Origin of the sequence: Veillonella magna DSM 19857 (assembly GCF_000428745.1) — a bacterium.
Taxonomy (GTDB): domain Bacteria; phylum Bacillota; class Negativicutes; order Veillonellales; family Veillonellaceae; genus Veillonella_A; species Veillonella_A magna.
Window position 1 is genome coordinate 1 of record NZ_AUAN01000004.1, and the last position, 57,671, is coordinate 57,671.

The 57,671-nt window shown below is 45.4% G+C and carries 56 protein-coding genes (1 of these 56 running past the window's edge); 10 read left to right on the forward strand and 46 right to left on the reverse strand.

Annotated features, from left to right (window positions below):
* The first annotated feature begins 364 nt into the window (after positions 1–364).
* Positions 365–895 carry a flavin reductase gene (locus G344_RS0100825; protein WP_028254527.1) on the forward strand — a complete coding sequence of 177 codons (531 nt, stop codon included), beginning with the start codon at positions 365–367 and terminating at the stop codon, positions 893–895.
* A gap of 519 nt (positions 896–1,414) precedes the next feature.
* Here G344_RS0100825 and G344_RS0100830 read toward each other — a convergent pair.
* The 3 genes from G344_RS0100830 to ftcD form a co-directional block, all read right to left on the reverse strand.
* Complete coding sequence (locus G344_RS0100830; RefSeq protein WP_028254528.1) at positions 1,415–2,035, reverse strand: cyclodeaminase/cyclohydrolase family protein; 621 nt, start codon at positions 2,033–2,035, stop codon at positions 1,415–1,417.
* A gap of 24 nt (positions 2,036–2,059) precedes the next feature.
* Positions 2,060–3,730 (reverse strand): formate--tetrahydrofolate ligase, encoded by a 1,671-nt coding sequence (locus G344_RS0100835; RefSeq protein WP_028254529.1) that lies wholly within the window; start codon positions 3,728–3,730, stop codon positions 2,060–2,062.
* Positions 3,731–3,928: 198 nt separating this feature from the next.
* Positions 3,929–4,822, reverse strand: a complete 894-nt coding sequence (gene ftcD, locus G344_RS0100840) for a glutamate formimidoyltransferase (RefSeq protein WP_028254530.1) — start codon at positions 4,820–4,822, stop codon at positions 3,929–3,931.
* Between the two features lie 223 nt (positions 4,823–5,045).
* Between ftcD and G344_RS0100845 the strand changes: the two genes are divergently transcribed.
* Positions 5,046–5,633 (forward strand): HutD family protein, encoded by a 588-nt coding sequence (locus tag G344_RS0100845; RefSeq protein WP_028254531.1) that lies wholly within the window; start codon positions 5,046–5,048, stop codon positions 5,631–5,633.
* Positions 5,634–6,010: 377 nt separating this feature from the next.
* Here G344_RS0100845 and G344_RS0100850 read toward each other — a convergent pair whose 3' ends face one another.
* Both G344_RS0100850 and G344_RS11350 read right to left on the reverse strand, forming a co-directional pair.
* Positions 6,011–6,235 (reverse strand): sulfurtransferase TusA family protein, encoded by a 225-nt coding sequence (locus G344_RS0100850; RefSeq protein ID WP_038154664.1) that lies wholly within the window; start codon positions 6,233–6,235, stop codon positions 6,011–6,013.
* A gap of 104 nt (positions 6,236–6,339) precedes the next feature.
* Positions 6,340–6,978 (reverse strand): YeeE/YedE thiosulfate transporter family protein, encoded by a 639-nt coding sequence (locus G344_RS11350; RefSeq protein ID WP_051245633.1) that lies wholly within the window; start codon positions 6,976–6,978, stop codon positions 6,340–6,342.
* A 260-nt stretch (positions 6,979–7,238) separates the two neighbouring features.
* Here G344_RS11350 and G344_RS0100860 point away from each other — a divergent pair, with 260 nt between their 5' ends.
* Positions 7,239–8,126: a YitT family protein gene (locus G344_RS0100860; RefSeq protein ID WP_051245635.1), complete on the forward strand. Its 888-nt coding sequence runs from the start codon at positions 7,239–7,241 to the stop codon at positions 8,124–8,126.
* A gap of 311 nt (positions 8,127–8,437) precedes the next feature.
* On the opposite strand, the gene G344_RS0100865 is transcribed toward G344_RS0100860, so the two are convergent.
* The 3 genes from G344_RS0100865 to G344_RS0100875 all read right to left on the reverse strand — a co-directional run bounded on the left by G344_RS0100865 (position 8,438) and on the right by G344_RS0100875 (position 10,508).
* Positions 8,438–8,896: a type III secretion system chaperone family protein gene (locus G344_RS0100865; protein ID WP_028254534.1), complete on the reverse strand. Its 459-nt coding sequence runs from the start codon at positions 8,894–8,896 to the stop codon at positions 8,438–8,440.
* Positions 8,897–9,000: 104 nt separating this feature from the next.
* Positions 9,001–9,576, reverse strand: a complete 576-nt coding sequence (locus G344_RS0100870; protein WP_028254535.1) for a xanthine phosphoribosyltransferase — start codon at positions 9,574–9,576, stop codon at positions 9,001–9,003.
* A 41-nt stretch (positions 9,577–9,617) separates the two neighbouring features.
* Positions 9,618–10,508 (reverse strand): LysR family transcriptional regulator, encoded by an 891-nt coding sequence (locus G344_RS0100875; protein ID WP_308525904.1) that lies wholly within the window; start codon positions 10,506–10,508, stop codon positions 9,618–9,620.
* A gap of 140 nt (positions 10,509–10,648) precedes the next feature.
* On the opposite strand from G344_RS0100875, the gene G344_RS0100880 reads away from it, so the two are divergent.
* From G344_RS0100880 to G344_RS0100895, 4 genes are all read left to right on the forward strand, one after another.
* Complete coding sequence (locus tag G344_RS0100880) at positions 10,649–14,407, forward strand: phosphoribosylformylglycinamidine synthase (protein WP_028254537.1); 3,759 nt, start codon at positions 10,649–10,651, stop codon at positions 14,405–14,407.
* Between the two features lie 341 nt (positions 14,408–14,748).
* On the forward strand, positions 14,749–15,987 hold the full coding sequence (locus tag G344_RS0100885) for an FprA family A-type flavoprotein (protein ID WP_028254538.1): 1,239 nt from the start codon (positions 14,749–14,751) through the stop codon (positions 15,985–15,987).
* A 316-nt stretch (positions 15,988–16,303) separates the two neighbouring features.
* Positions 16,304–16,816, forward strand: coding sequence for an Lrp/AsnC family transcriptional regulator (locus tag G344_RS0100890; RefSeq protein WP_028254539.1), 513 nt, complete (start codon positions 16,304–16,306; stop codon positions 16,814–16,816).
* On the forward strand, positions 16,809–17,984 hold the full coding sequence (locus tag G344_RS0100895) for an aminotransferase class I/II-fold pyridoxal phosphate-dependent enzyme (RefSeq protein WP_028254540.1): 1,176 nt from the start codon (positions 16,809–16,811) through the stop codon (positions 17,982–17,984). The genes G344_RS0100890 and G344_RS0100895 overlap by 8 nt, the downstream gene beginning before the upstream one ends.
* 82 nt (positions 17,985–18,066) lie before the next feature.
* Here G344_RS0100895 and G344_RS0100900 read toward each other — a convergent pair whose 3' ends face one another.
* From G344_RS0100900 to G344_RS10395, 30 genes are all read right to left on the reverse strand, one after another.
* On the reverse strand, positions 18,067–18,666 hold the full coding sequence (locus G344_RS0100900; protein ID WP_156886123.1) for a hypothetical protein: 600 nt from the start codon (positions 18,664–18,666) through the stop codon (positions 18,067–18,069).
* Positions 18,623–19,441, reverse strand: coding sequence for an amidohydrolase family protein (locus tag G344_RS0100905; RefSeq protein ID WP_028254542.1), 819 nt, complete (start codon positions 19,439–19,441; stop codon positions 18,623–18,625). The genes G344_RS0100900 and G344_RS0100905 overlap by 44 nt, the downstream gene beginning before the upstream one ends.
* Before the next feature lie 205 nt (positions 19,442–19,646).
* Positions 19,647–20,762, reverse strand: coding sequence for an HAD family hydrolase (locus tag G344_RS0100915; RefSeq protein ID WP_028254543.1), 1,116 nt, complete (start codon positions 20,760–20,762; stop codon positions 19,647–19,649).
* 27 nt (positions 20,763–20,789) lie between these two features.
* On the reverse strand, positions 20,790–21,473 hold the full coding sequence (hisIE, locus tag G344_RS0100920) for a bifunctional phosphoribosyl-AMP cyclohydrolase/phosphoribosyl-ATP diphosphatase HisIE (RefSeq protein WP_028254544.1): 684 nt from the start codon (positions 21,471–21,473) through the stop codon (positions 20,790–20,792).
* 64 nt (positions 21,474–21,537) lie between these two features.
* Positions 21,538–22,293, reverse strand: a complete 756-nt coding sequence (hisF, locus tag G344_RS0100925) for an imidazole glycerol phosphate synthase subunit HisF (RefSeq protein WP_028254545.1) — start codon at positions 22,291–22,293, stop codon at positions 21,538–21,540.
* Between the two features lie 21 nt (positions 22,294–22,314).
* On the reverse strand, positions 22,315–23,037 hold the full coding sequence (gene hisA, locus G344_RS0100930) for a 1-(5-phosphoribosyl)-5-[(5-phosphoribosylamino)methylideneamino]imidazole-4-carboxamide isomerase (protein ID WP_028254546.1): 723 nt from the start codon (positions 23,035–23,037) through the stop codon (positions 22,315–22,317).
* Between the two features lie 181 nt (positions 23,038–23,218).
* Positions 23,219–23,827, reverse strand: a complete 609-nt coding sequence (gene hisH / locus G344_RS0100935) for an imidazole glycerol phosphate synthase subunit HisH (protein ID WP_028254547.1) — start codon at positions 23,825–23,827, stop codon at positions 23,219–23,221.
* 1 nt (position 23,828) lies between these two features.
* The gene (hisB, locus tag G344_RS0100940) at positions 23,829–24,500 is read right to left on the reverse strand and encodes an imidazoleglycerol-phosphate dehydratase HisB (RefSeq protein WP_277352580.1); all 672 of its coding nucleotides are present in this window, start codon (positions 24,498–24,500) and stop codon (positions 23,829–23,831) included.
* Between the two features lie 26 nt (positions 24,501–24,526).
* Positions 24,527–25,615 carry a histidinol-phosphate transaminase gene (gene hisC / locus G344_RS0100945; protein ID WP_028254549.1) on the reverse strand — a complete coding sequence of 363 codons (1,089 nt, stop codon included), beginning with the start codon at positions 25,613–25,615 and terminating at the stop codon, positions 24,527–24,529.
* Entirely contained in the window at positions 25,605–26,909 is a 1,305-nt protein-coding gene (gene hisD, locus G344_RS0100950) for a histidinol dehydrogenase (RefSeq protein WP_028254550.1), read from the reverse strand. The genes hisC and hisD overlap by 11 nt, the downstream gene beginning before the upstream one ends.
* The gene (gene hisG, locus G344_RS0100955) at positions 26,896–27,528 is read right to left on the reverse strand and encodes an ATP phosphoribosyltransferase (RefSeq protein ID WP_028254551.1); all 633 of its coding nucleotides are present in this window, start codon (positions 27,526–27,528) and stop codon (positions 26,896–26,898) included. The genes hisD and hisG overlap by 14 nt, the downstream gene beginning before the upstream one ends.
* A 54-nt stretch (positions 27,529–27,582) precedes the next feature.
* Entirely contained in the window at positions 27,583–28,830 is a 1,248-nt protein-coding gene (locus tag G344_RS0100960; RefSeq protein ID WP_028254552.1) for an ATP phosphoribosyltransferase regulatory subunit, read from the reverse strand.
* A 202-nt stretch (positions 28,831–29,032) separates the two neighbouring features.
* Positions 29,033–30,310, reverse strand: coding sequence for an O-acetylhomoserine aminocarboxypropyltransferase/cysteine synthase family protein (locus G344_RS0100965; RefSeq protein WP_028254553.1), 1,278 nt, complete (start codon positions 30,308–30,310; stop codon positions 29,033–29,035).
* A 52-nt stretch (positions 30,311–30,362) separates the two neighbouring features.
* Complete coding sequence (metA, locus tag G344_RS0100970; protein WP_028254554.1) at positions 30,363–31,316, reverse strand: homoserine O-acetyltransferase MetA; 954 nt, start codon at positions 31,314–31,316, stop codon at positions 30,363–30,365.
* A 688-nt stretch (positions 31,317–32,004) separates the two neighbouring features.
* A complete protein-coding gene (locus tag G344_RS0100980; RefSeq protein WP_028254555.1) occupies positions 32,005–32,418 on the reverse strand; it encodes a F0F1 ATP synthase subunit epsilon in 414 nt (137 codons plus the stop codon).
* A gap of 3 nt (positions 32,419–32,421) precedes the next feature.
* Positions 32,422–33,846 (reverse strand): F0F1 ATP synthase subunit beta, encoded by a 1,425-nt coding sequence (gene atpD, locus G344_RS0100985; RefSeq protein WP_028254556.1) that lies wholly within the window; start codon positions 33,844–33,846, stop codon positions 32,422–32,424.
* A gap of 28 nt (positions 33,847–33,874) precedes the next feature.
* Entirely contained in the window at positions 33,875–34,738 is an 864-nt protein-coding gene (gene atpG, locus G344_RS0100990) for an ATP synthase F1 subunit gamma (RefSeq protein WP_028254557.1), read from the reverse strand.
* A gap of 3 nt (positions 34,739–34,741) precedes the next feature.
* Positions 34,742–36,277, reverse strand: a complete 1,536-nt coding sequence (gene atpA / locus G344_RS0100995; RefSeq protein WP_028254558.1) for a F0F1 ATP synthase subunit alpha — start codon at positions 36,275–36,277, stop codon at positions 34,742–34,744.
* A 2-nt stretch (positions 36,278–36,279) separates the two neighbouring features.
* A complete protein-coding gene (gene atpH, locus G344_RS0101000; protein WP_028254559.1) occupies positions 36,280–36,846 on the reverse strand; it encodes an ATP synthase F1 subunit delta in 567 nt (188 codons plus the stop codon).
* A gap of 4 nt (positions 36,847–36,850) precedes the next feature.
* Entirely contained in the window at positions 36,851–37,345 is a 495-nt protein-coding gene (atpF, locus tag G344_RS0101005; RefSeq protein ID WP_028254560.1) for a F0F1 ATP synthase subunit B, read from the reverse strand.
* Positions 37,346–37,375: 30 nt separating this feature from the next.
* Positions 37,376–37,633: a F0F1 ATP synthase subunit C gene (gene atpE / locus G344_RS0101010; RefSeq protein WP_028254561.1), complete on the reverse strand. Its 258-nt coding sequence runs from the start codon at positions 37,631–37,633 to the stop codon at positions 37,376–37,378.
* 24 nt (positions 37,634–37,657) lie between these two features.
* Entirely contained in the window at positions 37,658–38,329 is a 672-nt protein-coding gene (atpB, locus tag G344_RS0101015; RefSeq protein WP_028254562.1) for a F0F1 ATP synthase subunit A, read from the reverse strand.
* 35 nt (positions 38,330–38,364) lie between these two features.
* A complete protein-coding gene (locus G344_RS0101020; RefSeq protein WP_028254563.1) occupies positions 38,365–38,745 on the reverse strand; it encodes an ATP synthase subunit I in 381 nt (126 codons plus the stop codon).
* Between the two features lie 25 nt (positions 38,746–38,770).
* Positions 38,771–38,983: an AtpZ/AtpI family protein gene (locus G344_RS0101025; RefSeq protein WP_028254564.1), complete on the reverse strand. Its 213-nt coding sequence runs from the start codon at positions 38,981–38,983 to the stop codon at positions 38,771–38,773.
* 362 nt (positions 38,984–39,345) lie between these two features.
* Positions 39,346–40,491, reverse strand: a complete 1,146-nt coding sequence (gene wecB, locus G344_RS0101030) for a non-hydrolyzing UDP-N-acetylglucosamine 2-epimerase (RefSeq protein WP_028254565.1) — start codon at positions 40,489–40,491, stop codon at positions 39,346–39,348.
* 129 nt (positions 40,492–40,620) lie between these two features.
* A complete protein-coding gene (locus G344_RS0101035; RefSeq protein ID WP_028254566.1) occupies positions 40,621–41,688 on the reverse strand; it encodes a glycosyltransferase family 4 protein in 1,068 nt (355 codons plus the stop codon).
* Positions 41,689–41,712: 24 nt separating this feature from the next.
* Positions 41,713–43,071 (reverse strand): PFL family protein, encoded by a 1,359-nt coding sequence (locus G344_RS0101040; RefSeq protein ID WP_028254567.1) that lies wholly within the window; start codon positions 43,069–43,071, stop codon positions 41,713–41,715.
* 8 nt (positions 43,072–43,079) lie between these two features.
* Positions 43,080–43,349 (reverse strand): ACT domain-containing protein, encoded by a 270-nt coding sequence (locus tag G344_RS0101045; RefSeq protein ID WP_028254568.1) that lies wholly within the window; start codon positions 43,347–43,349, stop codon positions 43,080–43,082.
* 179 nt (positions 43,350–43,528) lie between these two features.
* The gene (locus G344_RS0101050; protein WP_083963041.1) at positions 43,529–45,154 is read right to left on the reverse strand and encodes a phosphoglucomutase; all 1,626 of its coding nucleotides are present in this window, start codon (positions 45,152–45,154) and stop codon (positions 43,529–43,531) included.
* 55 nt (positions 45,155–45,209) lie between these two features.
* Positions 45,210–46,265 (reverse strand): YitT family protein, encoded by a 1,056-nt coding sequence (locus G344_RS10395; protein ID WP_083963034.1) that lies wholly within the window; start codon positions 46,263–46,265, stop codon positions 45,210–45,212.
* A 342-nt stretch (positions 46,266–46,607) separates the two neighbouring features.
* Here G344_RS10395 and ispE point away from each other — a divergent pair, with 342 nt between their 5' ends.
* Positions 46,608–47,501, forward strand: coding sequence for a 4-(cytidine 5'-diphospho)-2-C-methyl-D-erythritol kinase (gene ispE, locus G344_RS0101060; RefSeq protein WP_038154668.1), 894 nt, complete (start codon positions 46,608–46,610; stop codon positions 47,499–47,501).
* Positions 47,498–48,193, forward strand: a complete 696-nt coding sequence (locus G344_RS0101065; RefSeq protein ID WP_028254571.1) for a GntR family transcriptional regulator — start codon at positions 47,498–47,500, stop codon at positions 48,191–48,193. The genes ispE and G344_RS0101065 overlap by 4 nt, the downstream gene beginning before the upstream one ends.
* A 275-nt stretch (positions 48,194–48,468) precedes the next feature.
* On the opposite strand, the gene ade is transcribed toward G344_RS0101065, so the two are convergent.
* The 4 genes from ade to G344_RS0101085 form a co-directional block, all read right to left on the reverse strand.
* Positions 48,469–50,151, reverse strand: coding sequence for an adenine deaminase (ade, locus tag G344_RS0101070; RefSeq protein ID WP_028254572.1), 1,683 nt, complete (start codon positions 50,149–50,151; stop codon positions 48,469–48,471).
* A 36-nt stretch (positions 50,152–50,187) separates the two neighbouring features.
* The gene (locus G344_RS0101075; RefSeq protein WP_071838075.1) at positions 50,188–51,507 is read right to left on the reverse strand and encodes an NCS2 family permease; all 1,320 of its coding nucleotides are present in this window, start codon (positions 51,505–51,507) and stop codon (positions 50,188–50,190) included.
* Between the two features lie 264 nt (positions 51,508–51,771).
* Positions 51,772–52,713 carry a hypothetical protein gene (locus tag G344_RS0101080; protein ID WP_308525861.1) on the reverse strand — a complete coding sequence of 314 codons (942 nt, stop codon included), beginning with the start codon at positions 52,711–52,713 and terminating at the stop codon, positions 51,772–51,774.
* Positions 52,714–52,794: 81 nt separating this feature from the next.
* Positions 52,795–53,610 carry a hypothetical protein gene (locus tag G344_RS0101085; protein WP_028254575.1) on the reverse strand — a complete coding sequence of 272 codons (816 nt, stop codon included), beginning with the start codon at positions 53,608–53,610 and terminating at the stop codon, positions 52,795–52,797.
* Positions 53,611–53,919: 309 nt separating this feature from the next.
* Between G344_RS0101085 and G344_RS0101090 the strand changes: the two genes are divergently transcribed.
* Positions 53,920–54,546, forward strand: a complete 627-nt coding sequence (locus G344_RS0101090) for a site-2 protease family protein (protein WP_028254576.1) — start codon at positions 53,920–53,922, stop codon at positions 54,544–54,546.
* A gap of 140 nt (positions 54,547–54,686) precedes the next feature.
* Here the strand turns inward: G344_RS0101090 and G344_RS0101095 are convergent, their stop codons facing one another.
* The 4 genes in view from G344_RS0101095 to G344_RS0101110 are tightly spaced (at most 51 nt apart) and all read right to left on the reverse strand, a layout consistent with a single transcriptional unit that may run on beyond the window.
* Positions 54,687–55,946, reverse strand: a complete 1,260-nt coding sequence (locus G344_RS0101095) for a nickel-dependent lactate racemase family protein (protein ID WP_028254577.1) — start codon at positions 55,944–55,946, stop codon at positions 54,687–54,689.
* 16 nt (positions 55,947–55,962) lie between these two features.
* Positions 55,963–56,517, reverse strand: a complete 555-nt coding sequence (locus tag G344_RS0101100) for a hypothetical protein (RefSeq protein WP_028254578.1) — start codon at positions 56,515–56,517, stop codon at positions 55,963–55,965.
* An 11-nt stretch (positions 56,518–56,528) separates the two neighbouring features.
* The gene (gene floA, locus G344_RS0101105) at positions 56,529–57,524 is read right to left on the reverse strand and encodes a flotillin-like protein FloA (protein WP_205087999.1); all 996 of its coding nucleotides are present in this window, start codon (positions 57,522–57,524) and stop codon (positions 56,529–56,531) included.
* A 51-nt stretch (positions 57,525–57,575) separates the two neighbouring features.
* Positions 57,576–57,671, reverse strand: the end of a protein-coding gene (locus tag G344_RS0101110; protein ID WP_038154670.1) for an NfeD family protein. 369 nt of this gene lie beyond the right edge of the window; only the last 96 of its 465 coding nucleotides appear in the window; its start codon lies off the right edge, out of view — the gene reads right to left on this strand; the stop codon is at positions 57,576–57,578.

Consider the following 57,671-nt stretch of genomic DNA (forward strand, 5'->3'; position numbering starts at 1 on the left):
ACGAAGGGCATTCTTCATAGCTATCACGGTTGGTCTTTTTGCATTCATAACTACAATTCTATTTTTCTAATCACTAACGACATTCGCAATCTTGAGCGGATGTCCCTTTCTGCGGGTTAGGACAAGCAGTCAGGTCTTACGGATGACGTGCCTACAATGGAGGTATCCCTCTTTTTTCTGTTATGACTTACGCAATCTTGAGTGGATATCCCTTTCTGCAGGTTAGGGAAAATATAACTATTGGAATCTAATGTATTGATTTATTATAAATGTAACTTTACAATATAAAAGCGAGTTACTTTTCTTATATGGTATCTCGTATTGAAAAAAGAGTTTGTTTGACGTAAAGAGAGGACGGTTTATCATGGTAGATTTCAAAGAAGAGGATTATAAAATTTTCCAGCTATTCGATAAAGACTGGGCTTTGGTTACCGCCGGCTCCATGGATATCTATAATAGTTGCACGTTAAGTTGGGGTGCTTTAGGCTCCATTTGGAACGGTCCCGGTCAAGCCCATCCGGCTGCTACAATTTATGTGCATCCGGCCCGTTATACCAGTGAGTTTTTGAAAAACAACGAGTTCTTTACGTTGAGCTTCTATGCTCCGGAGTATAAAAAAGCGCTTGCTTATATGGGATCTCATTCCGGTCGCAACGAAGATAAAGCTAAAGGCGCCGGGTTGACGCCAATTGCTTTCGGTAACGGTGTTACTTACGAAGAAGCAAAGGTCACTTTCCTATGTCGCAAGCTGTACATGCATCAATTCAGTCGTGAAGACTTAGCCAAGAATATCCAAGACTACTATGCAGCTGCGCCCCAAACTTACCCAGACTTCAACGGTGGTTGGCAACCACATTATCAAATTATCGGTGACATAATCGACATCAAGCGCTAATACAGTAAAAATAAATCCTATGTATAATAAAGCCCATATATCTTAGCAGACCGATTAGTAAATAACCTGCTTCGATATATGGTTTTTTTCCTAACGACCGGGCTTAAAACGTCGTATGCAAAAAAAGCCGACTATCTATGTCACTCCCTCTTTAATGACCTGACTAACAAAAGTCGAGGATATAAAAAGACCTCCCTTGATAGCCTTTCTCTTTATTCCTGACGACCGGGCTTAAGACGTCGTATGTAAAAAAAGCCGGCTATCTATGTCACTCCCTCTCTAATGCCCTGACTAGCAAAAGTCGAGGATATAAAAAGACCTCCCTTGATAGCCTTTCTCTTTATTCCTGACGACCGGGCTTAAGACGTCGTATGCAAAAAAGCCGGCTATCTATGTCACTCCCTCTTTAATGCCCTGACTGGCAAAAGTCGAGGATATAAAAAGACCTCCCTTGATAGCTATGAAGAATGCCCTTCGCAAGACCGGGCTTCAAAGAGCTATCAAGGGAGGTCTAATCATTTACAATACGACTTTTGAAAGTAAGGTCGTTTCCTTTGCATTCACTTCGCTTTCGATGGCTTCCATCTTAGCATTAAGCTCAGCTACAAAGGCTTCATCCTTAATGGATCCCAAATTAATTTTTACATTAAGGAACGCACCTTTTACGGCGACCCGCGCATTCATTGCAGCCACGGCACCATCGGTTACCGCATTTTGATTGCCTTTAGTAATGACTTCCTCGGCTAAGGCAAACAATTCATTTGCCGCCTCACCTACATGGAACGGCACAAGTGCCGCTTCCTTGGTTGCCGTTTGAATAGCTTCGGAACGAACCGCCTTTTCTTCATCCGTTCCCTTCGGCAATTTAAAAGCGGCCATAATCTTATTAAAAGCATTACTGTCTTCGTCAATAAAATTAACGAACTTCGTTTTTAATTCGCTTGCCTTTGCCTGTACGGCTTTCATATCGGCTTCCACCGCAGCATACTTTTCTTTCCCGATAGTAAGAGATGCTACCATTTCTACCAATGCTGCTGCCGATGCCGCATTAAGTGCCGCAATACTACCGCCACCCGGAGCCGGTGAACTGGAACCGGTTTCGTTAATAAATGCTTCTACGGATAATCCTTTTAATTCCATGAATATTCTCCCATTGTTTATATATTAGAAAAGTCCGGTAATCTTGCCATCTTCAGTTACATCCATAGCCAAAGCCGCCGGCTTCTTCGGTAACCCCGGCATAACCATAATATTACTGGTTTGGCAAACGATAAAACCTGCCCCGTTAGCTACGCGCACATCCTGTACAGTAATAGTAAAGTCCTTCGGTGCCCCCAATAAAGTAGGATCATCGCTTAAGGAATACTGTGTTTTAGCCATACAAACAGGCAGTTTATCTAAGCCCCATGCTTCCAACTGTTGAATTTGCTTCTTTGCATTTGGCGTAAATTCAACACCATTACCACCGTAAATACGTTGTACTACTTTTTCGATTTTTGTCGGAATGGGCTCATTAACATCGTACATCATAACCGGTTTAATATCCGTACCTTCTACCATAGCTGCCACCTGTTTAGCCATGTCGATACCGCCGGCACCGCCTTTTTCCCAGCATTCGTTGAGGGTAACATCTACGCCATAGCTGTCACATTTTTGAAGCAGCATATCGATTTCTGCCGGTGTATCCGTAGCAAATTTATTGATAGCTACCAAAACCGGTAACCCAAAAGCACGCATATTTTCTACCTGTTTAGCTAAGTTTACAAAGCCTTCGCCAACAGCTTTCGGATTTTCAATACCGAGGTCCTTCTTTGCTACGCCACCATGCATCTTCAATGCCCGAATCGTAGCAACCAAAACGACCGCATCCGGATAAATATCACCGTAATGACATTTAATATCCAGGAATTTTTCAGCCCCTAAATCCGCACCGAAGCCGGCTTCCGTAATAACAATATCGCCTAACTTCAAGGCTAATTTAGTCGCCAAAATAGAGTTACAACCATGAGCAATATTGGCAAACGGACCACCATGGACGATGGCCGGCGTATGTTCCAAGGTCTGCACCAAATTAGGTTTGATAGCATCCTTCATGAGCATTGCCATCGCCCCTTCACAACCCAGTTGATGTACATAGACAGGATCGCCATCAAGATTGCAACCAATAACAATGTTACCGAAGCGGCGTTTCAAATCTTCCAAGCTCGTTGCCAAGCAAAGGATAGCCATAATTTCCGAGGCAACGGTAATCATAAAACCGTCTTCTCTGGGGAAACCACATACCTTACCGCCTAATCCCACCGTTACATGACGAAGCGCCCGATCATTCATATCCATTACACGACGCCAAGAAACTTGACGCACATCGATACGCAATTCATTACCCTGGTGTACATGATTATCTATCATGGCTGCCAATAAATTATTAGCCGCTGTAATTGCATGCATATCTCCGGTAAAATGAAGGTTAATATCTTCCATTGGTACTACTTGAGCATAGCCACCACCGGCAGCGCCTCCTTTAATACCGAACACCGGTCCCAGCGATGGTTCGCGTAAAGCGATAATTGCGTTCTTACCTATTTTATTCAGCGCCTGACCGAGACCAATGCTGGTCGTCGATTTACCTTCGCCGGCCGGTGTAGGCGTAATAGCCGTTACCAACACCAATTTACCATCCGGTCGATCCTTAAGACGATTAAAAATATCCAAGGATACTTTCGCCTTATAATGACCGTACTGTTCCAGCTCTTCCGGTTTAATTCCGCAGTTGTCGGCAATGGTTGTTATCGGCTCCATTACGTTCTGTTGCGCAATTTCAATATCGCTTAACATGCGAGCACCTCCCATAATCTTCTCAATCTGAGTATCCACTGTAATAGTAACCACAAACAGTATCGGTGCCATCCGTAAGAACGGCAATACACCTACGATAACCTTTCAAACAAAAGAGTATCATCTTAAAGCAAGTCCTACCGGATAGCACACCTATACATTGTCACATATACAACATTGTATTACTAATTAACACGATTAATCAAGTAGCTGTTTTTCTAAAATCTGATTAATATCAAAGTTTTCAATCTGTAGGTAATACTCAGCTGCCATCAAGAGGGATTTCATCGGTACGGTGCCGATAATTTCACTGCCCACTACGCTGACGCCATAGCGACGAGCTTCCATCTTAATCATTTCAAAGGCTTGGTATACAGCGGATTTTTCATAGTTAACAAGGTTCATCGATACCTGTACTTGGTTGCGTTCTTCCAGCATAACTCCCATGGCCTTCACATAGCGCAAGCCACCGCCGATATGGCGCACCTTCTTAGCGATAGCATCGGCAATCGATAGGTCACTAGTGTTAAGATTTACATTAAACGCTACCAATGCAGCGCGTGCCCCTACAGCAGAGCAGCCGGATTTTTCATTCATTTCTGCCGGTCCATAGTCCGGTACCCATTCGGGATCCTTAATTTTTTCAAAGAAGCCTTCATACTGGCCTTTACGTACGGAAGCTAAGTTACGACGAGCTTCTTTCGTGCAAGCATCTTCATACAAATATACGGGAATGCCCATATCACCATACGCTTTGCCTACCGTATTGGCAATAGCCACACATTCTTCCATGGTTACTTCGGATACCGGTGTAAACGGTACAACGTCAACGGCACCAAAACGCGGATGAGCCCCTTCATGAGTGCGCATGTCAATGAGTTCGATAGCTACCTTGGCCATGTTAATAGCTGCTTCCGTAACAGCTTCCGGCGAACCAATAATAGTCACTACCGAACGGTTATGGTCAGCATCGCTGGAATAATCCAAAATACGAAGATTTTTAATTTTACGTGCTTCGTCAACGATTTTTTCCACCTTAGCCTTATCGCGGCCTTCACTGAAATTCGGGACAAATTCAACTAGCTTTGCCATAATACTACATCCTCCAGTCTTTTATACAGGTTCAAATGATTCTTCATACCGTATATCATACCGTATGTTCTTTGTTACGTCTAATGTTACATCAAATATCGACTAAAAAACGTCTATCACAATTTTGAATATTGATTTAATTTTTTGACCCATTTCAGACGTACGGGTTTTATAGTGTAGTCAGCGAGATAAGTTTGCTGATAATTATATTCGGGAGGGCTTCATGGAAATTACTGTCATTCCCCGTCAACGGGCGTTTTCCTCAACTTGGTCCGGTGGCACTACCACCGAGTTCTTTATCTCTCCTCACCAAAGCTCTTATCAAAAAAGAGACTTTGACATACGGATAAGCTCGGCTACAGTAGACCTTAATGAATCAGAATTTACCGTACTTTCCGGATATGATCGCATAATTACTCCGCTAACCAATCAATTGTACCTTTCCTTTCAAGAGACAGCGGACACCTATCACCTACAGCCATTGGATTTGGCTTTCTTTGATGGGGCTCACCATACGCATTGCGTGGGACGGGCCACCGACTTTAATGTGATGGTCCGCAAAGGCTTGAAGGCAACGGCAGATGTCCTCACAACGTCTACCTATCTCAAACCTGCAGCACATAGCTTTATCTATGTGCCAAGCCTTCAGCCTTCCCCTCTGCGGGGATCGTATTTGGAGCACAAACGACTACAAGGTGACACACTATATCATTTCACGCGGCAAAGTTCTCCGGCCTATCTTCATTTAGAAGAGTCGGGCTTACGCATCCTCTATGTCACAGTAGACAACGGTTCCGTTTCACTTCGGTAAAATTGCCGCAACGTTATAACCACACGCGTTGTTGTGCATTTTTATATATCGTATAGACTACCACTCTATACATACTCCATCTTCTTTACAAACAAAAGACCTCGGGCCTCCACGCTCGAGGTCTTTTGTTGTATGTATGTGACCGATGCTTCACTGCTTAATTTTTCCTATAAAGAAATACGATACTATAAAGTAAAACGATATTCCATCTCCTCAAAAACGATGCATATATATTGAAGTCATAAAAAATAGTAGCCCATCAACCTAAGTAATACTCTTCATAAGACTGAGCTTCCGCTGTCGATAGGCTACTTTTTTATCCCCATGTACAAAATATATGATCAACTATATGATCACTGTTTTATCTACACATGCTTTTATTTTTTCACAGTAATTTTCCACCCGGTCTTCAGCTTTTCAAAGCTTACTACATCATGTCCGTGTTCCTGACAATAGTTTGGTAAATTCACCGTAGCCTCGGGGCAGGTAAATTCTACTTCTACGATATCTCCCGCCTGTAGCGGTTCTAATGCCTCTTTCATTTTCATCAACGGAACGGGACAATCCAAACCTTTCGTATCAATTGTAATCACTTGAGCCATTATCATAACCTCCTTATTACACACCTAATTTATTACTCATTTGTATTACTTGTTCTCTCAAAATTATTATTTACTGCATACCCATAGATATAACGTCATTGCTGTCAGCTTTGCTGAACCTTATCGCGATTACGCATCAAATACAACCTGGTAGCCGTCCAAACACCAAGATAAATGAACACCAATGAGTACCAAGCTTTCATTGAAAATTGCGATGTACCAACCATAACATTTCCTACAAAGCATCCCGATGCCCATACAGCACCTATCCCCATCAATACACTACCGATGACAGTTAATACCATAGGTTTTGCTTTTGGACGTACAACAGCAATCGTATTAAGCTGTCCCGTAATTGATTTAAGTGCTCCCACTTTAGCCGTATAGGCGCTGACGGTAAATACGGCTACCGATAACCAGCCAATCAATCGGCCATCACCGCACTTTATCAACGAGGAAGCAATACACCCATTACAAAGCACCGCACCGATACCGAACATCAGACTCCCCAAGGCAATTCGAAATAGCGAAAACGGTGCTAATGCCGGTGCCGCCACTGCTTCACTGCCTACTAACCCAAAATACAAAAACGCTTCTGTAAAAATGATGGCCGGAATATAAATAAAATTATACGTCCGACCTTCCATCACGATATCGCGTGTAATCCCTGTAGCACAAAATCGACTGCGTTTTAAGAAGTATCCAAACAATACACCGAACAACAATCCCGATAATAAATGCATCCCATCTCCTCCTACCTATGCTTAATTGTTTATTAGCTTGTATTATCATAATAACCGATACTCCAAGTAATCACAATTTTGAAATTCAAATAAGAGCTTAGCATTTATTATACTTTCCTATAAATCACACAACCTTACCGATTACGCAAAAAAGTGTATCTACACTGACAAAATATAAATACGCTCTTCATATATCTTTTGTTATCCATCCGTGATATGATAGTACGTAAGCGTAACCATTGTTAGAAAGGATGTATATCATGAATACGTTAACTCGCACCACAGTGAAGGATTTTCTAATTCCTTATGTGGCCACTTTTGTCGGTTGTTTACTGGTTGCTATTGCAGTAAACGCCTTTTTTGTTCCATTCCAACTCTTAAGCAGTGGCATCAGTGGGGTAGCTATTATCATTTATTATATTTTCAATATGCCTATCGGCATGGCTATCTTTCTTCTCAATATCCCAATCATGATTGCTTGCTACAAATTTATGGGGCGCAGCTATACCATCGTAAGTATCGTCGGCACCGGTATCTTATCCGTGCTCGTTGATGCTACCGCCTTTTTATCCGAGTGGCATCTCATCCACGATGCGATGACTTCCTGTATTACCGGTGGTTTACTCTCCGGTATTGGCTTTGGGATTATTTACAAGTACGACGGCAACAGCGGCGGTCTCGACGTAGTAGGGGCCATTGTCAAAAAATTTTATTCCTTAGAAATGGGTACGGCCGTCATGATTATCAACACGGTTATCCTTTTCTGGGCGGCCTATTTATTCTCCTTGGAAAAAGCAATTCTTACCTTTGTATCCATTTATATTACTGCCGTCATTACCAACAAAGTGGTCTTGGGCATGAAACAACGCAAAGCGATCATTATCATTTCCAGTAAGCCGGAAAAAATTGCACAGCTCCTCATTCACTATGTCGGACGCGGCGTTACCTTCTTTCACGGCGAAGGTGCCTACACCAGCCAGGAAAAGCAGGTCATCTACAGCGTAATTAAGTTGACCGAGGTTGCCAAGGTAAAAGCTATCATCAACCGCGTAGATCCTCAAGCCTTTATGACAATCAGCGATGCATCGGAAGTTGTGGGACAAGGCTTTACACTTCCTTTAGCACCACCGCCGACAAAACATATTTAAAGGCTGTAGGCATACTGCTTGATGAATTGTATTGGAATCACATGGACTACTCCTCATCCACGCTATATATCCAACTTTTATGTGCCGGCCTTTACTCCATATAAATTATATGACTAATGAAAAAATTATAATGAAAAAGATAGGTCACGAAATTATTTTCATGACCTATCTTTTTTATATCGGTGACTACAGTTCCATCAGCGACTATAGCTACCATTCACATTTCATTATATCGCGATACACCTACACATTATATCGCAGTGCAATTACACATTCTATCACGGTGCAATCGCAGCATCGTCGTGTACTAGTTAATTAACAGTGCCTTCTTCTTCCTTGCGGCCCCATACTTTTTCCATCAACTGCGGATAGTATTCTTCCACATGAGGCAACAAAATCTGGCCGATTAAGTACAATACCAATTCCGGATTAAACTCTTCTACCAAGGATGGGATACTGATATCCATGTATACGCCACCGTCTTCGGCAATATAATATTTAAAGATTTTAAATTTGCCGTTCAACTCACTAAGATATTCAGCAACTTGACCGCGGCGTTCAGCTGGTACGGCAGCGGACACAGCAATCATCCGTGCCATGGTGAATACCGTATCATCCAATACGATAAAGAGAGGGAAACGCTGCGAAGCTGCTTCCAGGAAACCTCGGTACACAACGGAATTAAATTCATCCGTCATTTCCTCTTTAGTGAACCACTGTAAATTACGTTCTTCCAAAAAGGCATCAAATTTTTTTGCTTTCTCGTTCATTATACACACCTTACCTCTCCACCGACATTGTCGGCTACAGATATAACACACCACACGGCATTGTCATATCTACCCTATTACACATGCACAACGTAGTGCAAATACTAGTCTTCCATAAATACGCAATGGTTATCTTCGAATGCCTTAATGCGCACTAAGGACTGTACGTTATAACCGGCGCGTTCCAAACGTTCACGACCGGGCTGGAAAGATTTTTCGATAACGATAGCAATCCCTTCTACCGTATCGCCGGCACTTTCTACCAATTTAGCCAATCCCATCGCTGCTTCACCACTGGCCAAGAAATCGTCGATAATTAAGACTTTTTCGCCGGCCGGCAAGAACCGTTTGGAAATGGTCACATCATAATTTTCTTCCTTTGTATAGGAATATACTACGGAATGATACACATCATCCGTCATAAGAATTGATTTTTTCTTGCGAGCAAATACAAGGGGCACATCCATTTCAATAGCTGCCTGCAAGGCAATGGCAATCCCTGATGCTTCGATAGTTACAATGCGTTCTATGCCGGCATCCTTAAAACGAGCGGCAATTTCCTTACCGATAGCAACAAACAGCTTAGGATCAATTTGATGATTTAAAAAGCTATCTACTTTCAATACGCGATTGTTGAGTACAATCCCTTCTTCGTTGATTCGCTGCTTTAATATATCCATGTTGCTTATAACCTCCCTATGCTTGTCTTATTAATGTATCACTATTTTACCAAGAGGTCAATAAATTTCGACGCCGCCCGTGAAATCGGAGTCAAACGCGAACGAACCAAGACGGTCTTTCTCTCCGGTACTACAATATTTGTTTTAATTTCTACGACCTTGCCTTCCTTCAAGCGATTCTTGAGAAGCATATCCGGTACTAAAGAAATTCCCATGTTGATTTCCACCAAATCCAGCAATACGTCAAGGCTTCCCAATTCGAAGGCCGGCTTCTTGCAGCGATGATTCGTAATTTCATCGAAGAAGGTGCGACTGGCTGCGCCCTGCGATAAAAGAAGCAGCGGCTCCTGCAATAAACGCTCTTCGTCGAATTCGCCCGCATTCGCATACGCCGGACCGCCTACAAAGACATCGCGCATCGGTGCCAGCTCAATAACCTCTAACTGCGGATCCGCCATCAATTCATCATAGTTATTAACCACTGCCAATTGTGCTTCGCGGTCCAGCACCATTTGCACGCACTGAGGCGACGGACGGTTTGTAATCTGCAAACCCGTTTCTTTTTCTTGCTCCTGCCATTCTTTGAAATACGGCAACAGGAAGTGACGGCATAATGTGTCCGTAGCAGCCAGCTTCAGGCTTTCCTGTTCATGCGTAACCCGTTCCTGCAGCTGTGTGACACCATTGTCTAAAATAGAAAACGCTTTCGCTACAGTATCAAATAATTCCTTACCTTCCGGTGTAAAAGCAACCGACTTAGTGGTACGCTCAAATAATGTAATTTTTAATTCCTTTTCCAGCTGCTTAATGCTCTGACTGATCGCCGACTGCGATACGCCGATATCCTTGGCTGCCTTAGAAAACGACAAGTGGAGACCCACTCCAAAAAATGTGCGGTATAAATCTGTAGATATGCTCATTTTGATTACCATTCCTTAATTATTATATTCTAAGATTATCTTTACTTATAAGTCTAAACCGTATATACTAATATTGTCAATACACCTACTTAAATTTTATTTAAAATGCTAATAGGTTTATTCTTGTGTTGCTCTCATACGAGGAGGTCATCATGTCAATTTACCGTCTTTATGTCCGTAAACGTTCCGCCTTTGCCCAGGAAGCGGCTCGTGTGCTCCGTACCATTCAAACCGAACTAGCCGTTCCGGCTACGGCTGTTACAATTTATGAACGCTATGATATCGAAGGCATTTCGCCGGACGCACTGGCTAATGCACAGCGTCTTATTTTTTCCGAACCACCGGTAGATGAAGTCTTCACCGAGCTTCCGGAAGAAGCGTCCACACGTTTGCTCATCACCGAGTATGTGCCCGGTCAATACGATCAGCGTGCCGATTCTGCCGAACAATGTCTGGCCATGTTGACTCTCGAAGCCGGTGCCACTGTTCGCGTAGCTCGTGTCTATGCTATCCAAGGTACTATCAGCGATACCGATTTTGACGCTATTAAATCATATTATATAAATCCCGTGGATTCTCGCGAAGGTACCAAGGAGTTGCCTGCGTCCTTACAACTTGCTGTAGAACCGGCAAAACCGGTGGCCCGTCTTACCGGTTTTTGTGCCGCCGATACCGCCGGACTGCAAGGCTACATTGATGACTTAGGACTTGCTATGACCTTGGCCGACTTGCAGTTGATTCAAAACTACTTCGCCAACGAAGAGCATCGCGAACCGAGCTTAACGGAAATCCGCGTATTGGATACATATTGGTCCGATCACTGCCGTCATACCACTTTTATGACGGAACTGACGGATATCACCATTGAAGACGCTCCGCTGACAGCTCCCATTAAAGCGGCCCTTGCCGAATACACCGACGGTCGTACCGCCATATACCAATCGCGCCACAAAGCACGAACGCTAATGGATATGGCAACTCTTGCCGTCAAAGAACTTCGCGCCCAAGGCGGTCTTACTAATCTTGATGTATCCGACGAAATCAATGCCTGCACTATTATCGTACCGGTCACTGTTGACGATCACGAAGAGGAATGGCTGCTGCTCTTTAAAAACGAAACCCACAATCATCCGACGGAAATCGAACCGTATGGCGGTGCCGCTACCTGTCTCGGCGGTTGTATTCGCGATCCTTTGAGCGGTCGTGCCTATGTATACCAAGCGATGCGCGTTACCGGCTCCGGTGATCCGCGCACACCGCTTGCGGCTACGCCGGCCGGCAAATTACCACAGTATAAAATTACCACCGGCGCTGCCAAAGGCTATAGCTCTTACGGCAACCAAATCGGTCTTGCTACCGGTGAAGTGCGTGAATACTATCATCCCGGTTATGTAGCCAAGCGCATGGAAATCGGTGCCGTTGTCGGTGCCGCTCCTCGTCATGCCGTGCGCCGCGAAGCACCGCAGCCCGGCGATATCGTCGTTCTCTTAGGCGGTCAAACCGGGCGCGACGGCTGCGGTGGTGCTACCGGCTCCTCCAAAGCCCATGACGTAACCTCCCTCAGCACGTGCGGAGCGGAAGTTCAAAAAGGTAACCCCTTAACGGAGCGCAAGATTCAACGCTTATTCCGTCGACCGGAAGTAACGACCCTCATCAAACGTTGCAACGACTTCGGTGCCGGCGGTGTATCCGTAGCCATCGGCGAACTCACTGACGGTCTTCGCATCAATCTTGATGCCGTACCTAAAAAATATGAAGGCTTGGACGGTACGGAGCTTGCCATCTCCGAATCGCAAGAACGCATGGCTTGCGTCATTGAAGCCGCTTCATGGAGCACCTTTAAGTCCTACTGCGACGAAGAAAACGTTGACGCTACTATCGTTGCCGATGTAACCGATCACAATCGCCTCACCATGACATGGCAAGGGGATACCATCGTAGATATTAGCCGCGACTTTTTAAATACCAATGGTGCCAGCCAAAAGCAATCGGCTCACATTACAGCTCCTTCCGGTTCTTTCTTTGCTGCTCCAACCGGTGTGATTGGCAATGTCGATGAATTAGGCACTGCCTGGAAAGCAACCATGGCAGACCTTTCCATCGCCTCGCAACAAGGATTGAGCGAATGCTTCGATAGCACCATCGGCGCCGGCACAGTGCTTATGCCATTCAGCGGTCTTTATCAAAAGACACCGGTACAGGGTATGGCGGCTAAACTGCCGGTACTGAATGGAGAAACTACGACGGCCAGCCTTATGACTCACGGCTTCCAACCGTACCTATCCGCCTGGAGTCCTTTCCACGGTGCACAATACGCCATTCTCTTATCTGTGGCTAAACTCGTTGCCTTAGGTGGTAAACGTGAAACGGCGTATCTTACTTTACAAGAATATTTTGAACGTCTTGGGGCAGACCAAACAGCCTGGGGCAAACCAACCGCTGCATTACTCGGTGCCTACCACGCTCAAAAGGAATTAGGCATTGGTGCCATCGGCGGCAAGGACTCTATGTCCGGTACCTTTATGGACTTAACCGTACCGCCTACCTTGGTATCCTTTGCGGTAACAACGGCTCACGTAGACGATATTCTCACACCTGATTTAAAAGAGGCCGGTCATGCTCTTGTTATGCTGCGAGTACCGCGCCAAGCCGATGAAACCCCGGACTGGGATGTATTTAAAGCCCATTGCGATACGATTGCTCGCCTCAACACCGACCGCCGTATCAGCGCTGCCTATGTCATCGAAGATGGCGGTATCGCTGCTGCCACAGCAAAAATGGCCTTCGGTAATCGCTGCGGTGTATCGTTTGATCCGGCTCTCAGCCCAAGCGATCTCTTCGCACCGCACTACGGTTCTTGGCTGCTTGAAGTCGATGTGCCTACTGCCGATGAACTAACAGAAGACGCTCACACCATTCGCATCGGTACCGTTACCTATGCCGCTGCTATGACCCTGGGCAACGAAACAGTCTCACTTGACGAACTTGAGCGCGCCTATGACGCCACCTTGGATCCTATTTTTCCGCAACACGCACCGTCCGGTCAGGGCGAAGCCGTTGCCTATATTTATGATCGTCGGCCGCAGCCGCGAAGCACCTCCCTTGGTGCCTCGCCGCGCATTGTGATTCCTGTCTTCCCCGGTACAAACTGCGAATTCGACTCCGCTCGTGCCTTTGAACGCGCCGGCGGTATTGCCGATATTGTGGTTATTCGCAATCGCACCGCACAACAGTTAGCCGACTCCATTCAAGTGATGAAGGAAAAAATCGACAACGCACAAATTCTCTTCTTCCCGGGCGGCTTCAGTGCCGGTGATGAACCGGACGGTTCCGGTAAATTTATGGCTACCCTCTTCCGCAATCCCTATCTGACGGAAGCACTGGAGAATTTATTATATAAACGCGACGGTTTGGCACTCGGTATTTGCAACGGCTTCCAAGCACTCATTAAGCTCGGCCTCTTGCCGTACGGCCACGTGGCTCCGTTAACCGCCGACAGCCCTACGTTGACCTATAATACTATCGGTCGCCATTTATCCGGTATGGTCCGCACTAAGGTCATCTCTACTCATTCCCCATGGATGTGTGAAGCCAAAGCCGGCGATATTTACACCGTACCGATTTCTCACGGCGAAGGTCGTTTTATCGCTTCACCGGCACAGGTAGTAGAGTTTAATCGCACCGGTCAAATTGCTACGCAGTACGTAGACATGGAAGGTATTGCTTCTTATGATGCACGCTTTAATCCCAATCAGTCCGTGGCTGCCATCGAAGGTCTTTTCAGTCCCGATGGTCGTGTCTTCGGCAAAATGGCTCATGTAGAACGCGTTGGCTACGGCGTAGCTAAAAATATCCCCGGTGAAAAGGTAATGCCTATCTTTACCTCCGGCGTTAATTACTTTAAAGCTTAATTACTCCAAAGCTTTATTACTTCAAAAGTTAATTACTTCAAAAGTTAATTATTTCAAAAGCTAATTATCTGCATATAAGCGTATATGTAGATAGCTATATGCCCTATGTAACACAATCCTAACGATGCAAAACACGGTTTCCCCCATCGGTAACCGTGTTTTCTTCTGATTGACTCTAATGCATGAAAGTCACGCATAATTTATATACCACTTGACCAGAAAATTATGAGATTTGTTGCCGTAAATATTGATTATCCCGAAAAATACGGGTATCATAATGGATAGCGAATAATTTTAGGGGCATAACAAGCTCTTCTTATTCTCATGAAAGGATGTATACCATGCATTGCGTACAAAAATTGACAGATAATATCTATTGGATCGGCAGTAACGATTGGGACACCGAACGTTTTGAAAATTTATTTCCCATTCCCTTAGGCGTTAGCTATAACTCCTATTTCATCGACGATGAAAAAACTTGTATCGTCGATTCCGTTGACGACAGCATTCGTCAAGAGTTCTTTGACAATGTAGAACATTTACTGAACGGTCGTCAGTTGGACTACCTTATCGTAAACCACATGGAACCGGACCATTGCTCCACCTTGGTGGAACTCATCGACCGCTACCCGAACGTAAAAATGGTAGGTAACCGTACTACCTTCCGCCTGTTTGAACAGTTCTACGGTCGTCCGTGCCCGGATAACTACTATGAAGTAAAAGAAGGCTCCACCATCGAGCTCGGCAAACACACCTTGCATTCCTACACAATGCCGATGGTACATTGGCCGGAAGTAACCTGTACCTTTGAATCCACTACAGGTATTCTTTTCTCCGCCGATGCCTTCGGTACTTTCGGTACGATTAACGGCAACATCTTTGCAGACCAGCTTGATTTTGAACGCGTATACGAAGACGAAGCACGTCGCTACTACACCAATATCGTAGGTAAATACGGTGTTCAGGTACAAAACGCGATTAAAAAAGCGTTGCCGTTGGGCATTAAAATGATTGCTCCGCTTCACGGCCCGATTTGGCGTACACCGGAAAGCATTAACTACATGATTCAAAAATACATGCACTGGAGCACATACTCCGCCGAAAAGAAAGGCGTTGTTATCGCTTTTGGTTCCATGTACGGCAACACCGCCGAAATGGCACAACAGCTTGCCAAGCTATTATCCTTACGCGGCATTACGGACATTAAAATTTATGACGTATCCAAGACCAACGCATCCTACATCATTGCCGATGCTTGGAAATACAGTCATCTCGTTTGTATGGCACCGACCTATAATCTTGCCTTGTACTTAACTATGGAAAACCTTCTTTATGAATTGAAGGCATTGAACTTCCACAATCACAAGGTATCCATCGTCGGTAATCATTCTTGGGCCTCCGCAGCCATGAAACGCATGGTGGATTACTTCACCAACGAATTCAAGGATATGGAAATTGTCGGTACACCGCTCGACATTCGCGGTGCTCTTCATCCGGCACAGCGTCCGCTTTTTGAAAAATTGGCTGACGATATCGTTGCTTCCATTAACGCTACTGAAATTAAAACATTCAGCCTCTAAGAATCCTTTCTCGGCTGACAGACAAAAAATATAAATCGTTCATCTTACACACATCACGCGTTACCTGCAAACCTGTGCCGGTAACGCGTGATACATAAAAAAGGGGCTACTTTTCCAATAGAGTAGCCCCTTTTTTAGTTACTTCTTTCACCATAGCCTTTATTTCGTTAGGGATGCATGACAAATTTATATAACTCATGTCTTTTCTAACGAGAATAACGTGATACAATAAAGAGTACCTATTTACAGGTACCTATTCCATTGCTATGTATTCGGAATATCGTTTCCGGATCTACAAGAAAGGAGATTTGACACAATGACTACGTCCAATGTAACAGCTTCAGACAGAAAGCTTCTCGACCTTTTGGCGGATGACGCCAAACTTACTGCCGCGCAACTGGCGGCCATGCTCAATACTACGGAGGAAGCCGTCGCGGCACGCATTGCCGAATTTGAAGCGGACGGTATCATCCGTGGCTATCAGGCGATTGTAGACTGGGAACGCGTCGATGCTAATAAATCCATGGCACTCATTCAATTACAGGTAGTGCCCGAACCGGAACAGGGCTTCGATAAATTAGCACACCGCATCATGCAGCTCGACCAAGTAGAAGGGGTGTACCTCATGTCAGGCGGCTACGACTTAACCGTTGTCGTGCAAGGGGAAAGCATGCGTGACATCGCCCTTTTCGTAGCTCGTCGCCTATCCACCCTCGATGGCGTCCGCGCTACAATGACCCACTTTATTTTGAGCCGCTATAAAGATAGAAATGTAATCTATCATGATGAGGCTGTTCGCGAAACAAGGAGCTATGTATTCGATGATTAATTATTCCGACTTTTTAAATAAAGAAGTGGCTGCTATCAAGCCTTCCGGCATTCGCCGTTTCTTTGATATTGCCAGCGAAATGGACGATGTGATTTCTCTTAGCATCGGAGAACCTGATTTTTCTACACCATACCATATCCGTGAAGCCGGTATCGATGCGTTAGAGCAAGGGAAAACTTGGTACTCCCCTAACCGCGGCTTTATGGAACTGCGCAATGAAATCAGTCACTGGTTCTCTCGCAAATATCAGGTAGACTACGACCCGTCTACGGAAGTACTCGTATCCGTCGGCGGATCGGAAGCTATTGATTTATGTCTGCGCACCCTAGTCAATCCCGGCGATGAAGTACTCATTGTCGTCCCCAGCTTTGTATGCTACATACCTATGACCGAACTGGCTATGGGCATCCCCGTGCCGGTACAAACCACGGCAGAAGATAATTTCCGACTCACTGCCGAAAATCTTCGCCGTCACATTACGCCGAAGAGTAAGGTATTGGTGTTCCCCTTCCCGAACAATCCTACCGGTGCCGTTATGCGCCGCGAACATTTAGAAGAAATCGCTGCCGTTGTTAAAGAACATAATCTCATGGTTCTTTCCGACGAACTATACAGCGAGCTCACTTACGGCGATGAACCGCATACCACTATCGCTTCTTTGCCGGGCATGAAGGAACGCACTATCGTCATTAACGGTTTCTCCAAAGCCTATGCCATGACGGGTTGGCGCCTTGGTTTTGCCGTAGGACCGGAACCGATCATTACACACATGACCAAGGTTCATCAGTACGCTATTATGAGCGCACCTACCATGGCACAATATGCTGCCGTCGAAGCTTTGCGCAACGGTGACAAGGATATCGTCTACATGCGCGATCAATATGATTTGCGTCGTCGCCTTTTAGTAGACACACTGAATCAACTGGGATTAACCTGCTTCGAACCGGAAGGGGCCTTCTATGTGTTCCCTGACATTCGCAGTACCGGTTTAACCTCGGAAGAGTTCTGTGAAAAATTATTGTATTCGCAACACGTCGCCGTTATACCGGGCAATGCCTTCGGCGATTGCGGTGAAGGCTTTGTTCGTATCGCTTATGCTAATTCATTGGAAAATGTAAAAGAAGCATTGCGGCGAATTAAAGTATTCTTAGATACGCTAGAAAAATAAATACTGTTATAAAAAGTGATTGCCCTATATCGCAAGCGCGTCATTCGTAAGACTTGACCGCTAAGATATAGGGCAATCACTTTTAATGATTTTTCAGGGTATCTTCATACTCATTCATATAGTCTTCCTGCGTATCAATAGGTGCTTCTTTCGGTGGCACCCGATACGATGAGGTATCTTGCTCATAATAGCGCATATCCTCCGGCCAATCCCCCGGACATAACCCCTCCGGTGCATAGGCGGCTTGTACCTTCGGCGCTACCGCAAAAGGCCATCCGCGATAGTCCTTGAGGCGCCACAGATGAAGATCATCCAGAGTAGCCCCGCTATGTGAGCAATCATGACTCTTCCAAGCTGCATACTTATTTACATACTCATCCAACATATCTTTGTCATAGGTCTTTCCCGTCATGCACACGGTACCGCTTTCAATAACAATCGGCAATATACTTTCACCATACGTTTCCAGGAGTGCTCTCGCCAAGGTATCGTAAATCATACGCAACCAAACTGTCATAGCCTCCTGTGTATACAGGTCTACATAATATCTACAGGTAATGCGCTCTTCATCTGAACCAAACCAGTGATGAATGGTTTGGCGTGTCCTATCGCAGCCAATAACATATAGATTTTTTAATTTACAAAAGCTCCTTTGGTCGATAGATTCGCTTTGCATTTTCATAGAATACAGCCTCCCACGCTTCTTCCGGCACAATATGCTTTGTAAAGTTAATGTAATCCCCATAATTTGCCAGCGGCCAATCCGTCCCGAACATAAAACGCGAATAATCTTGCAAAATTGTCAGCTGACCTTTCAGTTGCTCTACAAAATACGCATTCTTACGATAGAAGGCTTCCTCATCGGGAAGCTTACCGGCCAAAATTCCGGATAAGTCGGCAGCTACGTTTTGATTTTTCATCATAACTGCTACAGCATCCATAAACCACGGCTCACCCATGTGGCACATGACAAATTGTACATGAGGATGACGTACCGCCGCATCATCCAATACCATGGGGTGACTGTATTTTAATAGTGCCGTATCCGTTGCCGTAAGACCGGTATGGACTGCTACGGGTTTATTATACTTCTCTGCCAATTCATAAATCGGATCAAATCGGAACTCATAAATATAAAAATAGCTGTAGCCGGGATAAAATTTAATTCCCACACAGGTATCACGTCTGAGGTGTTCTTCCAATAGCGGCATCTGCTCTTCAATACGATTAAAATCAAAGGTTTGATGGCCAATGCCTACACAGTAGCTCAAGTGCTGTGGATACTCACAGTTCGTCTCCGTAATCGGCTTGTTCCCCATTACAATCCCGTGTACTACATTATGTTCTTTATAGGTATCGGCCAAATGTGCCGCTGTATTTACATGACCTGCCTCTTCGGCAATCACATCCCAATAGCCCCCTTGCTCAAAATGAAGGTGGGCATCAATAATTTTCATCTATGATAACCTCCATTGTGTACAATATATTTCTATCCTTATTATAGCATAGCTGTAAAGTAAGAAACGGCAGCCTTGTGATGACAGGAACACTTTTCATCATCGTCCCTGTCATCACAATGACTGCCGTCATCATAACTACTATCTTACTTTATATTTAACTGTCCATGTAATTCCGCATCGGAGTGTATAGTCAGCCACCTATTCATCCTATAAGTTCACGTACCTTGGCAATGGCTTCCAATACATCCGCCACAATATAATCAGCACCGGCGGCTTTAAGCTCATCCCGTGCCGCTTCACCGGTAAGACCGGTCAAAGTAGCCACGCTGATGGCATCTATTTCTTTGGCCGCCAATATATCGGCTACACTGTCACCGATAATATACACGGTATCCTCTTTACGATACCACCGCTCCGGTTCCGTTGCATAGGATACATAGTTTGCCGGCGTATTGCCCCACCAAGCTGCTTGGTAGGTAAAAGGATTTGGCTTGTCCCACCGGCCATAGCCCAATTGTGTTTCTACCATTGTGGCATCATCCTTGGTTCCTACATGATTTTTTGCAAAGAGTGTCCACAGGCCAAGATCCGTAAGCGGCGTTTTTGCTTCGTGAAGTGTCCGCCCCGTACCAATCCCGATAACGACGCCTGCCTGCTTCAATTCTTCTAAGGCTGCTCGCAACGTAGGTATATCGGCTAAGGGTGTTTCTCGATGTAAAAAGCCCGGTTTCCCCGTCGCCTCGTCCCCGAGATACCAATTCTGAAACAGGCGTACATGCATATCCCATAAGGCTCCGCCCAAATCGGCCCAACCTTGACCGCCCATGCGTTCTTCCGCCAGCTGCGCCAAGGCGGTAAATACGCCGTCCTTATCCGTATCAGCGGGGATGTGTGACTGTAGCCAGTGCAAGACTTCCTGTGGCTCCGGTCGCCGACTGGTGGCAAAATAGTCCCGCCAACGGCATACTACCGCATCGGTAATGACACGTACGCCGTCACAGGGAAGTGCTGCTTCCGGCATAGCTTTTCGCTTTTCCTCGGTCATCATCGCCATAGTAGCTACAATGTGTGCGTGATCCATATCCCAATTCGAATTAATTCCGAATTGTTTAAGCCATGCCAACAGACGATCATTGTCCCAGTAATACGTTCGCAAATGCCGCACCGTTTCCTCCGGCGGATTCGTATTGATGGATTCATCAAGACGACCTAAATAGGCCGGACTTTTATACCATTCCCATACGGTTAACGCCGATACGTCAAAGCAACGCTCCTCACTGAGCAGTACACCATCCACATCAAACAACGCATAGTTCATATATATATCTTATTGCCTCCTGTTATATCAAAAAGTTTTATCGAGGTGACCCACTTCTTTCTTATTACCTTGTTTATGACTGCGGCGGCTTAATTCCGCCATCACATCTTGTAATGTAACGCCACGGTCTTCCCACAATACAGCCAAATGATACAACAAATCTGCAGATTCTGCAACAATTTCTTGTTTATTGCCATTTTTTGCCGCAATAATTACCTCTGCACTTTCTTCACCAATCTTTTTCCCTATTTTATCGATGCCGGTACGTAGTAAATATTCTGTATATGATGTTTCACTATGCGTATGTCTAGTCGCTTCAATGCGCCGCACCAGGTCGGCTAAAACATGCGGCCCTTCCGCTTCGCCGTCTGCCGGAAGCAATGTATCGTAAAAGCACGATTCCGCCCCGGTATGACAGGCCGGTCCGTCTGCTTTCACACGCACCAACAATGTATCTGCATCACAGTCGGTGGCAATGGATACGACCTGCTGCGTATGTCCCGACGTACCGCCCTTATGCCACAGTTCTTGACGACTGCGACTATAGAACCACGTTTCACCATCTGTTAAGGTTCGACGCAGGGACTCTTCATTCATGTATGCTACCATAAGTACCTTATCGGTGCGCTCCTCTTGTACGACTGTCGGAATCAATCCTTGTTCGTTATAAGTCAATTGCCGTACAATTGCCGTTATCTCCTCACTTGTCATATCTATCGCCCTCTTCTCTCTTCGAAAATCTATGCCCGTCTATGTCCGAGACACTGTCATCAATTTATAGCCGTACCGGTATACCCTTACTCTTCAACAATCGTTTAATATCTCTGATGGCAACGCGTCTAAAATGAAAAATCGACGCAGCCAAGGCAGCGTCAACCTGTGCCTGTGTAAATACGTCTACAAAATCTTCTGCTTTACCGGCCCCTCCGGAGGCAATAACGGGTATATGCAATTCCTTCGTAAGTCGCCTGCACAGCTCAATGGCAAAGCCCTCCGTTTCACCATCCTGGTCCATGGCATTAATGCATATCTCTCCGGCCCCCAATGCTTCGCCTTGCTTGGCCCAGGCAATGGCATCGAGGCCCGTATCTTCTCGACCGCCCTTCACATATACATGCCAGCTGTCGCCATAACGCTTCGCATCAATGGATAGTACCACACATTGGCTGCCATATACTTCAGCCGCTTCGCGAATCAATGCCGGCCTTTGTACGGCTGCGGAATTAACAGATACTTTATCGGCACCGGCTTTTAAAAGGGCATCAAAATCTTCCAACGATCCTACACCACCACCGACGGTAAAGGGGATGGTAATTGTCTCCGCTACCGCTCTGACTACATCTAGAAAAATACTTCGTCCCTCGTAGGAGGCGGTAATATCATAGAAAACGAGTTCGTCTGCACCTTCGTCGCTGTAACGTTTCCCCAGTTCTACCGGATCGGCTACATCCTTTATATTCTTAAATTGCTGTCCCTTTACTACGCGCCCATTGCGTATATCAAGACAAGGTACGATACGCTTTGCCAGCATACGCTTCCTCCTTTGTAATCATTACTTTTCATTCTGTAGCTGCCGAATGTCTGCCATTGTTACGGCGCCTTCGTAAAGAGCCCGCCCCGTAATGGCACCGTAAAGGCCTACGTTACGACACTGCTCCAAATCGGCTACACGGCTGATACCGCCGGAAGCGATAATGTTTATACCACCCAATGCATGTGCCGCCGTAAGCGCCGGTATATTAGGGCCCGTCATCATGCCGTCACGACTAATGTCTGTATAAATAAAGGTCGTTACACCACGATGCTTCATCGCATCAATAACGTCCAATGCCCGTTGCTCGCTGGTAGCTACCCAGCCGTGTGTGGCTACAAAACCATCACGGGCATCTACGGATACGGCAATAGCTTCGCTGCCGTAACGCTGCACTATCGTTTCAACCCAATCCGGATCGGCTACGGCTTTAGAGCCGATAATCACACGACGCACACCGCTTTCTAAATAATCCGCCACTGCTTCCTCACTGCGAATGCCGCCGCCTACTTCAATGGGAATCGTTACGGTCTTCGCAATACGAGCTATACAATCACGACTGGTTCTGGTCCCCGCAAAGGCTCCGTCTAGATCAACGATATGGAGCCAAGCGGCACCTTCGTCAGCTAACTTCTGTGCCATCGCCACCGGGTCATCGCCATATACAGTGACCTTGTTCTTTTCTCCTTGTTTAAGTCGTACACATTGTCCGCCCTGTATATCTATGGCCGGAAATACAATCATAGGTACTCTTCCTTTCTACGCGCTTCATACACATACATCTATCTGCGCACATCTACATCCAATATCTATATACGCTTCATTATTTATCTGCCTTTCTGGATTCATGTGCAGGTCTAGCTCTACATGCATTTCTACTCTTTCTCGATTCATCATGGCAACTACCTTTGCTTCGCAATCACGGCTATAGACACTGCCGCAAATTTACCAATAGCTGATGACCAACGGCACCGCTTTTTTCCGGATGAAATTGCATGCCAATGAGTCCTTCGCCTGTTACAATGCCCGGTATGGGCTGACTGTTGTAATCCGCATACGCCAGGACATCATCGGACAGCGGTGGTGTTTTACCATAGGAATGAACAAAGTACACATATGGTGACGATGGCAGGTTCTCGGCCAGTGGATGTTCGTCACGAAACACCAACTCATTCCAACCCATATGAGGAATCTTTGGCACATTCGTTAGTTTTTCAATACGCCCCGGCAAAAAGCCTAAGCATGGAACCGCACCATCCTCAAAGGAAATATCATATAGCAGTTGCATTCCCAGACAGATACCGACCAATAACTTCTTAGCTTCAACCCGCTCACGCAGTACCGGCACTAGACCGGTAGCTTCCAACGCAGCCATTGCCGGTGCCGCCGCCCCTACGCCGGGCAATACTACGATAGGTGCTTTCTTAATTTCGGCCGCCTCCTTAGTGAGTACCGGTTCATAGCCGGCCCGCGTCAATGCATAGCCTACATTGGCTACATTGCCGACACCATAATCTACAATGGCTACCTTCATCTTACAGTACTCCTTTCGACGATAACACAGCCGTTGAGTTAACCCGCGTTACTGCTTGACGCACTGCATGTGCCCAGCTTTTGAATACCGCTTCCGCCTTATGATGGTTATTAGTTCCATAAAGGCAACTGATGTGAAGATTACAAGCGCTGTGCACGGCAAATGCATAGACGAATTCACGAACCATCTCGGCTTCCATCGTCCCCAAATACGGTACGGTAAATTCTACATCGAACACCATATACGGTCGCCCGCTGAAATCAATAACCGTGCGTACCAAGGTTTCGTCCATAGGGCAATAGAAGTGACCGTACCGTGCGATTCCTTTTTTATCGCCCAATGCTTCTTTGAATGCTTCACCCAGCACGATACCGATATCCTCTACCGTATGGTGCGTGTCAACATCCAGATCCCCGGTTGCCTCTATCTGTAAGGTGAAACCGCCGTGTACGGCAAACAAGGTCAGCATATGATCTAAAAAGCCAATGCCCGTCGTTCCTATAAAACTTCCGTCGCCATCTAGTATCAGCGTCAGCGCAATATCTGTTTCTTTTGTTGTTCGCCGCAGCGATGCTTGCCGTACGGCTGTATCTTCCATAGGTCTCCCTTCTTTCTTCATAACCATGTTGTTACTCTGCTTTGCCATCTCTGTTACCGTGCCAATAGTATGCATTATCTATTGACTTCTTGTCATTAACGCTATGGCTTTACTACCTTTGCCAAGGTTTTTAAAATACGCGTATTGACAGACTCGGTTGTTACTGTAATGCGTAGACCTCCGTGTAGCGGATGACCGGCACCGTAATACTTCACCAAGATTCCTTCTTCCAACAAAGCTTCATAGATAGCTGTTGCTTTCGGCGAAGTAACAAATAAAAAATTCGTCTTGCTAGGCACCACGGCAATATCCGACAACGCCTCAATGTCCGCTATCATGCGATCTCGTTCGCTACATACTGTGCTTACTCCGGCCAACACCGCATCCTTGTACCGCAAAGCTACACGCCCCAAGGCTTGGCTAAAGGCATTCAAATTATACGGCGGCTTTACGCGACTCAATAAATTTATATTTTCCTTTTGACTGACAATATATCCCAATCGTGCGCCGGCAAGGCCGAAGGCTTTTGACAAGGTACGAAGCACAAAAAGATTATCATAGGTATCAATCGCCGGAATAAGGGACACTTCAGGAGCGGCAAACTCCATGTACGCTTCATCAAGGAGCACAATGCCCGGTGCTGCTTCGATAAGTCGTTCTAACTCTTCACGCTGCCACGGTCGTCCCGTAGGATTATTCGGATTGCAAAGATATACAATCTTAGGTTGCTCTTTGGCAATCGCTGCCAACATACCTTCTACATCATGTTCATAGAATCCCGTATCAGGTACGGCTACCACACGTCCCCCCATACCGGTAACACCCAGCTGATACATTTCAAAGGTAGGCGTGTGGATCAGTGCTGTATCACCGGGGGCAATAAACGCCTGTGCCATGAGACCCAAAATATCGTCACCGCCATTAGCCAAAAGCACCTCGTCCTGTGTGCGGACTACGTAGTCGGCAACGAGGCTGCGCAGTTCATCGGCATAAGGTTTTGGATAATGCTGAGGTGCCGTGTTTTGTAATTCCTCCAGCAGCGCCTGACGTATTTCAGGCAAGTCCCAAAGAGACTGCGCACTTTCATTGGCATTGACCGCTACCGGTACAGTGATGGGGCTAACCGCATAGGGTATCAATTCTCTCAGCTCCGGACGGAGCCACGCTAAACGTTCTGTTTCAGTTTTCATTCGTTACCTCCTCACTGTGACGCACGGCCACCGATGCAGCATGACCGTAAAGACCTTCGGCCTTAGCCAATGCTTCCACCTTATGTGAAATAGCTGTTAAGGCTTGTTTATCATAAGACAAAATACTACTTCGTTTACTGTAGTCATATACGCCTAAAGGCGATGAAAAGGCAGCCGTTCCCGAAGTAGGCAATGTGTGATTGGGACCTGCAAAATAATCCCCCACCGGTTCCGGCGTATAGTGCCCCATAAAAATCGCACCGGCGTTTTCTACTTTAGGAAGCCATATCTCCGGATTATCCAAGGCAAGCTCCAAATGCTCCGGTGCAATACCATTCATAACTGCCACTGCTGTTTCGATATCCGGGGTAACGAAGACACGCATCCAACGTTCCACGGAAGACCGCATAATTTCTTCTCGCGGCGCTCCCATCATTTGTCGCTCTACTTCCGCCACTACCTGCTCTGCCAGTGCTTTATCCGGTGTTGCTAAATAGACGGCTGCCATCGGATCGTGCTCTGCTTGTGCAAGCAAGTCGGCCGCTACCCAAGTAGGATTAGCCGAGCTGTCGGCAATAACGCCTACCTCACTGGGACCGGCAATCATATCAATGCCAACCGTGCCAAACACCTGTTTCTTTGCCGTCGCTACATACATATTGCCGGGCCCTACAATTTTATACACCGGACGAATCGTTTCCGTACCGTATGCCAAGGCAGCAATCCCCTGCGCACCGCCAACGCGATACATTTCATCCACACCGGCTACATGAGCAGCCGCTAAAATATATGGATTAATGCGCCCGTCCTTATTCGGAGGGCTAATCATAACTAACGAGGGAACACCGGCTACCTTTGCCGGCACTGCATCCATCAATACCGTAGACGGATACGCAGCTCGGCCGCCGGGTACATATAAACCTACGCGGCGAATCGGTGTAATATGTGTGCCTAGGCGTACACCGGGACGAAATTCTTTGAGCCAGCTTTTCATAATTTGTTCTTCATGATACACGCGAATATTATCGGCTGCCTCTTGAAGAATCACCACCATCTCCGGTCCTACTTCCTGCAGTGCCGCTTCTATCTCGGCTTTACTGATACGAAGGTCTTTACAATTACAACCGTCAAATTTTTTATTGTACGCCAACACCGCTGCATCACCGTTTGCCTTCACATCGGCAAGGATAGCCGCTACGGTGGCTTCTACATCATTTTGTTCCGTTTCCGATCGCGCCGTCACCTTGCGCAAACTCTCTGCATCCCAATCTGCTGTAATTTCAATCCATTCCATCTTCGGTTCCTCCTTTAGTACAGGCAATTATCCGATCTATAGCCTTGCGTTTAAACCGAAAAGCCCCTTTATTTACAATCAAGCGCGCACTTAAGTCCATAAAGAATGTCAACGCTTCCAATCCGTTTTCACGCAGTGTGTTACCTGATTCTACAATATCAACAATGACATCGGACAATCCTACAAGAGGTGCGAGCTCCACGGACCCGTTAAGCGGTACGATATCTACTCGTTCCCCCAAGGATGCATAGTATTTTCTGGCAATGGCAGGGTACTTCGTGCCTACTACCAGCCGCCGTCCCATCGGTAAGGAACGCCCCTTAATGCCGGCTACTGCCATGCGACATCGTCCTACACCTAAATCACATATTTCATACAAGCTGTAGCTATGCTCTTCCAATATATCCTTCCCCACCACGCCGACATCGGCAGCACCGCGCTCTACATAAACAGGTACATCCGGTGATTTGACTAAGGTAATTTTAAAAGAGTCCGTGTCATCGACAAAAATGAGTTTACGACTTGTTTCGTTATACTCGGGAAAGTGGATTCCCGCTGCTTCTAAAAAGGCAATGACCTGCTCACTTATGCGGCCCTTTGCCAATGCTATATGTAACATATATACCCCCATATGACTGTTTTACTTGTCCAACTACTGTACGTCGACTCCATATCACCGATAATCTGTGTGCTCATCGACTGCGTCTCGATATTCTGCAGTCGTTAGCCAAAGTAGTTTTTGCATTGACATATCCGATTGTCCGGTAAAACCGGCTTCATCATAAGTAAATACCCAACGTGCTTCATTTGTATGTATCGGCGTGCCTTCCTTCACAGCTATTGTGCGCCATCCGTTATGACGAAGTATTTCAACACTGCGCCAAATAGTAGCATCCGATTTGCTATAAAAGATAAGAATATCCAAATCCTTGTCTTCTGCTTTTTTCTCGCCGTATAGTTCGATATACTCTCGCAATAATTGTAAATTTAGACCAAAACCACAAGCCGGCCGCGCCTTACCGAATTTACCGGCCAACTCATTATAACGACCACCGGACACCAGTGCATAAGGTGCTCCCAATGCGTAAATTTTAAACATCATATCTGTGTAATAGTCCAGATGATTTGAAGCAATAAATTCTAAGTAAATGCGTTCCTGCGGACGTATCCAACGCAACTCACGCACAATCCGGTCCAAACGTTCCAACGCATTACGCATAGTATCGTTCTTGCAAAAACTGCGCACCGTTTCGATTACATCCTCATAAGGACCGCCGGACATGACCAATGTTTCCAATATGGTAACGTATTCCTCGTCAATATGCCAACGCGCAGACAATTCTCGAATGGCCATACCATTACGAGCTTCCATGGCCAGTTCAAAAGCTTCTTGCTGCTCCTTCGTCAGGTTCATTGCCTCGTAAAGCCCTTTCATATATGCTACGGAACCAATCGCTGTTTGACATTGAGTCACACCAAGTGTTTCCACAATCTTTAGTGCCATATCCAATAATTCACTGTCACAATCCGTTGCATCACTGCCAATAATTTCTGCCCCGGCCTGCAAGAATACATGTCCTGCCGAGTGCTTTCCTTGGTAAGGTAAAAACACCGGAGAAATATATGCATATTTAGCATATACATCACGATTCTTATACTCCTGTGCCACCGATTGAATTAAGGATAACGTAATATCCGAACGCAATGCCAGCACTTCACCGTCCCTATCGATCGTCTTAATACAATCTTTTTTTATGTGTGGTGCATATTGACTATATAAATCGTACGACTCAAATAACGGTGTATCAATCATCCGGTATCCATGTACCGCAAAGATATCCCAAATTGCCGTCTGCATGGCACTGATTGCCAAAAGCTCTTGATGATTACTATTCTTTGCTGTCTCTAATAAGGTATCCATCCATATCACAACTTTCTCTTTCATTTCTCAAGATTAGCTTACTTACTGTTACTCTTTTTCTCTTTATTATGATAAAGTACGAAATTATTATAACATACTCCATTCAAATTGCAAGAAAAAAAGCTTCATTACCGCTATTCGGCAATGAAGCTTTTCTATATCTACTATAATTTTACATCATAAGACAACAAAGTAATGAATCTTACACACGATCCAATGCCTGTGCCAAATCATCAATCAAATCATCGGCATTTTCAAGACCGACGGAGATACGAATCATATCTTCCGATACCCCGGCTGCCTTCTGCTCTTCCGCATTCAACTGCGCATGTGTTGTGCTGGCCGGATGGATCACAAGAGATTTCGCATCGGCTACATTAGCCAGATTAGAGAAGATTTGCAATGCATCTACAAAAGCAATTCCTTCCTTTACGCCGCCTTTAATGCCAAAGGTAAAGATACCGCCTACACCCTTCGGATAGTATTTATCAGCCAAAGCTTTATAAGGACTATTCGGCAATTCAGGATAGTTTACCCAAGCTACTTTCGGATGTTTGCTCAAGAAATCAACTACCTTACGCGCATTTTCTACATGCCGTTCCACGCGAAGCGACAATGTTTCAATGCCCTGCAGGATAAGCCATGCTGCCAACGGAGTCAGGGTGGCACCGGTATCACGAAGGAGCTGAGCCCGTGCTTTTACGGTGAACGGAATCGGTAGATCACCATACACAAGACCATTGTAATGCGTATCCCCTTCTACAAAGCCCGGATAATGGCCGCTGGCTTTATAATCAAACTTACCGCTTTCCACAATAATACCAGCAATAGTCGTACCGTGACCACCGAGGTACTTCGTAGCGGAATGAACAACTACATCCGCACCATGTTCAAACGGTCGAATCAAGTACGGCGAACCGAAAGTGTTATCTACGATAAGAATAATACCGTGCTTATGCGCAATGTCGGCAACAGCTTGAATATCTACCAGATTAATATTCGGATTACCAATAGATTCAATATACAATGCCTTCGTATTATCATCGATAGCCGCTTCAAATTCATCAAGTACATCCGGATTTACAAATTTTGTAGTAATACCAAAACGTGGCAATGTAGCACTAAACAAATTGTAAGTGCCTCCATATAGCGTAGAAGCAGCTACAATGTTATCGCCGGCAGAAGCAACATTTTGAATAGCATAGGCAATGGCAGCCGATCCGGAGGCAACAGCTAATGCACCGGCACCACCTTCAAGTTCAGCCACACGAGCTTCCAAAACATCATTGGTTGGATTGCCGAGGCGAGAATAAATACCGCCGGCATCCTTTAATGCAAAACGGTTAGCTGCTTGTTCTGCACTTTCAAAAACATAACTGGTAGTCTGATAAATCGGTACTGCACGCGATCCGGTAGGATCTAATTTATGACCTGCATGTAATTGGATGGTTTCAAATTTGTACTGTTTATTGTTGCTCATAATTCTCTCTCCTTCTCGCCGGTTTCTCACGCCGGCTAATAAAAAATATCTCTTATTGGCCACAACTGTGACTAACTTTGTCCTTCATTTTTTTAATTTGCTCTATGATGTACGGCGTTTCTTGATACACATAGTAATTTAACCAATTAGTAAATAATAATGTACCTGTAGAACGCCATCTAACAATGGGGTCTCTGCGGGGATCATCATTGGGATAATAATTTTTAGGTACCTCAATATCCAGCCCTAATGCCACATCGCGTTCATATTCCTTTTGCAGTGTATCTCTATCGTATTCAGCATGACCAAACACAAAAATATGCTTATTATCTAAGCTGCGAACTACTGCTGCCCCTGTTTCTTCTGATTCTGCGAGGATTTCCAGTTCTTTTTGTTCACGAATGCGCTCGATAGGTACTGTCGTATGACGGGAATGCGGCATGTAGAATACTTCATCCATACCTCGTAAAAGCATGGGCCGTGTATTGTTTACCTTATTTTCAAAAACACCGAACAACTTCGTCGGCAATGTTTCCTTATCAATCCCGAAATGATAATAAATACCTGCTTGCGCTCCCCAGCATATATAGAGAGTGGAATATACATGACTCTTACTCCATTCCATAATATCGGTAAGCTCATCCCAGTAATTTACCTCTTCAAAGGGCATCAATTCCACCGGTGCACCGGTAATAATCATCCCATCAAAATAATTTTCCTTAATAGCATCAAAAGTACGATAGAAGGTTTGTAGATATTCCTTCGTCGTATTAGCTGCCTTATGGGAGGCCGTATATAACAGTGTAATTTCCAGCTGTAACGGCGTATTGCTAAGCGCTCGTAAAATCTGTGTTTCCGTTGCTTCCTTCGTAGGCATTAAATTCACAATTAAAATCTGTAACGGTCGGATATCTTGCGTTTCCGCACGCTTTGTATCCATCACAAAAATATTTTCCTCCGCCAGCTTCTCAATGGCCGGCAACTGTTTGACTACCGTTATCGGCATGTCTGCTCCCTCCTGCCTCAATATATGTTCTCTTTGTCTTTCTCAACCCCTTTAATTTCTATCGGGCAAAGGTCTCTCACCTCTTCGCACCGATTATCTCTCTTTTGTTCTCAATGTAAACACGTTATATATCTTCGTTGTTCTCTCTGCTCTCTTATCTTTCTCTTCTTGTTATAACTCTCTTCTGTTCCTCATTAAGCTCCTTTATATACCTTTTTCTAATCGTTATGCACTCACCTCTTAACCAGTTTCTCTCTAATCAAAACCATAACGCTTGCCACGGTTATCGCTAAGCTGTACCTCGTAATAAAAAAAACGTCCTCATTCGCTTTCGCGAACAAGGACGTCATACTCATTGTAACGTGTTACCACCTTGCTTCAGATAAAGCTCACACTCTATCCCTCAACCGGTACGTCTTCCCCCGGGAAGATTATACCGCGGCACTGTAACGGTTGCATCCGTCAAGACTAAAGCTTTCGCATTCCGCCTTGATGACTCCCGGACCATTTTCACCGCATTCCTTTGCATCCCCTTTCACCTAACGGGACTCTCTGTGCCAACACCCTGCGGGTACTTATCCATTCATTGTCTCTACATTGTGTTATTGTTTCGATGTGATAACTATAGCAGTTATTTCCCACGCTGTCAACAGGATTTTTATATTTTTTCTCGTCCCAGCTGACAGACCTACTTATATTTTGCTACATCAAGACGCATCAACGCCCGTGCTAATGCTAATCTAGCCCGGTCGATATCGATATCTTCCGCACGTTCCTTTAATCGTTTTTCCGCACGTTCCTTAGCACGTTGTGCGCGATCCACATCAATTGAGGCCGGTACCTCACAATTAGGGGTAACAATCGTAACTTCGTCGGGTTGCACATCCATAAAGCCACCGAACACAGCAAAATAATGTGACCCACCGTCTGCAGTATCAACTCGTAGCGGCCAAATCGAAAGAGCAGCTACCATCGGTGCATGCTTTGGTAAAACACCAAGCTCACCGCCTACGGAGCGTGCTACAATAAAGCTCGCTTCACCGCTGAAGACGGTTTCATCGGGGGTTATGATATTTAAACGCACTGTGCGCGCACTACTCATAGCTTATTCCCCCTTTCCCAGCATTTCCTTTCCCTTGGCAACGGCTTCATCGATCGTACCTACCATGTAGAAAGCCCCTTCCGGTAATTCATCATGCTTGCCTTCCAGAATTTCCTTAAAGCCACGCAATGTTTCTTTAAGCGGTACGTATTTCCCCGGAGATCCGGTAAATACTTCCGCTACGAAAAACGGCTGACTGAGGAAACGCTGAATCTTACGTGCTCGCGCTACCGTCAATTTATCTTCTTCGGATAATTCTTCCATACCGAGGATAGCGATAATATCCTGTAAGTCTTTGTATTTCTGCAATACTTCCTGTACACCGCGGGCAATCTTGTAATGTTCTTCGCCCAATACAAGAGGATCAAGAATACGACTGGTAGAATCCAATGGATCCACAGCCGGATATATCCCTAATTCCGCAATGGAACGAGACAATACCGTCGTTGCATCCAAGTGAGCAAATGTCGCTGCCGGTGCCGGGTCAGTCAAGTCATCCGCCGGTACGTATACAGCCTGTACCGATGTAATGGAACCTTCCTTCGTAGACGTAATACGTTCCTGAAGAGCACCTACGTCATTAGCCAGCGTCGGTTGATAACCAACAGCAGACGGCATACGTCCGAGCAAAGCCGATACTTCGGAGCCTGCCTGAATAAAGCGGAAAATATTATCGATGAAAAGCAACACGTCTTGCTTTTGTACGTCACGGAAATATTCTGCCATCGTAAGACCAGTAAGACCTACGCGCATACGAGCTCCTGGCGGTTCGTTCATCTGCCCGTATACCAAAGCAGTTTTCGAAATAACGCCGGATTCCTTCATTTCATTCCACAAGTCATTACCTTCACGGGTACGTTCGCCTACACCGGAGAATACGGAATAGCCACCGTGTTCTGTAGCAATGTTATGAATTAATTCCATGATAAGTACGGTTTTACCAACACCGGCACCACCGAACAAACCGATTTTACCACCCTTTACATACGGAGCAATGAGGTCAACAACCTTAATCCCCGTTTCAAGAATCGTCGTTTCCGGTGCCAAGTCATCAAATTTAGGCGCCGGACGGTGAATCGGCCACTTTTCGTCAGCCTTCACCGGAGTCGGGTCATGGTCAACGGTTTCACCGAGAACATTGAAGATACGACCCAATACGCCTTCGCCGACAGGTACAGAAATAGCTGCACCTGTATCAACAGCTTCCATACCACGTGTCAAACCATCGGTAGAGCTCATAGCTACCGCACGCACCGTATCGTCACCGAGGTGCTGCATGACCTCTACCACAATGGTAGCTTCTTTGCCGTCGGCATCTTCTTTTTTAATATGAATTGCGTTGTAAATAGCCGGCAACTTACCCGCTTCGAATAAGACGTCGACTACCGGTCCGATGACCTGTACAACTTTACCGATATTTGTACTCATTAAGAGGTCTCTCCTCCTTTATCGACTGCTATTGCAGCGCATTCGCACCGCCGACAATTTCTGATATTTCGTTAGTTATGCCGGCTTGGCGTAATTTATTGTATTCCAAATTAAGACTGCTGATTAGCTCACCTGCATTGTCCGTTGCCGATGTCATCGCCGTCATACGTGCCCCGAGTTCACTGGCTGCTGCCTGCAATAATGCGTTATATACCGTAATTTCCAGATACTTAGGCAACAGCTCTTTGAAAATTGCTCCTTCATCCGGCTCAAATAAGTATAAGCCGGTACTGCCGCGCTTTTCTTCCGGTGTCTCTACCGGTAGTAATCGACGGCTCGTTACCGTTTGAGTAAGCGAATTCACAAAGTGAGTGTAAATCATAATAACTTCATCTACTTCTCCTGCTATAAACCGTGCTGTCACATCGCGTACAATGGCTACGGCGTGCGCATACTCCGGCTTATCGGAAAATTCTGCGTAAGAGTTATAAATCGGGTATTTATGATGCTTCAAGTGCTCTTGTGGTTTACGGCCCACAGTAAGAACGTCATATTCATTACGTTCCTTACCTTCTACGGCATGTACGAAATATTTTACTATGTTACTCGTATATGCTCCGGCCAACCCCTTATCTGCACCGATAACCACATAGGCCGTTTTTTTCACCGGCCGAACTGCCATCAGAGGATATGCTTTCATAGCACCTGCATCAATACCGGAGGCTACATTTTGTAAAATGTGCCCCAATCGTTCCGCATAGGGCTCCGTAGATTTTGCTTTCATCTGTGCACGGCGCAATCGAGCAGACGCTACCATTTTCATGGCCTTCGTAATCTGCTGCGTATTTTTAACGCTTTTGATACGCTTACGTAAATCCTGTGCACTGCTCATCTACTAGGCCTCCTCTGCTACTAATGTATGGGTAGCACCGAAGGCCTGAATGCATTCGGTAATTGCTTTTTTTAGCTGTTCTTCCGTAGCTTCGTCAAGCTTTTTACTCGTAGCAATAGACGTCAGAATATCTGCGTAGTTACTGTGAACATAGCGCAAAAGCTCTGCTTGGAATGCCGGTACATCGGCTACCTGGATAGTAGCAAAATAGCCGTTAGTGCCCGCATACAAACATACTACCTGCTCTTCTGCACGGAGTGGAGAGTACTGTGGCTGTTTGAGCATTTCCGTCAAACGTTCACCGCGATCAAGCTGCGCTTTCGTCGACTTATCAAGATCAGAGCCAAACTGAGCAAACGCTGCCAACTCACGATATTGAGCCAAATCAAGACGAAGCTTGCCGGCTACCTGTTTCATCGCTTTAATCTGTGCACTACCGCCAACACGAGATACGGAAAGGCCTACATCAACGGCCGGACGAACACCGGAGTAGAACATATCAGTGCCTAAGAAAATCTGACCGTCCGTAATAGAAATTACATTGGTCGGAATGTATGCCGATACGTCGCCGGCCTGTGTTTCAATAATAGGCAACGCCGTAATGGAACCGCCACCGAGTTCATCGGACAGCTTAGCTGCACGTTCCAACAAACGGGAATGTAAGTAAAATACATCGCCCGGGTATGCTTCACGCCCTGGCGGACGACGAAGAAGCAAACTCATTGCACGATATGCAGCTGCCTGTTTAGACAAGTCATCGTATACGCAAAGCACATGTTTACCTTGATACATGAAGTGTTCACCCATAGCTACCCCGGCATACGGTGCCAAGTACTGCATTGGTGCCCCTTCGGATGCCCCGGCAGATAACACAATGGTATAATCCATTGCACCGACTTCTTCCAGTTTTTGTACAACACGGGCTACAGTCGATTCTTTCTGACCGATAGCAACGTAAATACAAATAACATCCTGTCCCTTTTGGTTCAAAATAGTATCAAGAGCAATCGCAGTTTTACCGGTGCCACGGTCACCGATAATAAGTTCACGCTGACCACGACCAATTGGTACCATTGCATCAATCGCCTTGAGCCCTGTCTGCAACGGTTCGAATACGGACTTACGATCTGCAATCCCTGGTGCAGGATATTCTACCGGTCGATACCCATCATTTTTAATATCGCCTTTACCGTCAATCGGCTGTCCTAAGGCGTTAACAACACGTCCGATAAGGCCGTCCCCTACCGGAACCTGCATGATACGTCCCGTACGACGTACCTGGTCGCCTTCCTTAATAAGGAAGTCATCCCCTAACAGCACGGCACCTACGTTATCCAATTCAAGGTTCAGTACCATACCATATACACCATGGGGCAGTTCCAACAACTCGCCGGCCATGGCTTTTTCAAGACCGTATATATGCGCAATACCATCCCCGACTTCGAGAACAGTACCTACATCATCAACGTTAAGTTCCACATTGTAGTCCTGAATCTGCTGTTTAATTATGGCAGTGATTTCTTCAGGCTTCATTTTCATACTTAACCATTCACCCCAATCTCTGTCGTACCTGCCTTAAGCAAATATGTTTTCAAATCTTCAAGGCGCCGTGCCATGCTGGCATCAATACGCGTATCTCCGATTTTGATGACAAAACCGCCAATAACAGACGGATCTACTTTGACATCGAAAATATACTGCTTGCCTGTTATGGCTTTTAGCTTGTCCTTCAGTTTTGTTTCCAATTCATCAGACAATGGTTCCGCTACCGCCACCGTGGCTTCCATAATACCGCGAGCTGCCCACGACTTACGCAGGTATTCTCGGATTGTAGCACTCAGGTAACGACCACGACCACGCTCTACCATAACATACAAGAAATGGAGTGCCAATGCGTGGATGGCCGTCCCAAAAACTTTTCCCAGCACATCACATTTCTTCTTGGCATCCAACGCCGGATATACAAGCAGTGCTTTCAGTTCCGGCTGACTGTCCAATACTTCCTTAACATAAGAAAGATCTGTTTCCATTTGCTCGAGAATATGATTCTCTTCAGCCAACTCAAAGATGGCGGTGCTATATTTGTCTGTTATAATATCTACGCTCATAGCATCACAACCCTATCGCTTTGCCGTCAAGCTTTTCAATCGCATCATTAATCAATGCCGCATTCGCTTTGCTATCTATTTCCTTAGCTACCACCTTACCAGCAATGGCCACGGAAAGAGTAACCACTTCTTCACGAAGCTGGCGCATTGCCTTTTCTCTTTCGCGTACGATATCCTGACGGGCTTGTTCTTTTTCACGTGCCAACTGTTCACGCAACTCTTTGATCTGTGCTTGCGAATCGGCTTCCGCCTGTTTTACCGCTTTTTCAATAATCATCTGTGCTTCGCGACGTGCATCGGCTAACTGTGCTTCGTATTCAACGCGAAGAGCCTCTGCCTTAGCCTTTGCTTCTTCCGCACCTGTCAAATCGCGGGCAATACGTTCGCTACGCGCTTCCATCACCTTTAACAGCGGTTTATAGGCAAATTTTGCCAAAATAGCTACCAGAATGAAGAAGTTTATGAACTGCACAAGCAATGTACCGTTTAATTCTACCAACGGTCAAACCCCCTCTGCTTAGGTGATAAATTAGAGTAAATCAATCAGCGGATTAGCAAATACCAATACAATGGCAATAACGGCAGCAATAATCGGCACGGATTCAATCAAACCAACCGAAATAAGCATGTTCGTTAACAATTTACCTGCATTTTCAGGCTGACGAGACATGCCTTCCAATGCTTTTCCCGTAGCCAAACCGTCACCGATAGCGGCCCCGATAGCGGCAAAACCGATTGCCAAGCCGGCGCTGATAGCCGAGATAGCGAGTACAAATGCTTTTTCCATAATAAGATTCCTCCTCAAATGTAATTAATGTTCTTCACCTATACTCATGCCCAAATAGGACGTTACTAAGATTGTGAATACAAATGCCTGAATGATACCTACCACCAAGCTGAAAGCAAGCCAAATTATCGGCGTCAAATACGGCGATAAGTAATTGAGTACTTCCAACATGATTTCACCGGCCAAAATATTGCCAAACAAACGGAAAGACAGCGTAATCGGTTTTGCCACTTCTTCCAGTAGGTTAATGACAATAAACGGCGCAAACGGTTGTAAGTAGTGTTTAAAATACCCCGGCCCGTGGGCCTTAATACCGACAAACCAAACGATGACCGAACTGGTCAAAGCTAATCCTAATGTCGTATTTAAGTCATTTGTCGGCGATGCCAAAATGTGCGGACTCGGAATTAATCCCAACTCATTACTGATGAGCAAAAACAAGAAATACGTAAACAGAATTGAACTAACCAATCCCCAATACTTGCCTAAACTTGGTTTAAGCTGTCCTGCCAAGCCTTCCAAAATGAGTTCCATCACATTTTGTGTCCCTCGTGGCACCATGGCGCGTTTACGCGTAGCCAACCAACCGATAAGTATAACTATAGCCATAACCAGCCAAGTCATATACAACGTGTCCATATTAAAGGACATTCCGGCAAAATGGGCTATAGTATGGTGCCCTGCGTGCAGTTCCATACTTCCACCTCCCTCCTATGCACCTAATCTACTAGCTAACGGGGCAATGACTTGCGCCTCTGTCCCAACCAATAATCAAGATATTGTAACGGTGTGAGTAATATCATCCCTGCCAGTACCCCCAGCATATGCACACCCGGTATGCGGGTAGCAATCGCTGTCATAGCCAGAACCAGAATGAATCGGCTCACTACTGTCATTCGAATTTTATTTTTCAACTTTTCCGGTGGTATATCCGGCCAACGTCTCACTTGTGCTGCTAAAATAACGAAATACACACAATTTGTACCTCCGCCCCACAGCCAGCCACCAACGAACCGCGCTCCGCCACCGACATAAAGAAGTACGGCTATGACGATTGTCGTAATGACCAATAATTTGAGCATGCGCTGCACATACTGTTGATATACTTCCATGCGTACCTCTCAAATAACTTACGTCTCATCGTCGCCCCGCTGCTTGCTTGATGATAGACCACAAACCGGTTATGCCGCCCCATAGACCACCTATCAACAAACACCACGGTGATGATCCCAGCCAAGCATCTGCCCGACTGCCCAGGAATAGGCCAAGAGCAATGCAGACAACCATAGTCATACCCGCAGTGGCCGCCACACTGACAGCCTGCCATATATCAGACCTATCCTGTTTCATGACGTCACCCCGTTTATTGTCGCACTATTTCGTCCTCGTATAGTAATAGTGTCACACATTCTACGATGTGTTTTACTATACCACTATTAATACTGTACTATTATAGCATTGTTCTTCAAATAAACTCTAATTACTTAAACTGATAGAAAACTAGATTTTTTGATATAACAATCAATTATAGCTAGTGTATTGATAAATAAATGTCTTATTTTATCGCATTCATACTGTATATGCAAAAAAATCATCATTTATCTTATTTCGTCTTCGACAGATGGATATATTCTTTCATCTCACTATTCCCTGACAATATAATACAGCTTTCTATCAGCCATGATTTTCAACCTATTAGTTCTACCGTTCAATTAGTAGCCAAATCGATCAGGGCGCTTACCACTGTTCAACAATTCAAAACGCAATGCTTCAATAATACGCCGCGAAGCCTCCCCGTCACCATAAGGATTAACGGAGTTCGCCATAGATGCATAAGCTTCCTTATCCGATAATAAACGTCGAGCCGTCATAAACACTGCTTCCTCATCAGTACCTACCAATTTAACGGTTCCCGCTGTTACCGCTTCCGGTCGCTCTGTCGTATTGCGTAATACTAGTACAGGCTTCCCCAACGCCGGTGCCTCTTCCTGTATGCCCCCGGAGTCAGTCATCAGTAAGTATGAACGTGCCATCAAATTAGCGAATGGTTCGTATTCCAAGGGATCAATAAGATGTACTCTTTCTGTATCGCCTAGTTCTTCGGCCACTATGCTCCGTACCTTCGGATTGCGATGTACCGGGAAAACTACCTCAATATCATCAAATTCATGTACCAATCGACGGATAGCTCGATATACGTGACGCATCGGCTCGCCTAAATTTTCACGGCGATGTGTTGTCACGAGAATAATGCGTTTCTGTTCATAATCAAGACTATTCAGCAGTTCTTCTTCAAAATGGTACCCTTCCTTCACAGTTGTACGCAGCGCATCAATAACTGTATTCCCCGTCACATACAGGTGTTCGGAAGAAATATTTTCTTTTAGAAGATTCTTTTCCGCACTGCTGGTAGGCGAAAAATGGTATGTAGTTAAAGAGCCGGTCAATTTTCGATTCATTTCTTCTGGGAAAGGAGAATAAATGTTGCCCGTCCGCAGGCCTGCTTCTACATGACCTACAGGGATTTCCTGATAAAATGCAGCCAATGCTCCGGCAAAAGTTGTTGTCGTATCGCCATGCACCAATACCACATCAGGCTTTGCTTCTTCCAACACGTCTTTAAGCCCTAATAAGGCCTTCGTCGTCACGTCATATAAAGTCTGGCCGGCACTCATAATATTGAGATCATAATCCGGTGTAATAGAAAATAAATGCAATACCTGATCTAACATTTCTCGGTGCTGTGCCGTTACCGTCACAATCGCCTCCATATCCGGCGCTGCTTCCAAGGCTTTTACTACTGGTGCCATTTTGATTGCCTCCGGCCTAGTACCGAATACCGTCATTACTTTTAACATGATATACCTCCCACCTGTGCTTAACTTCTATGCATAGTCTCTTTTACATTAGAAAAGTCAGCTACCTTGATTTATAAAAGCTATCCTATATGTGATGAAGGCGCCTGCCCCTAATGGGGCAAGGCGCTTTTATTTGTTGTCCTTCCCGGCCATTTGCGCTCGCTGTCGATCCAAAGCTAATACCGCTTTATCCTTTGCGATAACACCTAGTTTGGTCGCCACAATGACACACGCAAGCAGAATTGCCGCTACCAGCGCAATTCCAACCAGAATATTTACTTTTGCCACGATAACCGCTACACAACCGAGTACCGTCGTCACTGCATACATCAATAACACTGCCTGTTTTTGTGTAAGCCCCATGGCCAATAGGCGGTGATGTACATGCCCCTTATCCGGTTTAAATACCGGACGATTGTTAATTTTACGACGAATAATCGCAAAGGTAGTATCCAAAATCGGAAGCCCCAATACAATAACCGGCACCACTAAAGATACGGTTGCCGCTGTCTTTACTGCGCCAATAACCGATACGGCCGCCATCGTGTAACCAAGGAGCATACTTCCGGTGTCGCCCATAAAAATCTTGGCAGGGTTAAAATTATAGCGTAAAAAACCACAAGCTGCTCCGGCCAATGCCATTGTTACCAAAGCCAAATCGCTTTGACCAATTTGCAGAAGTACCGTAAAGATAGCAATACAGGAAATCAAAGAAATTCCTGCAGCCAAACCATCAAGCCCATCAATTAAATTCACAATATTTGTAAAGCCTACAATCCAAAAAATTGTTAACGGAATAGAGAAGTAATCGAGATAAATCATTTGCCCCCATGGATTGGTAATAAACTCTACTTTATCGCCGAAGGCTACCAATACTGCTGCTGCCAATATCTGCCCTAATAATTTAGTTTTAGGACCAATTTGCTTAACATCATCCCATACGCCAACGGCAATCAAGATGATTGAGCCCACAATAAGACCCATCACCGAAGACAGATCTGACACAGTAGCAACTACAGCTACAATATAACCAATAAAGATTGCTAACCCACCTAAACGTGGGATGGAGCCATGATGCACTTTACGGGCATCCGGCACATCCATCGCACCTACGCGTACTGCCAATCGTTTAATTATCGGTGTCAAGACATAGGTAACGAACAATGCCGTTACAAATGCTAATACGTACACCGTCATTTGAGCACCTCCTCGTGCCACCCTTTAGTTCGTCAAACTACGTACGGGCGCCGGAATCCGGCCGCCTCGATTGATAAATTCCTCAGCACTGAACGGGCTGACTTCAATAATCGGACAATACCCCAATAGTCCACCAAACTCAACAACATCGCCTACTCCTTTTCCCGGTACGGGAATAAGACGTACTGCTGTTGTCTTATTATTTATCATGCCAATAGCTGCTTCATCGGCAATAATCGCCGATATCGTCGCTGCCGACGTATCGCCGGGCACAGCAATCATATCAAGACCTACCGAGCATACGCAGGTCATTGCTTCTAATTTCTCAAGGCTTAGACTTCCTACCGATACAGCATCAATCATGCCTTTATCCTCACTGACTGGAATAAATGCACCACTGAGTCCGCCTACGTGAGAGGACGCCATAAGACCACCCTTTTTAACGGCATCATTTAAAAGCGCTAATGCAGCCGTCGTACCATGCGCTCCGCAAGAAGTAATTCCCATCTCCTCCAATACATGAGCCACCGAATCACCGACTGCCGGTGTCGGGGCTAAGGAAAGATCAATAATACCGAAAGGCTTTCCTAAACGGCGCGATGCCTCCTGTGCTACCAATTGCCCTACGCGGGTAATTTTAAAAGCCGTACGCTTAATCGTTTCCGCTACTACATCAAACGGCTTACCACGTACCGCTTCCAACGCATGTTTTACTACCCCCGGGCCACTGACACCGACGCTGATGGTCGTATCACCTTCCGTAACGCCGTGGAAGGCACCGGCCATAAACGGATTATCTTCAACGGGATTGCAGAAAATAACCAACTTCGCGCAACCAAAGGCATCTCTATCAGCAGTAAGCTCTGCCGTCTGCTTAACAACGCGTCCCATCTCAGCCACTGCGTCCATATTGATCCCCGCTTTAGTAGAACCGATGCCGACGGAACTGCACACTAAATCCGTCAAGGCCAATGCTTCCGGAATAGACGCTATCAAACGTCGATCTCCTTCGGTGTACCCTTTCGACACCAATGCGGAAAATCCACCGATAAAGTTAACACCAATCTCTTTAGCTGCTCTATCAAGCGCCTTGGCCACCGGTACATAATCTTTCAAGTCACTACCGCCGGCTACAATCGATATAGGAGTCACCGATACGCGCTTATTAATAATCGGTACACCGAACTCGCGTTCGATTGCTTCACCAGTAGCTACCAATTCCTTCGCTTCCCGTACGATATGATCATAAATATTATCGCAAAGGCGACGACCATCCGTAGCTGTACATCCCAACAAGCTGATGCCCATAGTAATAGTTCGCACATCCAGCTTATTTTCGTGGATCATTGCATTAGTTTCCAAGATATTTTCTATACTTAGCATAGTATCACCTACCCTACGCGGTGCATGCTAAGAAAAATATCTGCATGCTGTGCTCGTACCTGCACACCTAATGCATCCCCTACCTTAGCCAAGGCCTGTTGAATATGCTCCAAATCAGATGCATCTGAGGCTTCACACATCATAATCATATTGAACATGCCATCTAAAATCGTCTGATTAATAGATACGATGTTCACTTCATTTTCCGCCAATGTTGTTGCCACACCGGCCGTTATCCCTACTCGATCCAACCCTACTACCGTCACTACCAGTTTCATGTGATCCACCTTCTCTTTCCTCTCTAAAGGAAATAGGCCACTGTCAATACAAAGGCCTTATTTTCTCAAAATACAGGGTTATTATATCACACTCGGTGCCGGTTGATAAACAAAAACACGCTATCTCTTTATCCGCAACCATTACCTGCCTCAATGCATTACTTTGCATGGTAGCTCTATTACGGACGTGCCGCATCATCCACAATACGCTGACCTTCTTTGATTAACGCATCCAGCGTTGCCTCACCGGCAAAGGTTTCCGCATATATCTTGTACAGATTTTCTGTACCCGACGGTCGAGCTACCAACCAGCTATTAACCGTAGTCAGTTTAAGACCGCCAATATCTAGCGCCTCATGATATGCCGTTGTCCGCACTTCTTCCAGGGTCTCACCGGCTAAAGTATCTGCGACAACATCGTTACCGGATAAATGGGATAATACGTCCTTTGTTTCTGCATCACAAGCTGTATCCACACGTGTAAATATCGGCGTACCGTAGTCCTTCGTCAATGCCTCATATAACCGTGCCGGTGATTGACCCGTAGTTGCCAACATTTCCATAGCCAATAGTCCCATAATCATTCCGTCCTTGTCCGTAGTCCATACGGTGCCATCTTTTTTCAAGAACGACGCGCCTGCACTTTCTTCACCGCCAATACCAATGGTTCCATCAAAGAGGAGCGGCGCAAAATATTTAAATCCTACCGGTACTTCATAAACGGGAATGTGCTTATCATTACAGAACCGATCTACCAAGCCGGTAACTACTACCGTCTTGCCAAAACCTTTGCCTTGCCATGACCGCGTCCCAAACAAATACGCCCCTGCTGTCACGAGAAAATGATTAGCCGGCAACAAACCTTCTGCTGTTACAATCCCATACCGATCATAATCAGGGTCGTTTCCTACCGCTAAATCATACGCACCGATGCCGGCAATCACTTCTGCCATCGCGTAGGCAGAGGAGCAATCCATCCGCACCACACCATCATGATCATAGGCCATAAAACTAAATGTGGGATCCGCTTCACTGTTGATAATTGTCAGGTCCAGCTGGTACATATCACGAATCGCTTCCCAATACGCACCACCGCTACCGCCCAAAGCATTAATCAACACATGGGGACGCGCCTTTTGAATCGCTGTCATATCAATAATTTGAGGCAATTCTTCCACATAGAGCCGCTTGAAGGGATATTCCACCTGCAGCTCCGGTGGAATTTCATCAACAGCAATACGTTTAATTCCTTTACCACCAGCCACAATATACGCATTGGCTTTTTCTTCGATGCGTTTTGTAATCGATGTATCCGCCGGTCCACCATTAAGAGGATTGTATTTAATACCGCCGTTATCGGGCGGATTATGAGACGGCGTAATAATCAGACCGTCTGACTTTTTGTCACGATTTTCATTATATCGGATAATAGCCCGCGATACACTAGGCGTCGGTACATAGCCTGCATCTTCATCCACGCCGGCTACAACACCGTTACCGGCTAACACCTCCAACACCGTAGCCAACGCCGGCGACGATAACAAATGAGTATCGGCCCCTACAAAACACAGCGCCGTTGCGCCGAACTCGTTACGCAAATCACAAACAGCTTGTGCAATAGCCGCCACATGTAAGTCATTAAAACTTGTATCCTGCGCTCGGCCACGATGTCCTGATGTTCCGAATGCCACACGCTGCCGCTTATCATCTGCCTCCGGTACCTTGCTGTAATAGGCCTCTACCAACTCATCTGGATTAATCAAATCTTCCTGTTGTACCTTCTTACCCGCCAACGGATGAATCATAACCTGTACCCCTTTCATGGGCGACCTGCCGTCGCCACCGCTTTCATCTATCACTTTATTTTTTCTCCGCAGCCGTAGCTGCTTCCTTATTTATTGGTTTTTCTGCAGCAATTGCCGATGTACTCTCTTGCTCTGCGTTTACCGCCATGTGATTGTCTTGGGATTTTTCATAATCAGTCTTCACAGTATTGTGTTCATGACCACATTCCGTACAAACACCTTCGTGAAGAGCCTGCTGCACTGCCTGTTGCGGTTCCGGTAAACTGCCAAAGGTGAATCCCCGTCCGATAACCTCGGCCGCATCGGTGATGAGCAAGAACGCAGATGGATCCTCTTCTTGAACCGCTGCTTTTAACTTTGCCACCTGCATTAAGCCAACCACAACTAAAATGACCTGCTTATGCTGATGCGTATAAGCCCCTTCGCCATTTAAAATCGTCGCCCCACGGCCGATATGATGAATAATCAAATCACAAATTTTATACGGCTTATAAGAAATAATAAAAATGGCTTTTCGCTGACTGAAACCAACGATAACCTTATTCGTAATAATCGCCGAAATATATAGGCTTACCAGAGTAATCGCCGCCGGTTCCACACCAACAATGGCCGCCGAAATCACGAGAATAACCATGTTAATGGCAAAGACGATACTTCCCATCTGCAAACCATAGTACTTACGAATAATCAATGCAATCGGGTCAAGACCACCCGTATTGCCGCCGGAACGATAAACAACCCCAAGGCCGAGTCCACATGTTATCCCGCCTAGGATAGCTCCGACCAACGGTTCTTGTGTTAAGCTATAGTCTTGCAAAAAGGCGAATTCATTAATCGTAAACGATGAAATAGCCGTACCAATGAGTGTAATCATCAAATGCCAGCGCCCCAGCCATCGATACGCAGCATACAAAATCGGTATATTTAAAACCAAATTCAGCGTACCAATAGGAACTCCGGTCAAATAGAACAGCATCAACGCTATACCGCTGATACCGCCGCCAACTAATTTATGCGGCACAATGAACGCATTAATACCGATTGCAAATAATACGGCACCAATGGTAATAAGCACTACTGTTCTCGCTGTGGGACCCCACTTTGTCAGCATGATAACCTCCTTCAAGACTACCCATGTTACGTTGTGTTCGATCCGATAACTTGCTCGCAGACCGCCTACATATAAAAGTATATGCATCTGCGCCGCGTCGAGAGTACATCCGTAACTTCTTCGCATACGCCGATGCTTGCAAGTACATCATAATATAAACTGTCATATAAATCAATAAAAACCAGTTATTATGCCCTTTCTCAGGATTATCACTATCCCTTTACTATTGCAAATTTCATGTAGAATTGCTATATTACAAATAGATAAATATTAAGGTAGCTGTCCACGCGGATACGACACGAGGCCGCTACTTTAACAGATGACGTAAGAAGGAGACCAGTTATGAATTCGGTGGTTCAACACAGTATCAGTAAAATCAATATAGGCTTGGCCATTCTCAACAAACGCGCCGACGGATACCATGCGATTGATACAATTTTTCAATCCATTCACTTAGGCGACACCATTTACTTTGCCAAGCATCACTCCGTAGTATTTAGCGGCATTGCCCCAGAACTTCCCCCGTATATGAACGACATGATTCCTTACGATGAATCAAATTTAGCAATGAAAGCATTGCGCACTGTACAGAACTATACAGGATGTACCACCGGCGGTGCCATTCATTTGTTAAAACGAGTACCGCCTGCAGCCGGACTGGGCGGCGGTAGCGGTGATGCCGCTGCCATGCTGTTAGGGCTTAATACATTTTGGGATTTACGCCTGACCGAAGCCGAATTATTCCAGCTTGCCAAAACGCTGGGCTCCGATGTCCCCTTTTTACTTAAAGGCGGTACCGCCCGCGGCACCGGCCGGGGTGAAGAGCTCCGCTATTTATCTACCGGCAAAGCACACTGGCTCCTTTTGGTAAAGCCGGAAATTTCCGTATCCACCGGTACAGCATATAATCGATTCAACGGAATATCTGCTTTTAATAGCGCTACTATCGATGCCGTGGAAAAATCTATGAATGACGGTCGCATGGATGAAGCCATGCAGCGCAGCGGCAATACTTTCGAAGAGTTACTCTTCCCGAACAACGAAGAATTGGCACAGTGCAAAGCCTTCTTTGCCGATCGCGGTCATACTGTTGTCATGACCGGCAGTGGTCCTACCATGGCCGTTTATTTAAACCAGGCCCGAGATGCACTGGATTTACAAGAAGAAATTAAAGCAGCCGGACACAACTGGCTGTCACTTATTACTCGTACACATGCAAAGGAGGAACTTGCATGAGTAAAGAAACATCACGGTTACAACCGATTCGTCTCGATGCGTATAAACCGTTGCGCGAAGTTGTCAGTGAAACCCTGCGACAAGCTATCCGCGACGGTATCTTCAAGCCCGGCGAACGCTTAATGGAAATTCCTTTATCCGAAGAGCTTGGAGTGAGTCGCACACCTATTCGTGAAGCCATCCGCAAATTAGAGCTGGAAGGTTTTGTTATCATGATTCCTCGTCGCGGCACTTATGTGGCGGATATTTCGTTAAAAGATATTTCACAGGTCTTTGAAATTCGTTCCGCCTTGGAGGAATTGGCAGGCGCACTTGCTGCCGAACGCATTACGGCCGAAGAAATTGAGTACTTGGAACGAATGCTTGTTGAAATCGGCACCTATATCGAAAAGAAAGACATGGATAGGATTGTAGAAGCCGACGTAAATTTCCACGAAGTCTTGTATAAAGCATCACGCAATGAACGATTAGTAGAAATCATCCACAATCTACGCGAACAAACTTTACGCTTCCGTACTGTATCCATGAATCAACCGGGGCGTCTTGCAAAAACTTGGGAAGAGCATCGCCTCTTAGTAGAAGCCATCGCCGATCGAGATGCTAATAAAGCTCGCAAGATTGCTCGCCTTCACATGGAACATTCTGAACAAGCTCTTCTGACGGGAATGAATATCGACAATAATCATAGATAACAATCCGTTTATGTGTTAGTATTCTTATGCTAACAATACAGTGCATTGCCACTGTTCCCATAGTCTATTTATGGACTCGAACAAGTATTTTTATACGCAGACTTACTCCCCTTTCCATACAATAAGCCGGTATACAAGAATGATGCTGATTTGTCATTCCATCGTATACCGGCTTTTATTTTTACTTTTGTTATTTCTTTTACTATGTATGGACAGGATTGCTTTTATTATTTGCTACCATTACATTTACTTTTTCTACACTCGGCGAAGCATGTTTACATACCTACTTCCACCAGCCCTTTCGTAGTAATACGTAAACTAGGAATTACCGACAATGCCAAAAAGCTGAGATTGATGAACGGATCAAAGGCTCGACTGATTCCCATGCCATAGGCAATTTCCTTCATTGCCTTTACCTTTGCATCCACTTCTTCATGCGGGCGATTACTAATAAGACCCATAATTTCCAATGGTAACTCAGCTATTACCTTGCCTTCGGACGCAATGACATAGCCACCACCGATGCGTACCATACGGTCGATAGCCACCATCATATCTGCATCATTGTCACCTATAACTACCACATTATGTGCATCATGAGCAAAGGAAGTAGCAATAGCACCATTATGTAAATTAAAGCCTTTCACCGCTGCCACACCATTACGACCGGATGCACGATACCGTTCAATACAGGTAATTTTATTGTATACTGCGTTAGGTGTAAAGACATCATCTATAGTAGGTAGCTCTTCCACCGTCTTTGTCGTTACAATCTGTCCCGGAACCATTGTAATCACGGCCTGAGGCCCGTTGACAATCATCTGTAGCTTGTCTTCCGTAAAACGCCCAATATTAACGGTCTGTAATAATTCTACCGGTGCCGGCACATTTGGTCGACGCACACATTCCGAAACCGGCTTTCCCTGTATCCAAACACCGGCAATTGATTGTGCTCGTTCGTCATCGAGAATAACCATATCAGCCCGATATCCCGGTGCAACTGCACCGCGGCGCTGCAAATTATAACATATAGCCGTATTATACGAAGCCATCTTGAATGCATCAATAGGGGGAATTCCCAACTCGATAGCACGGCGCACATTGTAACTGATATGCCCTTGTGCTTGAATATCTTCTATATGTTTATCATCCGTACAAAAACCATAGCGCGCTGTCGGTGCACCGTCAGCTACTAAACCTTTTACAATAGCATCTAAATTATGCGCTGCACTGCCTTCTCGAATCCATACATACATGCCATTTGCTACCTGGTCCTTAGCTTCTTCATAGGTAACACATTCATGATTGGTAGTAATACCTGCCAAAGCGTATGCCTGCACCTGTACCGGTGATAAACCGATACTGTGCCCATCCTTTACTCGATGGGCAAACAATGCTAACTTATCCATCATTCCCGGCTCCCCATCCAACACACTGGGGCAATCCATAACCTCACCGAGTCCCAGTATCCGCGGGTTATCCAGAAGCTTAGCTAAATCCGCCGCATCTAATACAGCACCGTTATCTTCGCCGGCAATAGCCGGTACACATGACGGAGCCATGACATATACATCTGCTTCACACTGCGCTGTCGCATCCAACATATATTGAATTCCTTTAAGCCCAGCTACATTTGCTGCTTCATGCGGATCCACTACAAATGCCGTCGTACCAAACTGCATGGCTTCATAGACAAGTTCCTGTGGATTTACCAGCGTCGACTCCAGATGTAAATGGCTATCTATAAATCCCGGAACGATGTATTTTCCTGTACAATTGACGTTCTCTACACCTTCATAGGTACCGATACCTACAATATACTCATCAGCAATCGCCACATCCGCAGTACGCCAACATTCATTAAACACGTCAAGCACATGCGCCCCGTGCAATACCACATCTGCTTTTTCCAAGCCGCGCGCAATCCGTGACAGTCGTCTATAGGTTTTGTAATTCATAATATACCTCTTTTCTGCCTATGCTAATCACATTTATCACATGAATAATTCTTTACCGATAAAAATTAAGCTTAATACATACATGATAAGCGATATATCCTTATGTTTCCCCGTAAGCACCTTAATAATCACATAGCTTACCAATCCCCATTCGATGCCAATACCAATCGAATACGCAAAGGGCATCATAATAATTGTTAAAAATGCAGGGATGCCTTCCGATATGTCCTCAAAATCCACCCCTTTAACAGCTGTTACCATGAAAAGCCCCACTACAATAAGCACCGGAGCCGTAGCTGCCGCAGGAATAATCATCAAGAGAGGCGCAAAAAATAAGGCAGCCAGAAAAAGAACGGCTGCCGTCAGGGCAGTCAAACCTGTACGACCTCCTTCAGCGATTCCCGCTGCTGACTCTACAGCCACAATATGGGCCGAGGTTCCCAATAAACTAGCCACTACTGTCCCTAATGCAGCTGCTGCCATTGAACGTCCGTTGGTTTTTCGAGATTCTTCACCAGATACTTTTACTTGATCGGTAAGGCCAATGGTAACACCTACAACATTAAATAAATTAACAAATAAAAATGTAAATATTACGAATAGCATATCTGCTTGCATCATTTCATCCCAAGCAAATTTCCCCATAACCGGCCCCATGGATGGTGGCACAGCTACCACTTTATCTGGCAACTGAGTAAGACCGATACCCCACGCCAAACAAGTACAGATAATTACAGCCAAAAAGATTCCACCCTTTACTTGCCGTGCCGTAAATACAGCAATCAGTATAATGCCTATTAACGTTATCAAAACTGCCGGATTATGTAAAGAGCCTATCCCCACCATCGTACCCGGAGTAGCTACGATAATACCCGAACTGCCTAAGCCAATCATCGTAATAAATAAACCAATGCCGGCCGTTACTGCCAGTTTAATATTCTGCGGTATAGCATTAAATAATAAATCTTTAAACGGTGTAACTGCAATTAGTAAAAATATAAGACCTGACAACAGCTGTGCGGTCAGTGCAAACATAAAACTATGTCCCATCTGCACAACAACAGTATAAGCTAAAAATGCATTAATCCCCATGCCGGCTACCCCAACGAATGGCGCGTTTGCATATAAAGACAATACCAATGTCATAATAAACGCAGATACTGCCGTCGCCGTAAATACGGCCCCCATATCCATACCGGCTTCACCTAAAATAATTGGATTTACCGCCAAAATATACGCCACACATAAAAAAGACGTACATCCCGCGAACAACTCCCTCATCACCGTACTTTGTCTCTCTTTTACTTTGAACAGCTTATCCCAAATTGCAGTCTGTTCCTGCTGTGACACTGTCATGCCAAGACCTCCTTACCTAAACCCTAAAAGTAAAATACAATCCCGTATCATTACCCTCTCTATTTTATTTCTTAGTTATACTAATTAGACATACATCTTATAATCTCCTCTTTTATTTTGTAAAATTATTATAATAAATATTCTTTTTAGTTATATATTTGCATAGAAAAATAGTTATATAATAAAAGCCCGTCACATCTATCTACATAACAGATGTGACGGGCTTCCTTTATCTACACAAAGATATTCCCTATAACTAATTTTCTAACGCGGTGTTACTACTTGTTGATCGAAAACCTGCTGCACGGCAGTAAATCCTATCGGCTCCGGTGCTACCAAATACAGACAAAGCACAGCAAGCACAGCCAACGCAATGGCTATATACGAGAAGGAACCACCACGACTGAATTCATACACACCAAAAAAACGAATTCCTATAGCCGAACCAATAGCCGCAATAAGAGACGGCATAGAAAACTCATTGTACATAGCAAAGTACAGCATCATACCGGCAAAAGCTCCCATGGCCATGACAATGGATAGCACGCCATCAAAGCCGGTAGAAAAACTACGACGCAGTCCTTTATTATACGACGATGCTTCGATACCAACGAAGCCAAGCACAAAAGCTAAGGCCGTCCAAATAGTCCCCCAAGAACCGCGAAAAGCATCACGATGTTTACCAGCATACCAAGCAAATGCGGTAACCGCTAAGATAGCTACACCTACAACAATGAAGAAGTACGGTGCCGGAATAAAGGGGAACAACAATACCCCGGCTATACATGCCACCATCGCCGCCAAGCTATAATACACGACACTAGCCACTGTCGGACGCTGTTCCACCGGAATCCGACAATATAAAGCCGCAGCCAATTCCAGAATAAAACAGAAAATAAAAATTCCTACGCCTACATAAGGTAATACTAATCCAATCACCAATGATAAGATGACCGGTATAATCAATCGCCATCCCGGGAAGAACACCAAGTCCTTAGCACTCATGCGCACATCTTGCGTTTCTACAGTAAAGTTATTGTATAATACAAACGTAAGCATAAATGCTATCGTTTCTGCCGGTGTTGCGCCCATATATAAAATAGTCGGCACCAACAGCATAGAAATAGCCACACCGGTGAATCGCGAAATAACGGCGCTCATAAACCCGGCCCCTAAAAAGGGTAACAACACTGTAATATATTCCATAATAAAAACCGCTCCTCTTCAATGTTAGTATACAAGTCTATTTATAAGTATACGCATTTATCTGCTTCACGGCAAGAGCTGTTATATGGATTTTGCCTTCTTCCGACCTCGATATAATCCTCGTCTCTCCAGGCGACAACGCACTGCTGTGTGCGAACATCCCTGATCTTTGGCGATAGCACTGACGCTGATTCCTTTAGCATACAATTCGCAAATTCGCACCTCATCCAACTGACGGCGATGCCCGCGCAGTGAAACTCCCGCATCACGTAAGCGCGATGCAATCGTACCTGATCGTACATGATATAAATTAGCCAGTCTTTCCGTCGACATATGAGCTACTGTATACAGATACACCAACTCGTCTTCGGAAATATTTTTGTACCTACAGCTATGGCGAATCGTAATCTGGGCATGATGCAACACCTTCAATACATACCATCGTGATATCTTGAGATTTTTAGCAATTGCCGTAGCACTCGTGCCTGCCTGATAGCTCTTGATAATTTCTGCCGTCGGCAGACATGGCCGTGAAGCTCTCTTTCGACCGTCATTTTTATTAGCCGTAGCTTTGTTGGACTCCTTCAAACAATAATGTTCATGAAGGCGCTGACCAATTGTCGTATGTGAGCATTGATAAATAGTAGCGATTTCCTGCATACTTTTACCCTTCACCTCATATAGATAGACAATCTCATCGGTGGGAAGTGATTTTTTAATCCCGCGTACCGGAATACAATATTCGTGTAACCTCCGAACAACCGTATTTTGACTGCATTGCAGCTTTTCTGCCACTGCCCACGTTGTCATCTGCTTCTCCACATACAATGTCCATAACAAGCTTCGCGGAATAGTAATGCGTCGCTCTTCACTTATCTCTACTGTCTGTTGCTTCATGCCATACCGCTTCCTTTCCGCCCTTTATTATAGTCACTAATATTACCTGTCTTCAAATAGGAATTTGACAATGGTGGTGTTGTTGTGCATTGCAATATGATATACTATACAGACAGAGTAAAATTCGTTACAGTTGTTGTAGCACTACAAATTATCAACTCACATAGCGTTACGCATATACTGTTTATGCCGGTCTGTTGTTGACTTTTACTCCGCGTTACTTTTTATCTTCTTTAACTTTATACTATTTGCTTTATAGCATTATCTTATAGTTTTAATATTGCAGATACTATCCCAAGGGAGATGACTATGTTTAACTTTGATATAATCACCATGGCCGCTACATTACCGGCCATTATTATCTCTATGGCTGTTCACGAATATGCTCATGCGCAAGTAGCCGACTGGCTCGGTGACGACACGCCTCGTCGCACGGGGCGTTTGACGTTAAATCCTTTTTCCCATATCGATATTGTAGGCATGATTATGCTCTTTCTTGTTCAATTCGGATGGGCTAAACCAGTTATGGTAAACCCTGCCAATTTCAAAGATAAAAAAACCGATGATATGTTGGTATCTATTGCGGGGCCACTGGCAAATTTAATCGTTGCCTTCATTGCCTTAGCAGTACTGACAGTTATGCGCACACATCACATTGCTATATCCGACGGCTTATATCGCGTGCTTCTATACACGATCATTTTAAATATTAACTTTGCTATTTTTAATTTATTGCCCATTCCCCCATTGGATGGTTCACGCCTTCTCATGCCCTTGATGAGTCCGGCATGGCAAATGCGCTTTTTACAATGGGAACGTTTTAGTTTCCTTATCTTAATTATCTTTGCCTATTCTCCGCTGCTGGGTCACGTACTTATTCCATTACAACACTCGATTCTAACGTTGTTTACATTCTTGCTATCACCACTAACCTAAAATAGCTAACAAAAATGCAATACGCATGCTGTTTTAATAATGTATCTAAGATTCGAACATTTTCCTAGATTATGTGTATTACAATATATTCAAAAAAAGAAGGTCTCATTAAGAGGCCTTCTTTTTTTACTTTTCATCACTTATCGTAAAAGCGGCACCGTATATGATGCATACGGCATCAATGTAATTTTAGCGTCGCCACCATGTTTCTTATCCGCCAAAGCCACTGCCTCTTCCACAGAGTGTACCGGCGTGAAAAAAGCTTGTCGCGCATACGCATCATCCAAAGATGAAATAAGATAAAAATCAGCTTTTTTCATCAATCGCGTCACCGCATAGGCTTTGTGTCGTCCAATTTGAAAATCAGCACGCACTGACTCCTCAATAGCATCAATACTGTCAAAGGTTCGCACCGTTTCATCGAGAATGGCTGACCCAGAACCTTCACGGCACTCCGCCATAAGAATGACCGTACCACCCGGTGCGACTGCCTTCACCGCATTATCCATAGTTTTTTGCATCTGATAAATATTAATATCCTTAGGATAACCACCACAGGTAGCTATGACAATAGGCGTGCGCTCCGTAATGCGCACCCCATTTTGCGAGTCCACAAAGCGACAAGCCTCTTTATGGGCCTCAATATAATCGCCACAGAATACTCCGGTGAATTCCGCCGCCTCATTCAGCACCACGTTAAGCAAGAAAGTAGGGCGACACATTTCCGTCCCCTCCACCTGATCCTCGTAAATCGGATTACCTTCAAGGCGACCAATTTCTGCTGCCGGGTTCAGCATCAAACTGTGGTTCTTTCGGATTGTTTCATACTCCGCACACCCCGGCAAAAGTGCCTTACGTCCACCGCCGTAACCGGCAAAGAAATGATGAACTACCGACCCCGTACAGATGATATGATCGGCTTCCACACAAGCCTTGTGAAAGCGCACCGGTGTTCCAAAGGAGGTCGTCCCTAACTCCACAAAATCATCACTATCCTTGGCATAAGAGTTAATCATTTTCACACGCCCGGCTACCTCAGCTCCGACGGAGTCAATCATCTCCTCTTCAGTCATACGACGATGCGTCCCCAATGCAAAGACAATCGTCATATGGCTATCCGGAATGCCCGCTTCATTAAGGTAATCTAATAATACCGGCATAAATACATGCGAATTGGCTACTCGCGTAGGATCGTTTGCTAAAATAGCCACAGTTTCACCGGGATGTACCAGCTCACGTAAGGGTTTACTGCCAATGGGGTGATCCAATCCATTCTTAACAGCTTGCACCGGATTATCCAGTACCGGTGTAGTTGCCATGTGCAATTCTGCGGCTATACGCCGTTCATCTATGGAGAACGTTAACTCTCCTTCACCATAATGCCATGTGTATTGTTTCATAGTGTTCTTTATCTCCTTATCTCTTTCTCCTATACTGTCCTTGCTTAGCCAGCGGCGGTCCTAATACTACCGACCATAGGATACCGTCTCGCACAGTACCGGTCAGATGTTTCTTCGTCAAGACAGCACGCTGTGATGATGCAGCTTCACGATCACCATACCACGTTAGTGCTTGCCGTCTTCTTCTGTCATCCCTTACTACCACGGTCTCATCACTTTGGTCATCCACTTTGCGATTCATATACCTGCGATACCGTTCCACCTCTTTTGATAGGCCTGAGTCCTCGCCGTAACCGGATGTTTCCATTGACTGCCTGTGATTGGTGTGCATTACCGTATCGCCTTCTGATGTATCTAACGTTAGCCTATCAGACTTTGCTGTATTTTCATTCGCTGTATTTTGTTCATTTGTACGCGGTTCCATAGAAAGTCCATAGTGTCGTTCCATCTCTTCCCATGTTATCGGTTCTTCTCCATTCGCAGTATCCTCCGGTGGAGCGGACTGCCTCTTTCTTTTACCGAAAATGGCCGACCCCAACAGAAAGAGTATAATCAATACGATGATATCCATACACAGTACCTCTATTTATTTCCATCACTACCGCTGGTAGATAATTCTTCATTGTCTCCGACTGCCAAGGTTTCACGCATCTTAGTGTCTGCCATAATATTATTCATATTGTAATAATCCATAACGCCCATATTACCTTCACGCAACGCCTGCGACAACGCCTGCGGTACCTCAGCCTGTGCTTCCACGACCTTCGCTTGCATTTCCTGTGTATACGCGCGCATTTCTTGTTCTTTAGCCACGGCCATGGCACGTCGTTCTTCCGCCTTAGCCTGGGCAATCTTCTTATCTGCCTCTGCCTGATCCGTCATAAGCTGTGCGCCGATGTTACGTCCTACATCAACGTCTGCAATATCAATGGACAAGATTTCAAATGCCGATCCCGCATCAAGCCCCTTAGTGAGAACCGTACGAGAAATATGATCCGGGTTTTCCAATACATCGGTATGTTCTTCGGATGAACCTACCGTAGTAACAATCCCTTCACCGACACGGGCGATAATCGTTTGCTCGCCTGCACCGCCTACTAAGCGATCGATATTAGCACGCACCGTTACCCGTGCCCGCACTTTTAACTCAATGCCATTCTTTGCGACGGCAGAAATAATCGGTGTTTCAATAACCTTTGGATTAACACTCATCTGAACCGCTTCAAGTACATCTCGTCCGGCTAAATCAATAGCCGCCGCCCGTTCAAAGGTAAGTGGAATCGCAGCGCGTTCGGCTGCAATAAGTGCATCTACTACACGGTCTACATCACCGCCGGCTAAGTAGTGCGCTTCCAACTGATTTACATTCACACCCAGTCCCGCTTTATTGGCTTTTACCAAAGGCAAAACTATTTGCGACGGCGAAACACGACGAAGCCGCATCCCTACCAATGTAAAAATACCTACATTGACACCGGCCGCCAATGCGGAAATCCATAAGCCTAACGGTACAAAATGAAGAAATAGTGACACGATTATAACAATGGCCACTACAACAAAAATAAAACTGACATTCATTAGCTCAAACATAAAAGCCTCCTTCTACACTGTGCATAAACCTATCACTATTTAGTCTGCATTGCGACGCACTACAACGCGCCCGCCTGTTACATCCACTACACGGATTTTCGTACCTGGTTCAAAAAATTCACCGTCCGACACAAC

Excerpts from the sequence above, each read along its gene's own strand:
- G344_RS0100825 (WP_028254527.1), top strand. The coding sequence starts at position 365 with ATGGTAGATTTCAAAGAAGAGGATTATAAAATTTTCCAGCTATTCGAT.
- G344_RS0100830 (WP_028254528.1), bottom strand. The coding sequence starts at position 2,035 with ATGGAATTAAAAGGATTATCCGTAGAAGCATTTATTAACGAAACCGGT.
- G344_RS0100835 (WP_028254529.1), bottom strand. The coding sequence starts at position 3,730 with ATGTTAAGCGATATTGAAATTGCGCAACAGAACGTAATGGAGCCGATA.
- ftcD (WP_028254530.1), bottom strand. The coding sequence starts at position 4,822 with ATGGCAAAGCTAGTTGAATTTGTCCCGAATTTCAGTGAAGGCCGCGAT.
- G344_RS0100845 (WP_028254531.1), top strand. The coding sequence starts at position 5,046 with ATGGAAATTACTGTCATTCCCCGTCAACGGGCGTTTTCCTCAACTTGG.
- G344_RS0100850 (WP_038154664.1), bottom strand. The coding sequence starts at position 6,235 with ATGGCTCAAGTGATTACAATTGATACGAAAGGTTTGGATTGTCCCGTT.
- G344_RS11350 (WP_051245633.1), bottom strand. The coding sequence starts at position 6,978 with ATGCATTTATTATCGGGATTGTTGTTCGGTGTATTGTTTGGATACTTC.
- G344_RS0100860 (WP_051245635.1), top strand. The coding sequence starts at position 7,239 with ATGAATACGTTAACTCGCACCACAGTGAAGGATTTTCTAATTCCTTAT.
- G344_RS0100865 (WP_028254534.1), bottom strand. The coding sequence starts at position 8,896 with ATGAACGAGAAAGCAAAAAAATTTGATGCCTTTTTGGAAGAACGTAAT.
- G344_RS0100870 (WP_028254535.1), bottom strand. The coding sequence starts at position 9,576 with ATGGATATATTAAAGCAGCGAATCAACGAAGAAGGGATTGTACTCAAC.
- G344_RS0100875 (WP_308525904.1), bottom strand. The coding sequence starts at position 10,508 with ATGGTAATCAAAATGAGCATATCTACAGATTTATACCGCACATTTTTT.
- G344_RS0100880 (WP_028254537.1), top strand. The coding sequence starts at position 10,649 with ATGTCAATTTACCGTCTTTATGTCCGTAAACGTTCCGCCTTTGCCCAG.
- G344_RS0100885 (WP_028254538.1), top strand. The coding sequence starts at position 14,749 with ATGCATTGCGTACAAAAATTGACAGATAATATCTATTGGATCGGCAGT.
- G344_RS0100890 (WP_028254539.1), top strand. The coding sequence starts at position 16,304 with ATGACTACGTCCAATGTAACAGCTTCAGACAGAAAGCTTCTCGACCTT.
- G344_RS0100895 (WP_028254540.1), top strand. The coding sequence starts at position 16,809 with ATGATTAATTATTCCGACTTTTTAAATAAAGAAGTGGCTGCTATCAAG.
- G344_RS0100900 (WP_156886123.1), bottom strand. The coding sequence starts at position 18,666 with ATGAAAATGCAAAGCGAATCTATCGACCAAAGGAGCTTTTGTAAATTA.
- G344_RS0100905 (WP_028254542.1), bottom strand. The coding sequence starts at position 19,441 with ATGAAAATTATTGATGCCCACCTTCATTTTGAGCAAGGGGGCTATTGG.
- G344_RS0100915 (WP_028254543.1), bottom strand. The coding sequence starts at position 20,762 with ATGAACTATGCGTTGTTTGATGTGGATGGTGTACTGCTCAGTGAGGAG.
- hisIE (WP_028254544.1), bottom strand. The coding sequence starts at position 21,473 with ATGACAAGTGAGGAGATAACGGCAATTGTACGGCAATTGACTTATAAC.
- hisF (WP_028254545.1), bottom strand. The coding sequence starts at position 22,293 with ATGCTGGCAAAGCGTATCGTACCTTGTCTTGATATACGCAATGGGCGC.
- hisA (WP_028254546.1), bottom strand. The coding sequence starts at position 23,037 with ATGATTGTATTTCCGGCCATAGATATACAGGGCGGACAATGTGTACGA.
- hisH (WP_028254547.1), bottom strand. The coding sequence starts at position 23,827 with ATGAAGGTAGCCATTGTAGATTATGGTGTCGGCAATGTAGCCAATGTA.
- hisB (WP_277352580.1), bottom strand. The coding sequence starts at position 24,500 with ATGCATACTATTGGCACGGTAACAGAGATGGCAAAGCAGAGTAACAAC.
- hisC (WP_028254549.1), bottom strand. The coding sequence starts at position 25,615 with ATGAAAACTGAAACAGAACGTTTAGCGTGGCTCCGTCCGGAGCTGAGA.
- hisD (WP_028254550.1), bottom strand. The coding sequence starts at position 26,909 with ATGGAATGGATTGAAATTACAGCAGATTGGGATGCAGAGAGTTTGCGC.
- hisG (WP_028254551.1), bottom strand. The coding sequence starts at position 27,528 with ATGTTACATATAGCATTGGCAAAGGGCCGCATAAGTGAGCAGGTCATT.
- G344_RS0100960 (WP_028254552.1), bottom strand. The coding sequence starts at position 28,830 with ATGGATACCTTATTAGAGACAGCAAAGAATAGTAATCATCAAGAGCTT.
- G344_RS0100965 (WP_028254553.1), bottom strand. The coding sequence starts at position 30,310 with ATGAGCAACAATAAACAGTACAAATTTGAAACCATCCAATTACATGCA.
- metA (WP_028254554.1), bottom strand. The coding sequence starts at position 31,316 with ATGCCGATAACGGTAGTCAAACAGTTGCCGGCCATTGAGAAGCTGGCG.
- G344_RS0100980 (WP_028254555.1), bottom strand. The coding sequence starts at position 32,418 with ATGAGTAGTGCGCGCACAGTGCGTTTAAATATCATAACCCCCGATGAA.
- atpD (WP_028254556.1), bottom strand. The coding sequence starts at position 33,846 with ATGAGTACAAATATCGGTAAAGTTGTACAGGTCATCGGACCGGTAGTC.
- atpG (WP_028254557.1), bottom strand. The coding sequence starts at position 34,738 with ATGAGCAGTGCACAGGATTTACGTAAGCGTATCAAAAGCGTTAAAAAT.
- atpA (WP_028254558.1), bottom strand. The coding sequence starts at position 36,277 with ATGAAAATGAAGCCTGAAGAAATCACTGCCATAATTAAACAGCAGATT.
- atpH (WP_028254559.1), bottom strand. The coding sequence starts at position 36,846 with ATGAGCGTAGATATTATAACAGACAAATATAGCACCGCCATCTTTGAG.
- atpE (WP_028254561.1), bottom strand. The coding sequence starts at position 37,633 with ATGGAAAAAGCATTTGTACTCGCTATCTCGGCTATCAGCGCCGGCTTG.
- atpB (WP_028254562.1), bottom strand. The coding sequence starts at position 38,329 with ATGGAACTGCACGCAGGGCACCATACTATAGCCCATTTTGCCGGAATG.
- G344_RS0101020 (WP_028254563.1), bottom strand. The coding sequence starts at position 38,745 with ATGGAAGTATATCAACAGTATGTGCAGCGCATGCTCAAATTATTGGTC.
- G344_RS0101025 (WP_028254564.1), bottom strand. The coding sequence starts at position 38,983 with ATGAAACAGGATAGGTCTGATATATGGCAGGCTGTCAGTGTGGCGGCC.
- wecB (WP_028254565.1), bottom strand. The coding sequence starts at position 40,491 with ATGTTAAAAGTAATGACGGTATTCGGTACTAGGCCGGAGGCAATCAAA.
- G344_RS0101035 (WP_028254566.1), bottom strand. The coding sequence starts at position 41,688 with ATGACGGTGTACGTATTAGCATTTGTAACGGCATTGTTCGTTACCTAT.
- G344_RS0101040 (WP_028254567.1), bottom strand. The coding sequence starts at position 43,071 with ATGCTAAGTATAGAAAATATCTTGGAAACTAATGCAATGATCCACGAA.
- G344_RS0101045 (WP_028254568.1), bottom strand. The coding sequence starts at position 43,349 with ATGAAACTGGTAGTGACGGTAGTAGGGTTGGATCGAGTAGGGATAACG.
- G344_RS0101050 (WP_083963041.1), bottom strand. The coding sequence starts at position 45,154 with ATGATTCATCCGTTGGCGGGTAAGAAGGTACAACAGGAAGATTTGATT.
- G344_RS10395 (WP_083963034.1), bottom strand. The coding sequence starts at position 46,265 with ATGCTGACAAAGTGGGGTCCCACAGCGAGAACAGTAGTGCTTATTACC.
- ispE (WP_038154668.1), top strand. The coding sequence starts at position 46,608 with ATGAATTCGGTGGTTCAACACAGTATCAGTAAAATCAATATAGGCTTG.
- G344_RS0101065 (WP_028254571.1), top strand. The coding sequence starts at position 47,498 with ATGAGTAAAGAAACATCACGGTTACAACCGATTCGTCTCGATGCGTAT.
- ade (WP_028254572.1), bottom strand. The coding sequence starts at position 50,151 with ATGAATTACAAAACCTATAGACGACTGTCACGGATTGCGCGCGGCTTG.
- G344_RS0101075 (WP_071838075.1), bottom strand. The coding sequence starts at position 51,507 with ATGACAGTGTCACAGCAGGAACAGACTGCAATTTGGGATAAGCTGTTC.
- G344_RS0101080 (WP_308525861.1), bottom strand. The coding sequence starts at position 52,713 with ATGGAATATATTACAGTGTTGTTACCCTTTTTAGGGGCCGGGTTTATG.
- G344_RS0101085 (WP_028254575.1), bottom strand. The coding sequence starts at position 53,610 with ATGAAGCAACAGACAGTAGAGATAAGTGAAGAGCGACGCATTACTATT.
- G344_RS0101090 (WP_028254576.1), top strand. The coding sequence starts at position 53,920 with ATGTTTAACTTTGATATAATCACCATGGCCGCTACATTACCGGCCATT.
- G344_RS0101095 (WP_028254577.1), bottom strand. The coding sequence starts at position 55,946 with ATGAAACAATACACATGGCATTATGGTGAAGGAGAGTTAACGTTCTCC.
- G344_RS0101100 (WP_028254578.1), bottom strand. The coding sequence starts at position 56,517 with ATGGATATCATCGTATTGATTATACTCTTTCTGTTGGGGTCGGCCATT.
- floA (WP_205087999.1), bottom strand. The coding sequence starts at position 57,524 with ATGAATGTCAGTTTTATTTTTGTTGTAGTGGCCATTGTTATAATCGTG.